Source organism: Pseudarthrobacter sp. HLT1-3 (assembly GCF_059383535.1).
The window spans coordinates 57672-108516 of the sequence record NZ_JBWZCJ010000018.1 but is presented as its reverse complement, the minus strand read 5'-3'; the positions used below and the strand labels follow the sequence as shown (position 1 = coordinate 108516).

57 protein-coding genes and 3 tRNA genes (1 of these 60 running past the window's edge) are annotated in these 50845 nt (G+C 66.8%); 37 read left to right on the top strand and 23 right to left on the bottom strand.

Translation table 11 applies throughout. The annotated features are described in order from the left end of the window. The first annotated feature begins 309 nt into the window (after nucleotides 1-309). The 4 genes from AC50X9_RS15680 to AC50X9_RS15665 are packed head-to-tail and all read left to right on the top strand — an operon-like array spanning nucleotide 310 to nucleotide 3755. Complete coding sequence (locus AC50X9_RS15680) at nucleotides 310-1296, top strand: ABC transporter substrate-binding protein (RefSeq protein ID WP_494894808.1); 987 nt, start codon at nucleotides 310-312, stop codon at nucleotides 1294-1296. Beyond that, nucleotides 1293-2135 carry an ABC transporter permease gene (locus AC50X9_RS15675; RefSeq protein ID WP_494894806.1) on the top strand — a complete coding sequence of 281 codons (843 nt, stop codon included), beginning with the start codon at nucleotides 1293-1295 and terminating at the stop codon, nucleotides 2133-2135. Before AC50X9_RS15680 ends, AC50X9_RS15675 begins: the two co-directional genes overlap by 4 nt. Further along, complete coding sequence (locus AC50X9_RS15670) at nucleotides 2132-2905, top strand: ABC transporter permease (RefSeq protein WP_494894804.1); 774 nt, start codon at nucleotides 2132-2134, stop codon at nucleotides 2903-2905. The genes AC50X9_RS15675 and AC50X9_RS15670 overlap by 4 nt, the downstream gene beginning before the upstream one ends. Continuing rightward, nucleotides 2895-3755, top strand: a complete 861-nt coding sequence (locus AC50X9_RS15665) for an ABC transporter ATP-binding protein (RefSeq protein WP_494894802.1) — start codon at nucleotides 2895-2897, stop codon at nucleotides 3753-3755. Before AC50X9_RS15670 ends, AC50X9_RS15665 begins: the two co-directional genes overlap by 11 nt. Nucleotides 3756-3836: 81 nt before the next feature. Here the strand turns inward: AC50X9_RS15665 and AC50X9_RS15660 are convergent, their stop codons facing one another. Beyond that, nucleotides 3837-5348 (bottom strand): catalase, encoded by a 1512-nt coding sequence (locus AC50X9_RS15660; RefSeq protein ID WP_494894800.1) that lies wholly within the window; start codon nucleotides 5346-5348, stop codon nucleotides 3837-3839. A 19-nt stretch (nucleotides 5349-5367) separates the two neighbouring features. After that, a complete protein-coding gene (locus AC50X9_RS15655; protein WP_494894798.1) occupies nucleotides 5368-5838 on the bottom strand; it encodes a Fur family transcriptional regulator in 471 nt (156 codons plus the stop codon). Nucleotides 5839-6017: 179 nt separating this feature from the next. On the opposite strand from AC50X9_RS15655, the gene AC50X9_RS15650 reads away from it, so the two are divergent. Together AC50X9_RS15650 and htpX are read left to right on the top strand one after the other, a co-directional pair. After that, complete coding sequence (locus AC50X9_RS15650; RefSeq protein ID WP_494894796.1) at nucleotides 6018-7289, top strand: MFS transporter; 1272 nt, start codon at nucleotides 6018-6020, stop codon at nucleotides 7287-7289. A gap of 66 nt (nucleotides 7290-7355) precedes the next feature. Continuing rightward, on the top strand, nucleotides 7356-8225 hold the full coding sequence (gene htpX, locus AC50X9_RS15645) for a zinc metalloprotease HtpX (protein WP_494894794.1): 870 nt from the start codon (nucleotides 7356-7358) through the stop codon (nucleotides 8223-8225). A 597-nt stretch (nucleotides 8226-8822) separates the two neighbouring features. Here htpX and AC50X9_RS15640 read toward each other — a convergent pair. Further along, a complete protein-coding gene (locus tag AC50X9_RS15640; protein ID WP_494894792.1) occupies nucleotides 8823-9314 on the bottom strand; it encodes a YajQ family cyclic di-GMP-binding protein in 492 nt (163 codons plus the stop codon). Nucleotides 9315-9514: 200 nt separating this feature from the next. Here AC50X9_RS15640 and AC50X9_RS15635 point away from each other — a divergent pair, with 200 nt between their 5' ends. Continuing rightward, complete coding sequence (locus AC50X9_RS15635) at nucleotides 9515-9769, top strand: hypothetical protein (protein WP_494894791.1); 255 nt, start codon at nucleotides 9515-9517, stop codon at nucleotides 9767-9769. 150 nt (nucleotides 9770-9919) lie between these two features. Further along, nucleotides 9920-10001 (top strand) — tRNA-Tyr (locus AC50X9_RS15630). 368 nt (nucleotides 10002-10369) lie between these two features. On the opposite strand, the gene AC50X9_RS15625 is transcribed toward AC50X9_RS15630, so the two are convergent. The 10 genes from AC50X9_RS15625 to AC50X9_RS15580 all read right to left on the bottom strand — a co-directional run bounded on the left by AC50X9_RS15625 (nucleotide 10370) and on the right by AC50X9_RS15580 (nucleotide 18675). Further along, nucleotides 10370-11599, bottom strand: coding sequence for a glycoside hydrolase family 26 protein (locus AC50X9_RS15625; RefSeq protein ID WP_494894789.1), 1230 nt, complete (start codon nucleotides 11597-11599; stop codon nucleotides 10370-10372). 24 nt (nucleotides 11600-11623) lie between these two features. Continuing rightward, nucleotides 11624-12052 (bottom strand): ATP-binding protein, encoded by a 429-nt coding sequence (locus AC50X9_RS15620; protein ID WP_494894787.1) that lies wholly within the window; start codon nucleotides 12050-12052, stop codon nucleotides 11624-11626. Continuing rightward, nucleotides 12045-12377, bottom strand: coding sequence for an STAS domain-containing protein (locus AC50X9_RS15615; protein ID WP_494894785.1), 333 nt, complete (start codon nucleotides 12375-12377; stop codon nucleotides 12045-12047). The genes AC50X9_RS15620 and AC50X9_RS15615 overlap by 8 nt, the downstream gene beginning before the upstream one ends. Beyond that, the gene (locus tag AC50X9_RS15610) at nucleotides 12361-14352 is read right to left on the bottom strand and encodes a glycosyltransferase family 2 protein (RefSeq protein WP_494894783.1); all 1992 of its coding nucleotides are present in this window, start codon (nucleotides 14350-14352) and stop codon (nucleotides 12361-12363) included. Before AC50X9_RS15610 ends, AC50X9_RS15615 begins: the two co-directional genes overlap by 17 nt. 27 nt (nucleotides 14353-14379) lie before the next feature. Then, entirely contained in the window at nucleotides 14380-15693 is a 1314-nt protein-coding gene (locus AC50X9_RS15605) for a PP2C family protein-serine/threonine phosphatase (protein WP_494894781.1), read from the bottom strand. Between the two features lie 77 nt (nucleotides 15694-15770). Then, nucleotides 15771-16979, bottom strand: a complete 1209-nt coding sequence (locus AC50X9_RS15600) for a PP2C family protein-serine/threonine phosphatase (protein WP_494894776.1) — start codon at nucleotides 16977-16979, stop codon at nucleotides 15771-15773. Nucleotides 16980-17199: 220 nt separating this feature from the next. Further along, the gene (locus AC50X9_RS15595; RefSeq protein ID WP_494894772.1) at nucleotides 17200-17697 is read right to left on the bottom strand and encodes an SRPBCC family protein; all 498 of its coding nucleotides are present in this window, start codon (nucleotides 17695-17697) and stop codon (nucleotides 17200-17202) included. Next, nucleotides 17694-18044, bottom strand: coding sequence for an ArsR/SmtB family transcription factor (locus AC50X9_RS15590; protein WP_494894770.1), 351 nt, complete (start codon nucleotides 18042-18044; stop codon nucleotides 17694-17696). Before AC50X9_RS15590 ends, AC50X9_RS15595 begins: the two co-directional genes overlap by 4 nt. Nucleotides 18045-18096: 52 nt before the next feature. Beyond that, nucleotides 18097-18363: a hypothetical protein gene (locus tag AC50X9_RS15585; RefSeq protein WP_494894768.1), complete on the bottom strand. Its 267-nt coding sequence runs from the start codon at nucleotides 18361-18363 to the stop codon at nucleotides 18097-18099. 123 nt (nucleotides 18364-18486) lie between these two features. Beyond that, nucleotides 18487-18675 carry a hypothetical protein gene (locus tag AC50X9_RS15580; RefSeq protein WP_494894766.1) on the bottom strand — a complete coding sequence of 63 codons (189 nt, stop codon included), beginning with the start codon at nucleotides 18673-18675 and terminating at the stop codon, nucleotides 18487-18489. Between the two features lie 176 nt (nucleotides 18676-18851). Here AC50X9_RS15580 and AC50X9_RS15575 point away from each other — a divergent pair, with 176 nt between their 5' ends. Further along, nucleotides 18852-19166, top strand: a complete 315-nt coding sequence (locus AC50X9_RS15575) for a hypothetical protein (protein WP_494894764.1) — start codon at nucleotides 18852-18854, stop codon at nucleotides 19164-19166. A 47-nt stretch (nucleotides 19167-19213) separates the two neighbouring features. Here AC50X9_RS15575 and AC50X9_RS15570 read toward each other — a convergent pair whose 3' ends face one another. From AC50X9_RS15570 to AC50X9_RS15560, 3 genes are read right to left on the bottom strand one after another with little or no spacing between them, the layout of a single operon-like run. Continuing rightward, the gene (locus AC50X9_RS15570) at nucleotides 19214-19648 is read right to left on the bottom strand and encodes a DUF1810 domain-containing protein (protein ID WP_494894762.1); all 435 of its coding nucleotides are present in this window, start codon (nucleotides 19646-19648) and stop codon (nucleotides 19214-19216) included. A 56-nt stretch (nucleotides 19649-19704) separates the two neighbouring features. Beyond that, complete coding sequence (locus AC50X9_RS15565; protein WP_494894760.1) at nucleotides 19705-20334, bottom strand: ANTAR domain-containing protein; 630 nt, start codon at nucleotides 20332-20334, stop codon at nucleotides 19705-19707. Nucleotides 20335-20385: 51 nt separating this feature from the next. Continuing rightward, nucleotides 20386-21111, bottom strand: a complete 726-nt coding sequence (locus tag AC50X9_RS15560) for a GAF and ANTAR domain-containing protein (RefSeq protein ID WP_494894758.1) — start codon at nucleotides 21109-21111, stop codon at nucleotides 20386-20388. A gap of 243 nt (nucleotides 21112-21354) precedes the next feature. Between AC50X9_RS15560 and AC50X9_RS15555 the strand changes: the two genes are divergently transcribed. The 7 genes from AC50X9_RS15555 to AC50X9_RS15525 all read left to right on the top strand — a co-directional run bounded on the left by AC50X9_RS15555 (nucleotide 21355) and on the right by AC50X9_RS15525 (nucleotide 24903). Then, nucleotides 21355-22077 (top strand): GAF and ANTAR domain-containing protein, encoded by a 723-nt coding sequence (locus AC50X9_RS15555; RefSeq protein ID WP_494894756.1) that lies wholly within the window; start codon nucleotides 21355-21357, stop codon nucleotides 22075-22077. Nucleotides 22078-22092: 15 nt separating this feature from the next. Next, nucleotides 22093-22464 carry a hypothetical protein gene (locus AC50X9_RS15550; RefSeq protein WP_494894754.1) on the top strand — a complete coding sequence of 124 codons (372 nt, stop codon included), beginning with the start codon at nucleotides 22093-22095 and terminating at the stop codon, nucleotides 22462-22464. Between the two features lie 84 nt (nucleotides 22465-22548). Continuing rightward, the gene (locus AC50X9_RS15545; protein WP_494894752.1) at nucleotides 22549-23277 is read left to right on the top strand and encodes an MgtC/SapB family protein; all 729 of its coding nucleotides are present in this window, start codon (nucleotides 22549-22551) and stop codon (nucleotides 23275-23277) included. Beyond that, nucleotides 23264-23563: a hypothetical protein gene (locus tag AC50X9_RS15540; RefSeq protein ID WP_494894750.1), complete on the top strand. Its 300-nt coding sequence runs from the start codon at nucleotides 23264-23266 to the stop codon at nucleotides 23561-23563. Before AC50X9_RS15545 ends, AC50X9_RS15540 begins: the two co-directional genes overlap by 14 nt. Nucleotides 23564-23634: 71 nt before the next feature. After that, the gene (locus AC50X9_RS15535) at nucleotides 23635-23772 is read left to right on the top strand and encodes a hypothetical protein (protein WP_494894747.1); all 138 of its coding nucleotides are present in this window, start codon (nucleotides 23635-23637) and stop codon (nucleotides 23770-23772) included. A gap of 8 nt (nucleotides 23773-23780) precedes the next feature. Continuing rightward, nucleotides 23781-24323 carry a GNAT family N-acetyltransferase gene (locus AC50X9_RS15530; RefSeq protein ID WP_494894741.1) on the top strand — a complete coding sequence of 181 codons (543 nt, stop codon included), beginning with the start codon at nucleotides 23781-23783 and terminating at the stop codon, nucleotides 24321-24323. Nucleotides 24324-24498: 175 nt separating this feature from the next. After that, entirely contained in the window at nucleotides 24499-24903 is a 405-nt protein-coding gene (locus AC50X9_RS15525) for a VOC family protein (RefSeq protein WP_494894738.1), read from the top strand. 39 nt (nucleotides 24904-24942) lie between these two features. On the opposite strand, the gene AC50X9_RS15520 is transcribed toward AC50X9_RS15525, so the two are convergent. Beyond that, entirely contained in the window at nucleotides 24943-25431 is a 489-nt protein-coding gene (locus tag AC50X9_RS15520) for a GNAT family N-acetyltransferase (RefSeq protein ID WP_494894736.1), read from the bottom strand. Between the two features lie 58 nt (nucleotides 25432-25489). Between AC50X9_RS15520 and AC50X9_RS15515 the strand changes: the two genes are divergently transcribed. From AC50X9_RS15515 to trxA, 3 genes are all read left to right on the top strand, one after another. Then, on the top strand, nucleotides 25490-26230 hold the full coding sequence (locus AC50X9_RS15515; RefSeq protein WP_494894734.1) for a Type 1 glutamine amidotransferase-like domain-containing protein: 741 nt from the start codon (nucleotides 25490-25492) through the stop codon (nucleotides 26228-26230). A 10-nt stretch (nucleotides 26231-26240) separates the two neighbouring features. After that, nucleotides 26241-26786, top strand: a complete 546-nt coding sequence (locus tag AC50X9_RS15510; protein WP_494894732.1) for an acyl-CoA thioesterase — start codon at nucleotides 26241-26243, stop codon at nucleotides 26784-26786. 155 nt (nucleotides 26787-26941) lie between these two features. After that, nucleotides 26942-27352, top strand: coding sequence for a thioredoxin (gene trxA, locus AC50X9_RS15505; RefSeq protein WP_494894730.1), 411 nt, complete (start codon nucleotides 26942-26944; stop codon nucleotides 27350-27352). 117 nt (nucleotides 27353-27469) lie between these two features. Here trxA and AC50X9_RS15500 read toward each other — a convergent pair whose 3' ends face one another. Further along, complete coding sequence (locus AC50X9_RS15500; RefSeq protein WP_494894728.1) at nucleotides 27470-27748, bottom strand: putative quinol monooxygenase; 279 nt, start codon at nucleotides 27746-27748, stop codon at nucleotides 27470-27472. 102 nt (nucleotides 27749-27850) lie between these two features. Here AC50X9_RS15500 and AC50X9_RS15495 point away from each other — a divergent pair, with 102 nt between their 5' ends. Next, on the top strand, nucleotides 27851-29527 hold the full coding sequence (locus tag AC50X9_RS15495; protein WP_494894726.1) for an AMP-binding protein: 1677 nt from the start codon (nucleotides 27851-27853) through the stop codon (nucleotides 29525-29527). A 96-nt stretch (nucleotides 29528-29623) separates the two neighbouring features. Beyond that, complete coding sequence (locus AC50X9_RS15490) at nucleotides 29624-30580, top strand: endonuclease domain-containing protein (protein WP_494894724.1); 957 nt, start codon at nucleotides 29624-29626, stop codon at nucleotides 30578-30580. A 147-nt stretch (nucleotides 30581-30727) separates the two neighbouring features. Here the strand turns inward: AC50X9_RS15490 and AC50X9_RS15485 are convergent, their stop codons facing one another. Then, on the bottom strand, nucleotides 30728-31708 hold the full coding sequence (locus AC50X9_RS15485; RefSeq protein WP_494894720.1) for a DNA-3-methyladenine glycosylase family protein: 981 nt from the start codon (nucleotides 31706-31708) through the stop codon (nucleotides 30728-30730). Between the two features lie 178 nt (nucleotides 31709-31886). Here AC50X9_RS15485 and AC50X9_RS15480 point away from each other — a divergent pair, with 178 nt between their 5' ends. From AC50X9_RS15480 to AC50X9_RS15445, 8 genes are all read left to right on the top strand, one after another. Further along, the gene (locus tag AC50X9_RS15480; protein WP_494894715.1) at nucleotides 31887-32273 is read left to right on the top strand and encodes a VOC family protein; all 387 of its coding nucleotides are present in this window, start codon (nucleotides 31887-31889) and stop codon (nucleotides 32271-32273) included. Nucleotides 32274-32330: 57 nt separating this feature from the next. Further along, nucleotides 32331-32762 carry a VOC family protein gene (locus tag AC50X9_RS15475; protein WP_494894713.1) on the top strand — a complete coding sequence of 144 codons (432 nt, stop codon included), beginning with the start codon at nucleotides 32331-32333 and terminating at the stop codon, nucleotides 32760-32762. 82 nt (nucleotides 32763-32844) lie between these two features. Continuing rightward, the gene (locus tag AC50X9_RS15470) at nucleotides 32845-34230 is read left to right on the top strand and encodes a cystathionine beta-synthase (protein ID WP_494894711.1); all 1386 of its coding nucleotides are present in this window, start codon (nucleotides 32845-32847) and stop codon (nucleotides 34228-34230) included. Nucleotides 34231-34323: 93 nt separating this feature from the next. Next, nucleotides 34324-35520: a cystathionine gamma-synthase gene (locus tag AC50X9_RS15465; RefSeq protein ID WP_494894709.1), complete on the top strand. Its 1197-nt coding sequence runs from the start codon at nucleotides 34324-34326 to the stop codon at nucleotides 35518-35520. 6 nt (nucleotides 35521-35526) lie between these two features. Continuing rightward, nucleotides 35527-36795, top strand: coding sequence for a glycosyltransferase 87 family protein (locus AC50X9_RS15460; protein ID WP_494894707.1), 1269 nt, complete (start codon nucleotides 35527-35529; stop codon nucleotides 36793-36795). 62 nt (nucleotides 36796-36857) lie between these two features. Continuing rightward, complete coding sequence (locus AC50X9_RS15455) at nucleotides 36858-37385, top strand: winged helix-turn-helix transcriptional regulator (protein ID WP_494894705.1); 528 nt, start codon at nucleotides 36858-36860, stop codon at nucleotides 37383-37385. After that, entirely contained in the window at nucleotides 37382-38761 is a 1380-nt protein-coding gene (locus AC50X9_RS15450; protein WP_494894703.1) for an MFS transporter, read from the top strand. Before AC50X9_RS15455 ends, AC50X9_RS15450 begins: the two co-directional genes overlap by 4 nt. 69 nt (nucleotides 38762-38830) lie before the next feature. Then, a complete protein-coding gene (locus tag AC50X9_RS15445; RefSeq protein WP_494894701.1) occupies nucleotides 38831-40210 on the top strand; it encodes a glycosyltransferase 87 family protein in 1380 nt (459 codons plus the stop codon). A 58-nt stretch (nucleotides 40211-40268) separates the two neighbouring features. Here AC50X9_RS15445 and AC50X9_RS15440 read toward each other — a convergent pair whose 3' ends face one another. Further along, entirely contained in the window at nucleotides 40269-41456 is a 1188-nt protein-coding gene (locus AC50X9_RS15440) for an acyl-CoA dehydrogenase family protein (protein ID WP_494894699.1), read from the bottom strand. A 171-nt stretch (nucleotides 41457-41627) separates the two neighbouring features. On the opposite strand from AC50X9_RS15440, the gene AC50X9_RS15435 reads away from it, so the two are divergent. After that, entirely contained in the window at nucleotides 41628-42278 is a 651-nt protein-coding gene (locus tag AC50X9_RS15435; protein WP_494894697.1) for an MOSC domain-containing protein, read from the top strand. Between the two features lie 74 nt (nucleotides 42279-42352). Here the strand turns inward: AC50X9_RS15435 and AC50X9_RS15430 are convergent, their stop codons facing one another. Then, nucleotides 42353-42682 carry a hypothetical protein gene (locus AC50X9_RS15430; RefSeq protein WP_494894695.1) on the bottom strand — a complete coding sequence of 110 codons (330 nt, stop codon included), beginning with the start codon at nucleotides 42680-42682 and terminating at the stop codon, nucleotides 42353-42355. A 183-nt stretch (nucleotides 42683-42865) separates the two neighbouring features. Here AC50X9_RS15430 and AC50X9_RS15425 point away from each other — a divergent pair, with 183 nt between their 5' ends. The 6 genes from AC50X9_RS15425 (at nucleotide 42866) to AC50X9_RS15400 (ending at nucleotide 49131) form a co-directional block, all read left to right on the top strand. Beyond that, the gene (locus tag AC50X9_RS15425; RefSeq protein ID WP_494894693.1) at nucleotides 42866-43474 is read left to right on the top strand and encodes a hypothetical protein; all 609 of its coding nucleotides are present in this window, start codon (nucleotides 42866-42868) and stop codon (nucleotides 43472-43474) included. A 441-nt stretch (nucleotides 43475-43915) separates the two neighbouring features. Continuing rightward, nucleotides 43916-46075: a DEAD/DEAH box helicase gene (locus tag AC50X9_RS15420; protein ID WP_494894691.1), complete on the top strand. Its 2160-nt coding sequence runs from the start codon at nucleotides 43916-43918 to the stop codon at nucleotides 46073-46075. A 231-nt stretch (nucleotides 46076-46306) separates the two neighbouring features. Beyond that, a tRNA-Thr gene (locus AC50X9_RS15415) sits at nucleotides 46307-46378 on the top strand. A 62-nt stretch (nucleotides 46379-46440) separates the two neighbouring features. Next, nucleotides 46441-46517 (top strand) — tRNA-Met (locus AC50X9_RS15410). Between the two features lie 1288 nt (nucleotides 46518-47805). Beyond that, complete coding sequence (locus tag AC50X9_RS15405; RefSeq protein ID WP_494894689.1) at nucleotides 47806-48048, top strand: hypothetical protein; 243 nt, start codon at nucleotides 47806-47808, stop codon at nucleotides 48046-48048. A gap of 846 nt (nucleotides 48049-48894) precedes the next feature. Further along, a complete protein-coding gene (locus AC50X9_RS15400; protein WP_494894812.1) occupies nucleotides 48895-49131 on the top strand; it encodes a DUF6596 domain-containing protein in 237 nt (78 codons plus the stop codon). A 251-nt stretch (nucleotides 49132-49382) separates the two neighbouring features. On the opposite strand, the gene AC50X9_RS15395 is transcribed toward AC50X9_RS15400, so the two are convergent. Then, nucleotides 49383-49694, bottom strand: coding sequence for a histone-like nucleoid-structuring protein Lsr2 (locus AC50X9_RS15395; protein ID WP_494894687.1), 312 nt, complete (start codon nucleotides 49692-49694; stop codon nucleotides 49383-49385). A 220-nt stretch (nucleotides 49695-49914) separates the two neighbouring features. Between AC50X9_RS15395 and AC50X9_RS15390 the strand changes: the two genes are divergently transcribed. After that, nucleotides 49915-50685 (top strand): potassium channel family protein, encoded by a 771-nt coding sequence (locus AC50X9_RS15390; protein ID WP_494894685.1) that lies wholly within the window; start codon nucleotides 49915-49917, stop codon nucleotides 50683-50685. A gap of 109 nt (nucleotides 50686-50794) precedes the next feature. Here the strand turns inward: AC50X9_RS15390 and AC50X9_RS15385 are convergent, their stop codons facing one another. Then, nucleotides 50795-50845: the 3' end of a hypothetical protein gene (locus tag AC50X9_RS15385; RefSeq protein ID WP_494894683.1), read on the bottom strand. 342 nt of this gene lie beyond the right edge of the window; the window shows 51 of its 393 coding nt (coding positions 343-393); its start codon lies beyond the right edge, outside the window; its stop codon occupies nucleotides 50795-50797.

The following is a 50845-nucleotide window of genomic DNA, read 5'->3' as shown; positions in this document are numbered from 1 at the left end:
ACCGGTACCACCGCAGGCCCACCGTCCCGGGCGCCCCCAGCCACGCCGGCATCAACTACAAAGAAACCAACCAGCTGTCACCAACAGCTTGATATATACCGACCTTCCCGCGAATTGGCACGGCTCCGGCGACTTCGGCGTTAGAGGGCACCTCTCGACACCCCATCTCAGAGCTGTAACAATGCACCAGCTGTGGTTGACCTCACACTATGGTTAGATCAGACTTAAAATGAACCTTTGTTCGAAGGACGAACATTTATAGGCTTGGGGGCTTGTCACTCCCATGTCGACGTGCACATAGGAGTGAAAATGAAACGACGTTTTATTGCCGTCCTGGCAGCGGCCTCCGTTCTCGGACTGTCGGCCTGCGGCAGCGGCTCGCCGAGTTCCACCGGCGGCGGGACTGCCTCCAGCGGAGCCGCAGGCGGCGGGAACCTCACCAAGGTCAGCGTCGGCGTCATTCCGATCGTCGACTGCGCACCCATCTACCTCGGTGACAAGCAGGGCTTCTTCAAGGAAGAGGGACTCCAGCTGGACATCCAGACCGCAACCGGCGGCGCGGCGATCGTTCCCGGCATCGTCAGCGGCAGCTTCGACTTCGCCTTCTCCAACCTGATCTCGGTCATGGTCGCCAAAGACAAGGGCCTTGACCTGAAGTTCGTCGCCAACGGTGCGTCCACCACGGGTGAGGTTGGCAAGGACATCGGCGGCGTCGTTGTTCCGGCCGGCTCGAGCGTCCAGTCCGCGAAGGACCTCGCCGGCAAGACCGTCTCGGTGAACAACCTCTCCAACATCGGAGACACCACCATCAAGTCGGTCATCGAGAAGGACGGCGGGGACCCGCAGAGCGTGAAGTTCGTTGAGGTGGCCTTCCCGGACGCCCCGGCGGCGCTGGCCAACAAGCAGGTCGACGCGGCCTGGATCCTTGAGCCGTTCCTGTCCAAGGCAGTGGCTGAAGGCGGCAAGGTGGTTTCCTCGAACTTCGTCGAGATGAGCCCGGAGCTGGACATCGCCGGCTACTTCACCAAGTCGGACACCATCCAGGGCAAGGCCGAGCTCACGCAGAAGTTCACCCGCGCCATGAACAAGTCGCTCGAATACGCGCAGACGCACCCGCAGGAGGTCCGCGACATCGTGGGCACCTACACCAAGATCGACGAAGCCGCCCGGGCCAAGATCGTCCTGCCGCGCTACCGCGTCGAGTTCAACAAGGACGCGTTCAACACCCTCGGCGAAGCCGCCGCCAAGTACGGCACACTGACCAAGGCTCCGAACGCAGACGAACTCCTCCCGTGAGTTCCAAAACCCTTACCACCGGCGGTGCCGCTCCCAGCGTGGAGCGGCACGGCCGGCAGGTCCGCAAACTACCCACCAAACAACTGCTCGGCCTCGCCGGGATCCTCGGGTTCCTGCTGACCTGGGAGCTCATTCCCCGGCTCGGCATCATCGACGCACGCTATCTGCCGCCCGCCAGTGAGGTCATTGCCGCGCTCGTGGCCGACTTCGGACTCACAGCGTTCTGGGTGTCCGTGGGCGAGACCATGAAGGCCTGGTTCCTGGGCCTCCTGATCGCCGTGGTGGCCGCCGTGCTGCTGGGCTTCATCATCGGCTCCAGCACCTTCCTGCGCAAAGCCACCAACTCCACGGTGGAATTCCTGCGCCCCATCCCGTCGGTCGCCCTGATCCCGCTGGCCGTGCTGCTGTTCGGCGTAAAAATCGAGTCGTCGCTGCTGCTGATCGTCTACGCCTCCTTCTGGCAGATCCTGATCCAGGTGCTCTACGGCGTGGCCGACGTCGACATGGTCGCCAACAACACGGCCAAGACCTACGGCCTGGGCAGGATGGCCCGGATCCGCTACGTCGTCTTTCCCACCGCCCTGCCGTACCTGATGACCGGTGTCCGGCTCGCCGGCGCGGTGGCGCTGGTCCTGGCGATCACCGCCGAACTCGTGATCGGCTCCCCGGGGCTTGGCCGCGAAATCGCGCTGGCCCAGTCCGGCGGCGCCATCTCCGGCATGTACGCCCTGGTGCTCGCCACCGGCCTGATCGGCGTGCTGATCAATATGCTGATGCGTTTCATCGAAAAGAAAACCCTGGGCTGGCACTCGTCGGTCCGATCCGAGGTAATCGTATGAAAACCCTGAAGATTCTCGGCTACCTCGTGGGCCTGCCGGTGCTGCTGATCCTGATCTGGTGGGCCTCCACCCTGGGCAAGCCCAATTTCTACGTCCCCACCCCCGCCAACCTGGTCGAAACCTTCGGCGAGGTCTGGTTCAGTGAACGCTTCTTCACGGACGTGCTGCCCAGCGTCGGGCGGCTCGTGGTGGGCGTCGTCGTGGCGATCGTGATCGGCGTCGTCGGCGGCGTGCTGATCGGATCGATCCGATGGCTGAGGGCGCTGCTGGAACCGACGCTGGAGTTTTTCCGCGCCATCCCGCCGCCCGTCCTGGTGCCGGTGCTGATCCTGCTGATGGGCATCACCGACTCCATGAAGGTCGCGGTGATCATCTCCGGCTGTGTCTGGCCGGTGCTGCTGAACACCATCGAGGGCGTCCGCGCGGTCGATCCGGTGCTCTCCGATTCCACCCACACCTACGGCATCGACGGCTGGGCCCGGGTCCGGTACCTGGTGCTCCCGTCCGCCAGCCCGCAGATCATGGCCGGCGTCCGACAGTCCATGTCCCTCGGGCTGATCCTGATGGTGATCTCCGAAATGTTCGCCTCGTCCTCGGGACTTGGCTTCACCATCGTCCAGTTCCAGCGTTCCTTCTCCATTCCGGAGATGTGGTCCGGCATCGTGGTGCTCGGTCTGCTGGGTGTGGGCATGTCATTCATCTTCCAGTGGGCCGAGCGGAATATCCTGCGCTGGTACCACGGCCAGAAAGAGGTAGAAAATGCAGCCTGACCCAACGCATGCGGCCCCGGCAGCGATGCTCTCCGTCCGCGGGCTGAAGAAGGTGTACCAGACCGACGGCGGCGACGTCGAGGCGGTCCGGAACCTCACCTTCGACCTGCGCGCGGGCGAACTTGCCTGCCTGGTGGGGCCCTCCGGCTCCGGCAAGACCACCTTGCTCAAGTGCATCTCCGGGCTGATGGCCCCGACCGAGGGCGAAGTGCTCCTGGACGGCAAACGCGTCGTCGGCCCGCCGAAGAAGATGGCCGTGGTCTTTCAGGAATACGGCCGCTCGCTGTTCCCCTGGATGCGGGTCCGGGACAACGTCGAACTCCCGCTGAAAAACCAGGGTGTCCCGAAGGCGGAACGCGACAAGCTCGTGGACGACGCACTGGAGGCCGTGGGCCTGTCCCACGTCCCGCGCTCCTACCCCTGGCAGCTCTCCGGCGGCATGCAGCAGCGCGTGGCCATTGCGCGCGCCATCGCGTACCAGCCCGAGGTCCTGCTGATGGATGAGCCGTTCGCCGCCGTCGACGCCCAGACCCGGGCCGACCTGGAGGACCTGATCCGCACCGTGTGGAAGAAGCTGGGCATCACCGTCCTCTTCGTCACGCACGACATCGACGAGTCCGTCTACCTCGGCGAGCGGGTCATCATCCTCTCCAGCTCCCCGACGGTGGTCCAGGAGGACATCACGATCGACCTGCCCGAGGACCGCGACCAGCTCGAGACCCGGTCCCTGCCGCGCTTCACCGAGCTGCGCCACCACGTCTACGAGCAGATCCAGCTCGCCAAAAAGGGCCACCGCCCGGCCGCTGCAGGCTCGACGTCGGCCGCCGCCTCCAGCGCGGACGTCGCCTGAGCGGTCCCACCGCCGGAACAGCACGAGACAAAACACCCCGCCACGGATGATCCGCGGCGGGGTGTTTTCGTTTGTCTGAAACTAGCCGATCTTGTTGGCTGCCTCGGCGTCGGAGACGGCGGGGGCTGCACCCAGGTTGGCCCGCAGCTTGGCGCCGAGCTCGGCGTCAACGTTGGTCCAGTACTGGATGGCGCGTTCCTTGATGGCGGGGTTCTGCACGCCGCTCACGGCACCGGTGATGGTGTCGAGGAAGCGGGCCTTGGCGCCGTCGTCGAAGACTTCGCGGTACAGCGTGCCGGCCTGGCCGAAGTCGCTGTCCTCGGAGTGCAGGGTGGCCGCGGAGCGCACCAGCGCGCCGTCGAACTCCCAGGAACCCTCAGCCGCGCGGGCCGGGTCGGCCACGGGGCCGCCGAAGGAATTCGGCGCGTAGACCGGGGCGGTCGCCGGCTTGTAGCCGTGGCGCAGCGAGCCGTCCTGCGAGTAGTTGTTTACCGGCGAGATCGGGCGGTTGACCGGCAGCTCGTTGTAGTTGGTGCCGACGCGGTAGCGCTGTGCGTCCGGGTAGGAGAACACCCGTGCGGTCAGCATCTTGTCCGGGGAGATGTCGTGGCCCGGAACGACGTTCGCGGGGGACAGGGCGATCTGCTCGATCTCGCCGTAGAAGTTCTCCGGGTTGCGGTTCAGCTCGAAGCGGCCAACCTCGACCAGCGGGTAGTCCGCGTGCGGCCAGACCTTGGTCAGGTCGAACGGGTTGAAGCGGTACGTCTTGGCGTCCTCGTAGGGCATGACCTGGACGTGCAGGTCCCAGCTCGGGAAGTTGCCCTCGGCGATGTTCTCGTAGAGGTCGCGGCGGTAGTAGTCGGCGTCGGCGCCGGCCAGCTGCTCAGCCTGTTCGTTGGTGATGTTGTGCTCGCCCTGGTTGGAGCGGAAGTGGTACTTGACCCAGAAGCGAGCGCCTTCGGCGTTCGTCCACAGGTAGGTGTGAGAGGAGAAGCCGTGCATCTCGCGCCAGGAGCGGGGCAGGCCGCGGTCGCCCATAAGGTAGGTGACCTGGTGGGCCGACTCGGGGGAGAGGGTCCAGAAGTCCCACTGCATGTCGGCGTCGCGCAGGCCGGAGCCCGGCAGGCGCTTCTGCGAGTGGATGAAGTCCGGGAACTTAATGCCGTCCTTGATGAAGAACACCGGGGTGTTGTTGCCCACGATGTCCAGGTTGCCCTCGGGGGTGTAGAAACGGGTCGCGAAACCGCGGACGTCGCGCCAGGTGTCGGGGGAGCCCTGCTCGCCGGCCACGGAGGAGAAACGGATGGCGGTGCCGACCTGGGCGCCCGGCTGGAAGGCAGCCACGCGGGTGTAGCGGGACACGTCGCCGGTCACCGTGAAGGTACCGAAGGCGCCGCCGCCCTTGGCGTGCACGATGCGCTCCGGGATCCGCTCGCGGTTGAACTGTGCAAGCTTCTCGACCAGGTAACGGTCGTGAAGGGCGGTGGCTCCGTCGGCACCGGTGGTCAGCGAGTGCTCGTCGGAAGCGACGGGGGCACCGGTCTGGGTTGTGGTCGCAGTATGCGTGATGGGCGCGGAAAGGTTCGCAGTCATCATTCTCCTTTGTCGTTACTTATTCTTCTGATGTGGAGGGAAGTTTTTGGGTGTGCTGGCAGTCCTGGCAGATGCCCTGGTACAGCACGTCGGCGATCTGGATGGTCATCGGCTTGCTGTTCTCGTCCCAACTCGGCGTCAGGCACGGTGCGTGGCCGACGGCGCATTCGACGTCCTCCACCCGGCCGCAGCTGATGCAGACGGCGTGGTGGTGGTTGTCGCCCACCCGGGTCTCGTACAGGGCGGGGGAGTGCGGGGGCTCGAAGCGGCGCAGCATCTGCAGATCGGTCAGGTCGCCCAGGACCACGTAGACGGACTGCGCGGTCAGCTCGGGAAGGTCCTGGCGGGCCGCAGTGAGGATCTGCTCGGCGGGGGAATGCGGGTGATGCTCGACGGCGGTCAGCACGGCCAGCCGCTGCTTGGTCACCCGGCGGCCGTGGGCACGCAGGGCGGCAGCCCATGCCTCGTGAGTGCCCGTCGAATCCGTCATAACCTCCATTCAACCACTTATTATGATCCGGTCATAATAAGGCGTGTCGTGTTACGCCGTCCGTGCCGCGTCTGTGCCCCGCGCGCCGGTCCGCCCCCAGCGCGCCGCCCCGGGCGTGACCCGCGCGCGTCGGGCGCCGGGTCACCGGCGGGCGGATTCGGCGCCGCTAGAGTGTCCCGGTGGGGAAATATCTGGCGGACATCACGCCCTTGCGCGAGAGTCCGGCGTTCCGCCGCCTGTGGCTGGGATCCGCCGTCGCGGCCGTGGGCAGCCAGCTGACCCTGGTCGCCGTGAGCCTGGAGGTCTACCGGCTCACCCAGGACAGCCTGTACGTGGGACTGCTCAGCATCTTCGCCCTCGTCCCGCTGGTCTTCGGCGGCCTGCTCGGCGGGTCGATCGCGGATGCCCATGACCGCCGCAAGGTGGCGCTGCTGGCCTCCTCGGTGCTGTGGCTGACCACCGCATGCCTCGCACTGCAGGCCTGGATGCAGCTGGGGAACGTCTGGCTGCTGTACGTCCTGATCGCGGTGCAAAGCGGGGCGCAGGCCATCAACCAGCCGGCCCGCAGCGCCATTATCCCGGTGCTGGTCCGCAAGGAGCTCCTGCCCGCCGCCAACGCGCTGAGCATGATCAGCTTCGGGCTCACCCTGACCGCCGGCCCACTGCTGGCCGGGCTGCTGGTGGCCACGGTCGGCTTCGCCTGGACCTACACCATCGACGTCGCCACCTTCGCGTTCGCGGTGTGGGCGCTGCTGAAGCTGCCCGCCATGCCGCCGGGCGAACACGCGCGGCCCGCGGGGCTGCGCTCCGTCGTCGAGGGGTTCCGTTTCCTGGGCACGCGCCCCAACCTGCGGATGACCTTCATCATCGACCTTGTGGCCATGATCCTCGCCCAGCCCCGGGCGCTGCTGCCCGCGATCGGCGCCGTGATGATCGGCGGCGGCGAAACCACCGTCGGGATCCTGCTCGCCTCCACCGCCGTCGGCGCGTTCCTGGCCGGCCTGTTCTCCGGTCCGCTGGGCGCGGTGCAACGGCAGGGCACCGCCGTCGTCTGGTCCGTGATGGGGTGGGGCGCCTCGATCGCGGGGTTCGGCCTCGTTGTCGTGCTCGCCGGGAACTCCGGATCCGGCGGCGTGACGTGGTGGCTGCTGCCCGCGGCCCTGTGCTGCGGCCTGGCCGGAATCGCCGACTCCGTGAGCGCCGTCTTCCGCACCACGATCCTGCAGGCGTCCGCCCCCGACCACCTGCGCGGCCGGCTGCAGGGCGTGTTCATTGTGGTCGTGGCCGGCGGGCCGCGGGTGGGGGACATGCTGGCGGGCGGCGGGACTAAGATTTTGAGTGAAGGCTGGGTCCTGCTTGCCGGCGGCCTGCTGTGCATTCTGGTGGCCTGGACCGTGGCGCACTGGCAGTCGGGGTTCCTGAAGTACGACGCGCGGAACCCGGTGCCGTAGCCGGACGTTTTTCGAGTGTGATCCCTAGGGGATGACTTGGGGCAGCGGGACGACTCGGGAGGACAAGTGCATCAGCATCACAACGGACTGAAAACCGCCGCCCTGTTCGGCGTGCTCTGGGCGGTGCTGCTGGGCCTCGGCGCGCTGATGGCCTCCAGTACGCGGAGCGCCGCGCCGATCTGGATCATGGCGCTGATCGGCGTCGCCACCACGGCCTACGGCTACTGGAACAGTGACAAAATCGCCATCCGCGCCATGCAGGCCTATCCCGTGACGGAGGCCGAGGCGCCCCAGCTCCACCAGATTGTCCGGGAGCTCTCCGAGAGGGCACAGCAGCCGATGCCGCGGATCTACCTTTCGCCAACGATGGCCCCGAATGCCTTCGCGACGGGCCGGAACCCGCAGAACGCCGCGGTGTGCTGCGCCGAAGGGATCCTCCGGCTGCTCGATGCCCGGGAACTCCGCGGCGTGCTCGGCCACGAACTGATGCACGTGTACAACCGGGACATCCTGACCTCCTCGGTGGCTGCCGCCGTCGCCGGCGTCATCACCTCGGTGGCGCAGATGCTGCTGTTCTTCGGCGGCGGGGACCGGCGCAACGCCAACCCGCTCGCTGCGATCGCGATGGCCCTGCTGGCGCCGTTCGCCGCCTCGCTGATCCAGATGGCCATCTCCCGCACCCGGGAGTTCGACGCCGACGAGGACGGTTCGAAGCTCACGGGAGACCCGCTGGCGCTCGCCTCCGCCCTGCGCAAAATCGAGCAGGGTGTGCAGCTGGCACCGCTCCCGCAGGACCAGCGGCTGGTCAACGCCTCGCATCTGATGATCGCAAACCCGTTCCGCGGCGCCGGGGCCGCGAAGATGTTCTCCACCCATCCGCCGATGAGCGAACGGATCGGCCGACTCGAGCGGATGGCCGGCCGCCCCCTGGTCTGATCGGGGTCGGGGCCGGTGTGCACCCGTCCGGGGGCACTATGGGCGCAGTGTTCGACGGCGGCGCCCGAGTTGACGGCGTGTCCGCGCCAAAGTGCCCCCGTGGTGCGGCCCGCCCCTCTTCAGCCGTGGGTTGGCCCCCGGGGGGACGCGGCCCGGGGCGCGCGAAACCGTAGGGAGATGGTGGGCAGGAGCGCGGCCGGCACTTCTGGCGAGAGGCGGGTACCTGGTGCCGGGTCGGCCGGTGGCTTTGGTCTGTGGGCTTGTCCCCGGGAGCCGGGTTGCATCCGTCCGGGGGCACTTTGAGCCCAGATTTCGACGGCGGCGCCTCAGCGGACGGCGTGTCCGCGCCGATGTGCCCCCGGAGCGCGGCCCGGCCGCGGTGGATGCATGGATCTGGGGTCCCAGGGGTCTGCGGGATAGGGGATGCCCGGGTGCGGCGTCGTGGCTGACTCGGAAAACCCGGCTGCCTCCCCTACGCGCAAGTGGTTCCGTCGACGCGCGAAGGGGCTGTCGACGCGCGAATACCGGCGCGACAGCCCTTTAGCGCAGCGTCAGGAGATTAGCGCAGCCTGAGGAAGCCTGCGCCGCGGAGGGACCTTAGCTGCGGAAGTTCACGAACTGCAGGTCGGCCTCGTCGAAGCCTTTGAGCAGGTTCATCGTCTCCTGCAGGTCGTCGCGGGACTTGGAGGTCACGCGGAGTTCGTCGCCCTGGATCTGCGACTTGACGGACTTGGGGGCCTCATCGCGGATGAGCTTGTTGATCTTCTTGGCCAGGTCCTGGGCAATGCCCTCCTTGATCGTGGCCTCGAGCCGGAACTCCTTGCCGGAAGGGTAGGGCTCGCCCGTGTCGAGGGACTTGAGGGAGATGCCGCGGCGGATCAGTTTGGACTGCAGCACGTCCAGGACGGCGAGCACGCGCTCCTCGGAATTGGCCTTCATCAGGATCGTCTCGCCGCTGAAATCGACCTCAGCACCGACGCCCTTGAAGTCGTAACGCTGGACCAGTTCCTTCTGCGCCTGGTGCAGCGCATTGGCGACTTCCTGCTTGTCGACCTTGCTGACGACGTCGAACGTTGATTCGCCTGCCATGACTGTCCTCCTGATGGTTGGGGGTTTGCCCGGTGAGGGGCTGTGGTGTCTGCAATCCAGCCTAGTACGGATGCCCCCGATGTGGAGGCCGGCGGGCGCTCTCCGGTTCACAGTCCGCTCCTAGCTGAGTCAGGGCGGGAACGAAGATTAGGGTGGCACAGTTGCAGGAGTTGGGAAGAGTCGTTCGAAAGGCACAGCTCATGCAGAACAAGGCCGTCCGGTATGTCATCCGCTCCACCGCAGCCGCAGCGGGCGGTTTCGCCACCGCCGCGGGCACGGTGGCGGCGGCAACGCTTGCCGCCTCGATCATCTTCAGCCCGGCCGCGGACGCCTCGTCCAGGCTCGACGGCGTCCACGCCGATCTGGCCCGCGCCGTGCAGCTGAACCAGATCACGGAGGAGCAAGCTGCACGGTTCGAGTCCAAACTCGCCGGCCGCATCCTCGGAGAAGCCTGATTTTCCGGGGTTTTTAGGGCCAAAAAGCGCCGATTCGATTCTTCGGCAGAAGTTCTGTAAAGTTGTCTTGCCCGCGGTTACTGGAAGCGGAACGAACCGGAAACGGCCGTTCTGACCAAGGAAGCCGCGAGTGATCTTCTTTTGAAGTTCGGCAGATTACCCGAGCGGCCAAAGGGGGCTGACTGTAAATCAGCTGGCAACGCCTACGGGGGTTCGAATCCCTCATCTGCCACCCTTGGAGAAGCCTCCGGAACCCAGGTTCCGGAGGCTTTTTCTTTGCCCTGCTTCAGACCACAGTGCCCGCCAGACCCAGTTTCCGCGCCTGTTTCGGACGCTGGGCGCGGATTCGGACGGCGGCACCCCGGATCCGCGCAGCGCGCGTCCGGAAGCGTAGCGGAAATCCGCTAGCGCCTCAGATTCGGGGCCGAAATCCGCTAACGCCGCCCCAGTCGAAGACGGCGAGCCGGCAGGCAAACGCCGACCGGTGCGTTGCCGTCCGGTCAGTCCCGGCGTGCGGCCAGTGCAGCGCTGGAGCAGTGCTGCTGTTCATTCAGTCCCGGCGTGCGGCCAGTGCAGCGCTGGAGCAGTGCTGCTGTTGATTCAGTTGCGGCGCGCGGCCAGGGCGGCCGCCAGCGCAGTGCTGGAGCTGCTGCTGCTGTTGATCCGCCAGTCGGTTTCCTTGTTGAAGTTGAACCAGACCACTGCGGTGACGTCGGCCTGGGCTGCAAGATAGCTGATCAGTGCCGTGTTCCAGTCCGCTTTTGATCCGCCCTGTTCCGCGGACGACGTTTCGGCAATCAGCACCGGTTTGCCGGGCGCCAGTCGTCGCATTTCGGCGAGCCCCGGGCCGAAGAGCTCCGGCGGCGCGATCCAGCTGCTCCAGGCCGCTGACGTGCCCCAGTTGTACCCGTCCAGGGCTACCCCGTCCACGTACGCGGAGCCCGGGTATAGTCCGTCGAGCTGCGTGGACCTCCAGTACGGGACGTTGGGGTTCCAGATCCAGGTGACGTTGCTGGCGCCGCTGGCCGCGACGACGTCGTGAACATGCCGCCACGCGGCGGCGTAGTCGCCGGGTCCATTGCCGTTGAGGCCCTCGGCCCACGGGTACCAGTTGCCGTTCATCTCGTGCCCGAAGCGCAGCATCACCGGGTGCTCCCAGGACGCCAGAGCCGCACCCCACTGCCTCAGGTACGGGTCGAAGTCACCGGCGGTGATCCGGTCAAGGGAATAGGCGGGCTGTTCGGTGCCGCCGCCCCACGCCCACGGCTCCCAGGTCAGCAGGGTCGTGGCGCCCCGGCTGCGGACGGCTTCCAGTTCGGTCACGGGCGGGCCCTGGTTGAAGTCCTTGTAGGACAGAATGACGGACGGCGCCTCGCCGGCGAGGGACGCGGCCTGGTCCAGTTCGGCCGAGGCCAACGGTCCGCCCGGGGTGCCGACGCCGAACCGGAGCGCAGCGCTGCTGATGACGGGTTCCTGCGGAGCAGGTTCCGCCGCCGGCGGCGCGACGACGGTGAAGGTTGCCGATGCCTTGACCACCGCTGCCGCGGCCTGGACGTCCAGGGCCAGCTGGGCAGTCTGCGGGATTACGACGTCGGCGGTGAAGTAGCCGGAGGCGCTCACTTTGAAGGCGGCCGTGTTGGCGCCCGCGTTGAGGATCCCGGAGCCCTTCTTGGGGAAACCGGTGCCGGTGACGCTCACTGTGGTTCCCGCCGGACCCTTGGCCGGGCTGAGGCTGATGGATGCGGTGGCGGCCTGCGCCGGCACCGCCGCCACGGAAAGGCCAACGACCACCAGGGCAAGAACGCACGCCAGGCTTCTAAGCTGCTTCATCGGGACTCCTCGGCAGAATTCTGCTTACTCGTGCAGCGGGGACTTTGCCAGGATCCAGGTGTTGGTCCCGTCCTGGCGGTTGAAGGTCACGGTGGTGACCAAGGCACGAATGAGGGCGAGCCCGCGCCCGGATTCGGCCTCGCCGTCGGGCATGGCAGTTTCAGTATCGATGGGATCAGGGCACTCCGCGCCGTAGGCGCTGACCCGGGCCTCGAGCCGGATGGGCGTCACACTGATGTCCACGCCGAGTTCCACCGGGGCTGATGCTTCCGGAACGGCATGTTGCACCACGTTGCTGGCAGCTTCGATGACGGCGGTCGCGAACGTCATGCGGTCCAGGTCCGGAACGAAGGACGCGTCATTCCACAGCCCGTCCAGCTCACCGTGCACGGCGTCGATTGCTTCCGGCAGGGCCGCCTGCCGGAGCGTCCGTCGGGCGAGAACCTCAGTCATCACCAAAGGCCTCTGCTGCGGAGGGATAGGAGGTCAGGACCTTGTCCATGCTGGTCAGGCCAAGGACCATTTGAACCTGTGGCTGAACGGCGGCGATCCGAAGGTCACCACCGGCCTGCCGGGCGGCTTTGAGGCATCCGATGAGGGCGCCCAGGCCGGAGGAGTCCATAAAGGCGGTCTCCCCAAGGTTGATCACGATCCTCGCGGACCCCGCAGCGACAACTTCCGCAACCATTTCCCGTAGTTTCGGTGCCGAAACCATGTTGAGCCGGCCGGCGGCCGTTATCTCGGCGTAGCTGTCTTTCACTTCATAGTTCAGGTCCACGGACGGCCCTTTCGGTGGAGATCTCATTGGTGCTGTCGGAATCGACGGCCTGGAATCCCCGGTACCTGACGGCCCGGACCAGGATGCTCATGACGACGAGGTCAAACACCACCCAGACTACGTTGACCAGCGTTCCGATCGGTTCGGACATTCCGGCGGCGAGGCGGCCAATCCCAACCACCGCGGCAATGACCAGCAGGACGGACACCACGATCTGCGGCCGGATCAGGCTCCAACGCGGTCCGGCCGACTGCCGGTCCTTGGGGGTGACGGCGAAGCCCAGGGGGCGGCCGAACCAGACGTTGCGGGCCGCCGTCGTGCAGGCTTTGATCCAGGTCGGAAACAGAGCGAGGCTGTACTGCTGCCCGCGCCAGGTCGGAATGCCCTTCCCTGCGACGGCAAACAGCAGTTGGTTCACAATCATGAACGGAATGAATCTGAGGAAGAAGTCCGCGCTAAGGCTGGTCACCGGGAGGACCCCGAAGAGCAGATAGACGATCGGTGCGGCGAAGTAGACGATGGCGGCGAAGCCGCTGAGGTAGGTCCACATGGTGGCGAAGTACATCAGCCGCTGGCCCCATTTGAGTCCCCGCTGGACCAGGGGGTTTTCCCGCAGGAAGACCTGCATGGTGCCCTGGGCCCAGCGCAGCCGCTGGGTCAGCATGGTGCCGATGTCCTCCGGCGCCAGCCCGTAGGCCAGGACTTCGTGGTGGTACACGCTCTGCCAGCCCATGCCGTGCAGCCGCATGGCGGTGGCCATGTCCTCGGTCACGGAGATGGTGGCCAGCGGCATAACCGGCTGGGCCTCGCCGGTCCGCTCCACCGACAACGCATCCAGGACCGCCTGGACCGACTCGACCGCCCCGAGCGGCGACCAGTCACGGGCCGCCATCCGCTGCACCGCGTCCTCGGTCACCACAGGCACGCCCGCGTCGCCGATTTCCACCGGCGACATCGCCGCGATCTCCTCCAGGTCAGCCTGGAGGGCGGACACATCGGCCAGCACCAGCGCCTCGACGGCCCGGTCCACCCGGCGCCGCGCACGGTAGGTGATCTCGCTCAGGGACTCGCCGGCGTCGAGCTGACGGCTGGCCTCAAGGGTTGCCGCTTCAACCTCGTCGAGGGTTTGCTGCAGGAGGACGGATTCGTTGGCAGCAGCCTTGCGGGCGTTGCGGATGGCGGCCTGGGACGCCCTGAGGGCGCGCCGGATGCTCTTTTCCGTTTCCTTGACGTATCCCACCAGGCCCAGCTGCATCAGGGCCTCCCGCCGGAGGACCGCGTTGGAGCCGCAGAAAAACGCCGCGTTCCAGCCGTCTTTTCCCTGCTGGATGGGGCCGTAGAACAACGGTGCCTGGCTGCCGAGGGGATCGTCCGCCGGCACGTTGTTGAAGTACTGCGGCGTCTGGACGAGGGCGACTCTCCGGTTGTTGAAGTAGCCCAGGGTCTTGTCCAGAATGTCCGGTTCGGGGACCTGGTCCGCGTCGAGGATCAGCAGGAACTCGCCCTCGGTCATCATGAGCGCGTTGTTCAGGTTCCCGGCCTTGGCGTGCCGGGGCATCCCGCTCCACTCGGCACTGCGGGTCACGTAGCCCAGCCCGTGGGCGGCCGCCATCTCCCGGAACTCCGGCCGGTCACCGTCGTCGAGGATCCACGTGCTGTGCGGGTGCCGGATCGCCTGGGCGGCGAGCGCCGTTGTCAGCACGAGGTCCATCGGCTCGTTGTACGTGGTGATGAAAACGTCGACGGTGGCGTCCCGGGGAGCCTGTGCCGGCGGTTTCCGGGTCTTCAGCCGCCAGGCAGTCATCCCGAAGAGCATGACGTCGATCAGGCTGTAGGTTTCGGCGGCGACGAGCGGCACCGCGATCCACCACGCGTCCCAGTTCAGCGACGCCAGCCAGCGCCAGGTAACGTAGTTGACCCCCGTCAGTACCGTCAGGACGACGACGAGACGGACCCAGAAGGGCGATGCGGTCACAGGGGGAGTCCTTTCATGAGGGCTCGGTTAGCTCCGGTTCTCGCGCCGGACGGCAAGGATGGTGACGTCGTCGGGGTTCGAGGCCCCCTGGGCCCGGCGGCGCACGGCGTCGACCAGCTCTTCCGCGGACCCCGCGGCCGCGGCGAGTTTTCCAATCTCGTCGACGGCGGCGAGGGTTCCGTCATACAGGTCCAGGACACCGTCACTGAAGCTGACGATCATGTCCCCGGGGTTCAGCCGGGTTACAAAGGATTCCCATTTTGTGTCCGGGAGCAGGCCGACGGGGAGGTTTTCGGAGGTGAGCCGCTCCCAGGTGCCTGCTGCCCGGACGACGAGGCTCAGCCCGTGGCCGGCGTCGGAGTACAGGATCCGCCCGTCCGAGGCTCTGAGCCGGGCATGGAAGAGCGTCGCGAAGGAGCCCGCCTGGCTCAGGTCGGTCGTCAGGCAGTCCTGCGTCAGGGCCAGGGCGGTCACCGGGTCGCCGCTGTTCCGGGCACTGCGGATGACGGCGCGCGTCGTGGCGGCGATCATGCCGGCCCCTGCGCCCTTGCCCATCACGTCGCCGAGGGTGAATCCGAGCCCGTCTTCAATGGGGTACCAGTCGAAGAAGTCCCCTCCCACCGCGGCGGACGGGATGCACGCTCCGGCCGTCTGATAACCGGGGAGCGAAGCGGCGTTGGTGGGCAGCAGGAAGCGTTGGATCTGGGCGGCCCGTCGGAGTTCCGCGGTGGCCGCCTCCGCCTGCTGGCGCGCGCTGTGCAGGTTGCGCCGGGTCCGTCGGGCCAGCTCGTTGACCACGAGGGCGCCCAGGATGAAGATCATCGTGCTGTACAGCCCGCGGAAGAGTTCGTTGGGGTTCGCGTCGATGCTCGACCCGAGGGCGAAGGGGACCATGATTGCGACCGTCGCGCCGGTGGCCGCGTAGGCCACGTGGCGGCGGCCTTCCATGGCGGCAAACCAGAGCACCGGCAAAAGGACGATCGAGGCGTAGATGGAGTGGCTTTCCCCGGTGCCGTGTCGAAGGGCTCCGGCCGCCAGGAAATCCAGGCAAGGCACAATGACGGCCCAGCGGGCCAGTCGTGGTGTGGTCGCAGTGGCGGCGTAGCCGGTCGCCGCTGCCGTCAGGACCGTCCCCGCTGCGAGAGCCGTCCAGTCGCTGACCGACAGTGTCGCGATCGAAGTGCTCATGGCGGCGGCCACGATAAAGAACACCAGGAACGGAATCTGTTTCTGAAGCGGTGATACCTCGTCCACCCCCGTCAGGAGGGACGGAAGTTGCCTCCGGAGCGGTGCCGGCGCGTCCACCCGTGGCGGCAGGGCTTCACGCGTTGCCGTTGCCACCACTGATTCCCCCGATATGCAGACTTCCCGGACTTATGTCCCCCTGCATCCTACCGATCCGGCGTCGGAGTTTTCGGCTAATCCGCGGCCCGCCGGAAGAGGACGGCCGTGATGTCGTCCAGGACGACGGATTTTCCCCGCCGGTCGCACAATGTCCTGACGGCGGTGTCCGCGTCGTCCTGCGTCCGGCACCCCGCCATGGCTTCGGCGAGCCGCTGGAGCTCGCCGCCGTGGAGGTCGAGGAGGCCGTCGGTTGGAATCACGACGGCGTCTCCCGGGGACAGCGCGAACGGGCGCTGCTCCCAGGTCCCGCCGGGGACCAGCCCCAGGGGTGGTCCGGTGGGAGGCAGCCGCTCCATGGTGCCGTCGGCGCGCAGGATGTGGGTTAGTCCCTGTCCGGCGTCCGAATAGAGGCCCGTTCCGGTGGCTGGGTCGATGGTGGTGTGGAAGACCGACGCGAAGGACCCGGCGCGGGCCAGACTCCCGTCAAGGAGGTCAGATACGTCCCGGAAGAGCCGGGCCGGGTCCGCGTCCCAGCCGGCGTCGGCGAAGGCGGAACGAGCTGCGCCGGCCACGAGACCGGGCCCGACACCCTTGCCCATGGCGTCGCCGACGGTGATACGGAAGCGCCCGGACGCGGTGGTGCCGAGGTCGTAGAAATCTCCGCTGAGCCCGAAGGCCGGGTAGAAGCAGACGCCCAGTGAGTACCCGGCCGGGGACGGCGGAGTGACCGGCAGGAGGGCCCGTTGGGTCCGCGCTCCCTGGTCGATGTCCCACGAGAGGTTCATTTCGCGCTGGATGATTTGGGTGAGGTCCTCGAGGATCTCCTGTTGGTCGGCGCCGAACGACCTGGGTTCCTGATCGATGATGCAGAACGTCCCCACGTGGGTGCCGCCCGGTCCGGTCAGGGGGTGGCCGGCATAGAACTGGATGTGGGGGCCGCCCGTGACGAGCGGGTTTTGCTGGAAGCGTTCGTCGGTGAGGGCGTTCTCCACGATCAGGGTTTCAGAAGACTTGATTGTCTCTGCGCAGAACGCGTTGCGCCGGTCCGATTCGCGGGAGAGCCTGCCGACGAACGATTTCAGGTACTGCCGGTTCTCCCCGATTAGCGACACGCTGGCGGCGCTGACCCCGAAAAGGTTCTGCGCCAACCGCGTGATCCGGTCGAAGCGCTCCTCGGAGGGTGTATCCAGCAGCCGGGTCCTGGACAGGTCCTCGAGCCGGGCCCACTCCGGGGCGCCGGGACCCCGGAGGCCGCCGGGGGATGGGTTTTCCGTGCTTGTCATACGTCCTCCAACTTTGAGCCCGTCCGGACGCGCAAGTCCGACGAGCATTGGTCGTCCCGGCTCAACGGTCGCTCGACCACGCATGAGCTTACCGCCCGCCCGGACAGGGGGAGGTACCCGGCGGTGGCTGGCGCGCGGCTGGCACCACGAAACACCCCCGCACCTGCCGGAACCGGCAAATGCGGGGGTGTTGAAGGTTCGCTGATTGCGACGGCCGCGCTCAGCTGACTTTGGACCCGGCGAGGATCCCGTCGATCTGGGCGAGGGCCTGTTTCATGCCCTCCTCCATGCCCATGGAGAGAACCTTCTCCAGCGATTCGGCGGAGTCAAAGGTCGACACCATCGTCATTCGGGTGCGGTTGTCGATGGGCTCAAGCCGCATCACGGCATGGCTGGTACCCATTTCGGGGATCGGGTCGCCGTTCTCGTCGGCAAACCCGTCGTCGAACTCCAGACGGTGCGGCGCCTCGATGGCGGTGAAACGCCACCAGCCCCGGCTCTTCTCGCCGTCGGGCCCGGTCATGAAGTAGCTGGCCTTTCCGCCGGACACGAAGTCGTGGCGCTCGAAGGTCGCCGGCCAGGTGGGCGGGCCCCACCAGCGCTCCAGCTGGCGCGGGTCTTCCCAGACCTGCCACACGCGCTCGACGCCGGCGTCGAACTCTGCGACGACGGTGAAGCTCAGGGCTTCGGCATTCTTCTGCGAACTGATAACGGTCATGACGGAACTCTTCCTATATCCTCTGCGAGAATTTCGGCGATCCGGTCAGCGCGCTGCCGCCAGATCGTCTCGTATTCGTCGAGCAGCCGTCGAGCCTTTTCCAGGCCTTCGTGGTGGGCCCGCACGATCTGCTCCCGTCCGCGCTTTTCCTTCGTAACGAGGGAGGCGCGTTCCAACACCGCCACGTGCTTTTGTACGGCGGCGAAACTCATGGCGTAGTGCTCTGTCAGCCCTGACACCGATGACTCGCCGGCCGTTACCCGGGTGACAATATCCCGACGGGTGGCATCGGCAAACGCCTGGAACAGGCGGTCAAGGTCGGTCTCACGGAGCTCATCTACAACCATTTGGTTGTAGAATATTCCGCGCGTCGGGCAGTGTCAATGGGTCGCGGGTGGGCTATCCGGCCATGCCGGGGTGCACCGCGACGAACTCGATTTTGTCCGTGGGCTGGACGGTCTTTTTCGGTGCCCGGGAGTACCCCTTGGCATCCAGGTGGTTCTCTGCCCGGTAGACGACCACAGCCGCGTCATAGATCGCGTTGAGCTGCACGCCGGAGAACTCCTCGGAGGAACCATCATTGAAAGTGATGGAAATGACGGTGCTGCCCGGAAAGTGCCGCTTCATGCGGATGAAGCCTTCGGGGTCCTGCTGGAGATTGATCAATGCGGTCCTGCCTTCGTGGTCGGGGACTTCCAGTCTCCCGTATACCGTGCTCGGAACATGCGTGCGGCGCCGTCCGGCAAAGCGGAAGGCCCCTTCTGGAGGAGCCTCCCGTTGTTTTCCGGGCTACACCCGCTCGCGGGACCGGTCAGCCGTCGCCGGTTCCTCGACTGTGAATTCCCTGCTGCGGCGTGGGAAGGCCCAGAACTTGAAGTCGGGCGCTTCCACCCGGGGCTCCGGGTGCGCCTCGGTTTCCTTTGGTTCATCCTTCTTGATGTCCCGCCGGTATTCCCTGTTGTACGGGTAGCACATCACTGACCTCCTTTACGTGACTGCCCTTTAATCCTCCTCCGCATAGATCCCGGCGTCGATACCCTGGATACGGTTGCCTGGTCCAGCCCGAGGAGCCGGCCGGTGGCCGCATCGTGCACTCTTCCGTCCTGGCCGGGGAACCGGTTTACTGGTCCTGAGGCGAACGTGGAGGGGGAAACATGAAGTCCAAGGGGAGCTGGCCCATTGCGGCGGGGGGCGTTGCCCTGGCAGCGACCCTTTTCGTCCTCCCGACGCCGATTTTCCAGGTGGCCACCGGAAGCGCCGACGCCGGTGCAATCGGTCTTTTCGTCCTGGGCCTGGCGCTGCTGGCAGGGGGACTCGGCGCTGTCGGATTCGGACTGTTCCGGCGCTCCCGCGATCTGAACACTGCGCGCAACTACGCCACAAGGGAGCCGTCGGCCCGGGACGAGGACCGGCCGGTCAACCCGTACGCCGTCCCGAGGTCGGACGGGGCACTTCCTCCGCTGTCGTGACGAGACGGCGCTGTCGTGACGAGACGGCACTGTGGGGTCGACCTGCCCTACGCCTTGCCGAGCAGCTGGTCGGTGGCGGGATCGGGCACGCCGTCAAAGAACTTGGCCAGGACCTCCCGGAAGACGTCCTGCTGCGGGTCCGCCCGGAGGAAGAGCGTCATGGAGGAGTGCAGCTTCCGCTCATCAATCCCGCCGAAGATCTGCCCGGCGGTGCGCCCTTCGAGGCCGGCCACGACCTCGGCGCATTCGACCAGCCGAGGACCCAGCACCGGATGCTCCAGATAGGCCTTCGCCTCGTCCAGCGAGGTCACGGCGTATCTCCGGGCGGTGGGGCTGCGCCCCAGGCCGGCGAGCTGCGGGAACACAAACCACATCCAGTGGCTGCGCTTCACCCCCGCCCGGAGCTCGTCGACGGCGTGCCGGTAGGTTCCGCCCTCATCCTGGGCACTGACGAACCGTTCCAGATCGTAAGGGCCATCCACTATGTCCTCCTCGCCCGAAGGAAGTCGCCGCCGGTCACCGACCAGCCGCCGCCCGGTCACTGCTCGAACCGCGCCAAAATGTCAGTGTCGCCGGCGATGGAAGCCACGACTGCTGCCGCGACGTCGCGGATCTTCAAGTTCCTGTTGTTGGACGTGTTCCGGAGGATCCTGAACGCGGCGTCCCGCGTGCACCGGTTCTGGGCCATGACGGCGCCAATCGCCATGTCGATGGTGGTCCTCGACTGCATGGCGGCGGTCAGGTTATCGCGGGATTCTGTGAGCTGGGAGATCCGCAGCGCCAGCAGCAGCGCCGGCGCTGCGCCGGACACGAACTGCTGGGCATCCGCGAGATCCTCCGCAGAAAACGCGTCGGGCCGCGGCGAGTAGAGGCTGACGACGGCGGAGTTGTCAGCGTCGAGGACTACCGGGATCCGGAGGACGCTGGAGGATGCCTCGCCGGGATTGCCTGCTTCCCAGATACGCTGCTTCCGCTGATTGACGATGATCCCACAGGAGACCCCGCGGTCCGGGCGGGACAGCTCGCCTGCCACCAGGCCGCTCAGCCGGGACAGGAAACGGTCGACGCCGGAACCGGGCAGGGTGCTGTCCAGCACGAGATCCAGCATGCTGACGCTGCTGCTGCTGATGGTCCGCGACTCCGACGAAACAGTCCGGCTGACCCTCATGTTGCCCCCAATCCCAGCCGCCCGCTGAGCAAATCGCGACTTTCTACCATCCTATTGCGGTGGTTTGAGTGAAGGAAGGGAGGCGCCCTGAAGGATATCCGCGGCAATGGTGCGGAGCCTGGTGTCAGTTGCCCTGGCGGCCACGTGCAGCAGTTCCATGGCGCGTTCTCTGCTGCACCGGTTCTGGATCATGATCAGGGCGACGGCGGCGTCCACGATGGCGCGGGATTTCAGCGCGGACCGCAGATGTTCCGGGTAGGTTTCCGGCGGGTGGACTCGAAGGGCCAGACGAAGGATCCGCGAGATGGAGGCGGCGTGGCGCTCCACCTCCGCGACAGTGGCCTCGTCAAAAACGCCGCTGGTGCGGGAATAGCAGTTCAGTGCGGCGGCCGACCCCGGATCCGTGGCGATCGGCACGGCCAGGACCGACTTTATGCCCTCGCCGGAGACCGCGGACGCATAGTGCTCCCAGCGGTTTGACGTCTCCACATCGGGCACCAGGACGGTGGTGCCGTGCCGCAGCGCCGTCAGGCAGGGGCCGTCGTCGAACGCGTATTGCTTCTCATCCAGCCGTCTCGCATCCTCGCCGCTACTGGCGACCGTGGCCGGAGTGCCGTCCCGTTCGACCGTGATGGCACACAGCATGGGCTCGGGACCGCCGAGGAAGGTCGCCGAGACCGTCGTCAAGCCCAGCAGAAATTCGGTGAACCCTGGACTTTCCAACAGGAGATCCTGCAGTTGCTCAGGGGTGGGTGCAGCGCCGGTACCGGAAACCATGCCGGCCTCAATCCTACGAACTCTGGGCGGCCGTGACGCGCCGACTCAGCGGCTGAGAACTCTTGATCGCCCGCAACCCAAATAGCAGCACCCTTGACTGTCCAAACCGGGATGTACCTACTAGCGACACTACGCTGTGTACGGGACGGTGAATATGGGCGCCCCAAGCCGCGCCGCCGTATGCTTGAACCCGGCGATACGCGCCGGATGGCAACCCGCCGGTATGGACTTCTGAGGTGAAAATTGAGCGCAAAACTGCCGCTGGCTGATGAGATCGCCGCTGTTTTTGCCCGGGCAACACGGCTGCTGCTCACGGAAGAGACGGTGGCCCACGCCCTCCGGCTGATCACGGATGCAGCCACAGCGTCGATCCCCGGCGCGATCGGCGCCGGCGTGAGCCTGGTCAACGGTTCGGGGCTGCGCCAGACGACTGCCGCGTCCGACGCCGTCGTGGCTGCAGCCGATGCCCTTCAGTACGAGCTGGAGGAAGGCCCGTGCATCACCGCCTGGGCGAGCGGGGAAACCGTCCGGGTCGAGAACCTGGCCTCGGACCGGCGGTGGTCGCGTTGGGCGCCGGCCGCGGCGGCCCTGGGGATCTCCTCCTCGGTGAGCTGCCCCTTGCTGTCCGGGGATCTCGCCCTCGGGGCCGTGAAGGTCTACTCGGACGGCGGCCAGCCGTTCCGCGACGGCACGGTCCGTTTAGCCGAGCTCTTTGCTGAACAGGCGACGCTCTTTGTTATCCACACCCACGCCCGTGAAGCTGCCGGGACGCTGAGCGACCGCCTGCAGGAATCGCTGGCGCAGCGGGACACCATCAGCATGGCGAAAGGCGTCCTGATGGCCCGGAACGCCACCAGCGATGACGAGGCACTCCGGCAGTTGATGATGCTCTCACGGCATACGGGGAAGCCCCTGTCCCGGGTCGCGGCTGAATTGCTGGCTGCAGCCAACCCCCTCGAAAACTAAGCGCAGGACGACAGCATGGCCTTGGGCGGCGAGGAGAGCGAACAGCGCCGGCGATTCGCCGAGTCGCTGCGCGACGCCGACGTCAGCATTGAAGAGCTCTGGCTGCGATACTTCACGCTCGGCGGCCAGGCGGGACAGTTCGAGGTTGAGGCCTACATCCACGGTGCCATGGCCCTGCCCCCACTCCAGCGCGACATCCTCTCCCACGCCCTGAACGAACGCCTCGATGAGCTGTATTCCGGTGCGCCGCGGGCTCCGTACAGCGTCGATACCCACGTCGAGCCGGCGGCGGAGCGCGAGTCCGGCACCGAGGTGGGCAACGAGGTGGGCACCGAGTCCGGCCACGAGGTGGGCAGCGGCTCCGAAGCGGACCCCGACGACGACTGACGGCGGCCTTGTTAGAGTCAGCAACAGGGTGAATGGTTTCGCGCCGGCCCGGCGCTGACGGGCTGGCCCAGGAAGGTGGGCGGCATGTTCGCGTTCTTCACCGACACCAGCCTGGCGGAGGCCGGGCTCTTGCTCGCGACGTTCGTGCTGTGTTCGCTGATCGGCATCGAGCGGCAGGTCCGGCAGAAGAGTGCGGGATACCGGACCCACGTGCTGGTGGGCCTCGGCTCGTGCGCGTTCACCCTGGTGTCCGCGTACGGGTTCGCCTTCGTCATGGAGCCCGGAACCGCCGTCGACCCTTCGCGGATCGCGGCCCAGATCGTCAGCGGAATCGGCTTCCTGGGTGCCGGTGTCATCTTCAAGGGCCGGGACGTGGTCCGCGGCCTCACGACGGCCGCCACCATCTGGGTGGCCGCGGCGGTGGGCATGGCGTGCGGGGCGGGCATGGTCTCCCTGGCCGTGGTGCTGACAATATTCCACCTGATCACGCTGTTCGTTGTTGCGCCGGCGGTCCGCAGAATCCCGTCCGTGGACCGGAACCGGGTGATGCACATCGAGTACGCCGACGGCCAGGGAGTGCTGCGGCAGGTCCTCGAAATCGCCACCACCATGGGCTTCAGCTCCTCGATCCTGCGCACCCGGAGGACCGGGGACGAGCAGAAGCCGATGGTCTCGATGGAGGTCCGCTTCTTCGGCCGGCATCCGCTGCGCAACCTCGTCCTGCCGCTGATGGACCTGCACGGCGTCGCGAGCGTGATCGTGCGGGGCACCGATTCGAGCGAGGATGACGACGACGACGATGACGAAGCCTGAGCTGCTGCCGGTCAGCGATCCGCGCGTGGATGCGTTCATCGAAGCGCTGCCCGCGTGGCAGCAATCGATATGCCGTGAGGTCCGCGCGCTGGTCCACGCCGCTGACCCTGAAGTGCGGGAGACCATCAAGCGCGTCATCACCTCCGGGCATGGGAACAAGACCGCCCGCACGGTGGCCGTGCGGCAGGGCGAGCCGATCAATGCCACGGCACTGCTCGGATTGTTCCGGCAGATTATCGCCAACAGCCGGGCCGGTGGCTGGCGCAAGCTCAAACAGGGGAGCTGACCGCGGAGGAGCCGGGTCCCCGGTTGCCCCGTCCGCCGGGCGGGGGTTGACGGCGGTGCAAGGATGAGGTCATGTCCTTTTTTATCGACCTCCCGGCCCCACCGGAGGGCCCGCGCCAGCCCACAGTCGTGCCGCCGCGGTGGGCGGGTCCGCCGTCGGACGAACTACCCGCGGTGCGGGTCCAGCCGTACGGGCAGACCCCGGACTGAGCCCCCGGATGACCGCCAATAGCGCGCCGCTGGCCGGCAGCGTCCGGATCCGGATCCTGAGAGCCTCCGACGTCGACGCCATGTGCGCGGCCTACCTGCGAAACCGCGAGCACCTGGCGCCCTGGGAGCCGGTGCGGGCCGAGGAGTTCTTCACGCCCGACGGCCAAATGATGAGCGTCCAGTCCAAGCTCGCCCTGTTCATCGCCGGATCCGATGTCCCGTGGGTCCTGACGGACGGCGAGGCGATTGTGGGGCTGATGACCCTCAGCGGCATCGTCCGGGGGCCGTTCCTCAGCGCCCACCTCGGCTACTGGGTGGACAAGGATTACAACGGGCAGGGGATCGGCTCCGCGGCCGTCGCCTTCGCCGTCGCAGCGGCGCGGGACGACCTGGGACTGCACCGGCTGCAGGCCGCCACGCTCCTTCACAACGCCGCGTCGCAAAAGATCCTCAAACGCGCCGGCTTCTCGGAGATCGGCGTGGCCCCGGCCTACCTCAACATCGCCGGCGGCTGGCAGGACCACCTGCTCTTCCAGCGGATCCTGTATTGAGCCGCGGCCGCCACTGAGTGGACGCCCTTGAGTGGACGCCCTTGAGTGGACGCCCTTGAGTGGACGCCCTTGAGTGGCGGCTGCAGAGCGGCGGCTGCAGAGCGGCGGCTGCAGAGCGGCGGCTGTTGAGCGGCGGGCGCCGGCCCGTGGCCCTCAGCCGTGCGAGACTCTCTGGGTGACTGACGAATCCTTCGGCTCCCTGCACCATGTCGAGCTATGGGTGCCGCACCTTGGCCGTGCCAGGGACGAATGGGGCTGGCTCCTGACCCGTCTCGGCTACCAAAATTTCCAGGACTGGCCGGACGGATGCAGCTGGCGCCGCGGGCCAACCTATATCGTCGTCGAGCAATCCCCGGCCCTGAGCAGCCGCACGCACGAGCGCACCGCGCCGGGCCTCAATCACCTGGCCTTCAGCGCCGGAAACAGGCGACAGGTCGATGCCCTGGCGGCAGACGCCGTCGGGCATGGTTGGCGTGAACTGTTCCCGCAGGCGTACCCGCACGCCGGCGGACCGGACCACTTCGCCGCCTACCTGGTGAATTCGGACGGCTTCGAAGTGGAACTGGTCGCCGCCGACTGACCCGGGCGCCTGCGGCCCCAGCGCGGCTCCCGCAAGAGCTCACCGGACCATTCGCAGAATCCGGACCGGGGTGCCGACCAGTTCATGCGTTGCTGTGGTCCCGTCGGGGACGAATCCGTTCCGCAAGTAGAAGGCGAAGGCGCGGGGATTGTCGTCCGCAATCCAGAGGTATGCCCCGCCGTCGCCCACGGCTGCATCCAGCAGCAGTTGGCCTGCCCCCGAGCCGTAGGTGCTGGCGAGCACGTAGATGCCCTCCAGCTCCCGGGGGCGGGGTCCGTCATCATCGCGTCCGGCCCCCGCGCTGGCCCAGCCGATGAGCTCCGTCCCGGCGCAGGCCACCCAGACATCCGAGCCGGAGGTGGTGATGATGTCGCGCCATTTAGCCTCGCGGGGTCCTTGCTGCAGGCCCGCGAGGGCGGCGGGCGGCAGCAGGTGGGCGTAGCTTTCCCGCCAGGCCTGGAGGTGCACCCGCGCGATGGCGGCGGCGTCGTCCAGCACCGCTGTCCTGACGGCCAAGTCTGTTGTCATCCGGCAAGGGTAGTACGGAGTGTGCACCTGTGTGCGGTGATCCGGGTACGTTGAAGCCATGAGCATCTTTCTGGTCGGCGGCGGCCCCGACACCGTGACGGCTCCCGTGATCCTCGACGAGTTCATGGCGGAGGTCCGGGAGCGGGCCGGCGGCAGCAGGCCGCCGCGGATCGCGGTGGTACTGGTTGACCACGAAGGAAGCGCCGACTATTTCCTGCCCGCGTACCTGGATCCCCTGCAGCACCGCACGCTGTGTGAGGTGATCCCGGTCCTGCTGCGCCCCGGCCCGCCCGTGGATCCCGGCGTGTTCGACGGCGCCGACGCGATTGTCGTCGGTGGGGGACCGACGCCCGTCTACCTGGCGGGACTGCGGGGGGCTGCAGCCGCCATCCGCCGGGCGGTTGCAGCGGGTGCCCCCTATCTGGGGTTCTCCGCGGATGCCATGATTGCGCCGGAGCGGGCGATTGCCGGCGGCTACCGGATCCGCGGCGCCGAGGTGTGCCCGGAAGAGTCGTCCGAGGGGCTCGCGGAGGTGGAGCTCCGTGACGGGCTGGGGCTGGTGTCCTTCGCCGTCGATGTCCATGCCGCGCAGGCTGGCACGCTGGGCCGTGCCGTCGCCGCCGTCGTGCACGGCATGGTCGACAGGGCCGTGGCAGTCGATGAGAACACGGCGCTGGTGCTGCCGCACGGGGACCCGCGGGAGCAGCGGGCGATCGGGACCGGCAACTGCTGGCTGGTCCGCGGTCCCGGACCTAAAGCCGCCGTCTCAATTCTTGGCAGCATTGTTACCCGTGGGTAACATTGTGCCCATGCATCTGCTCCTGCGCACCCTTGTCCTGCTGTTTACGTCCTCCCGCCGTTCCCGGCTGAGCATTTGGGACACCGCGTCACTGCCGTTGAAGGTCCTGCCGACCGATATAGACATAGCGATGCATGTCAACAACGGCATGTATTTCTCCCTGATGGACCTCGGCCGGTTCGACCTGATGGCTCGCAGCGGAACCTGGCAGGCCATGCGCCGCCGGGGATGGAGCCCGGTGGCAGCGGGGGAGACCATCGCGTTCCGCCGTTCGCTGCAGCTGTGGCAGCGGTACACGATCGAAACGAAGATCATTGGCCTCGACGAGAAGGCCATCTACTTCGAGCAGCGCATGGTGGCGGACGGGGAAATCTACGCCCGCGCCTTCATCGCCACCCGCCTGGTCAGCAAGGGCAAGCCGGTGAGCCAGGCGGACATCCTTCGTGAGTTCGGTGCGCCGCCGGCGGATCTGGAACTGCCCGAGTGGATCCACGAATGGCGCGAAACCAACGCCCTGCCCGGGGCCCGGCGCCCGGCGCCGCACGTCTGGGCCTGACGCTCAAGGGGATGGAGTCCTGCGCGCCGGCTGCGCGCCGGCCGCCCCTGGACCGCCCAACGGCGGCCCGTCGGAGGCGCCCGAGAGCCGTCACATGGCTGTGCCAACAGCGAAATGCAGGGGACAAGCCGGGGCCGCTCGCGTACCGTTGACCCATGGCTACCGTAGACATTACAGGTGAACAGTTCGCATCTACCGTCGAGGACAACGACATTGTCCTCGTCGATTTCTGGGCCGAGTGGTGCGGCCCGTGCAAGCAGTTCGGACCCACATACGCCGCAGTCTCCGAGAAGCACCAGGACGTTGTCTTCTCCAAGGTGGACACCGAGGCCGAGCAGCAGCTCGCCGCCGAGGCCGGCATCACGTCCATCCCGACGCTGATGGCGTTCCGCGAAAAGGTGCTCGTGTTCTCGCAGCCGGGCGCGCTGAATGCCCAGCAGCTGGAACAGGTTGTTGACGCCGTCAAGGCCCTCGATATGGAGGAAGTCCACGCCCACGTGGCCCGGTCCCAGGCCGAGGCCGCCGCTGCCGGCACGCAGGACGGCAGCCAGATCCCGGAGGCCTAACCGCCCGGCAGCAACCCGTCACACCCCAACGCGGGGTCACTGCGCGCCCATGTTTCATTGATTTATGGGCGCGCAGTGACCCCGCGTTGTCTTTGGTTGTCTTTGCCCTCGGCGCGGCTAGAGCTTCACGATCTTGACCGGCTCGGCCAGCAGGGCGCTCAGGGATTCATTGAGGTCCTGGACTGCCGTGCCCTTCGAGTGCTTGTCCAGGTCCTCCTGCGAGGCCCACTGTTCGGTCAGGACCAGCCGGTCCTCGCTGGCCTCGGTGAGCTCGTACCGGATACAGCCGGGTTCGGCGACGACGTCGTCAATCGCGATCTCCAGCGCGAGCTTCACGCGGAAGAACTCGCCGTCGTTGGGAATGAAGATGGCCTGGAGGTCGATGGGTGCACTCATGGTTTTCACCCTACCGGGCCGCGGCTTCCTGTCCCCAAAGATTTTGTAGGACATCCAAGCTTTAGTCTTCTATTGCCGGCCGAGTGTTGGTAGCGTCACACCATGCTTTCATACACAGCCGGGGACACTGACGTCCCGCTGCTCGAGGAAACGATCGGCGATAATTTCGAAAGGATCGTGGCAAGGTTCCCCTTCCACGACGCACTGATCGAGGCCGCGGCCGTGCCGGGCGAAGAGGCCCGGCGCTGGAGCTACTCCAAGCTGAACGACGACGTCGACCGCCTGGCACGCGCGCTTCTCGCCCTGGGTGTGGCCACGGGGGACCGGATCGGCATCTGGAGCCCGAACTGCGCCGAGTGGACCATCCTGCAGTATGCGACGGCCAAGGCCGGGGCAATCCTGGTCAACGTTAACCCCGCGTACCGCAGCCACGAACTGGAGTTCGTGGTCAAGCAGAACGGCATGCGGATGCTGGTCTCCGCGCCGTCGGACGCCAACAGCGACTACACCGGCATGGCCCGGCAGGCGCTGGCCGAATGCCCGGAGCTGCGCGAGCTTGTGTTCCTCCCCGACGCCGGCCTGCCCGCCCTTACGGCCGGTGTACCGGAAACAGCGGCGGAGCGGACCTTCGCGGAACTGCTCAAGCGGGCCGACGACGTCCCGCACGCCGAGCTGAAGGCACGGATGGCCGGGCTGGACCCGCACGACGCGATCAACCTGCAGTACACCTCCGGCACCACCGGCTTTCCGAAGGGGGCCACGCTCTCGCACTACAACATCCTGAATAACGGCCACTCGATCGGCGAACTGCTCGAGTACACCGAGCACGACCGGGTGGTGCTGCCGGTGCCCTTTTATCATTGCTTCGGCATGGTGATCGGGAACGTGGCCTCGCTCAGCCACGGCTGCGCCACCATCATTCCGGGTCGCGGGTTCACCCCCGCCGCGGCCCTGGAGGCCGTGCAGGACTTTGGCGGGACGTCGCTGTACGGCGTGCCCACGATGTTCATCGCCGAACTCGCGCTGCCGGATTTCGCCTCCTACGACCTGTCCACCCTCCGCACCGGCGTAATGGCAGGCTCGCTGTGCCCCATTGAGGTGATGAACCGGGTCGTCTCGGAGATGAACATGTCCGATGTGGCGATCTGTTACGGCATGACGGAGACCTCGCCGGTCTCCACCATGACCCGCAGCGTGGACACCATGGCCCAGCGCACGGAGAGCGTGGGGCGGACCATGCCGCATCTGGAAAGCCAGGTGGTGGACCCGATAACCGGGGCGGTGCTGCAGCGCGGCGAAATCGGCGAGCTGTGCACCCGCGGGTACTCCGTGATGAAGGGTTACTGGAACCAGCCGGACAAGACCGCAGAGGCGATTGACGCCGACGGGTGGATGCACACCGGCGACCTGGCCCGGATGGATGAGGACGGGTACATCGTGATCGAGGGCCGGATCAAGGACATGGTGATCCGCGGCGGCGAGAACGTCTATCCCCGTGAAATCGAGGAGTTCCTGTACTCCCACCCGGACATCCAGGACGTGCAGGTGATCGGCATTCCGGATGCCAAGTACGGCGAGGAACTGATGGCCTGCGTCATCCTCAAGCCCGGCGCCGCCCCGCTGGACGCCGCCGGCCTAGCCGCGTTCTGCCACGGGAAGCTGGCGCACTACAAGATCCCGCGCTACGTGGACGTTCGCGAAAGCTTTCCGATGACCGTCTCCGGCAAGATCCGCAAAGTGGACATGCGGCAGGAAGCTGTGTCCCGGCTCGGCCTCTAACCCCAACGCGGGGTCACTTCGCGCCCATAAATGTGGCCCGGATGGGCGATATCCGACCCCGCGTTGCGGCAGGGTGCGCGGGCCTGTGGATAACCTATGCGCCGGTCCCGCGTCGAGGCCACAATGGAGCGCATGGTCCGCATTTCGCCGCTCCCCGGCAGCCTCGCCCAGACTCCGTTCACGGTCTATGAGTCCCGCGCTCTAGGGGTTTCGGCCAAACGCCTGCGGGCGCGTGACCTGTCCGACGGCGGCCGCCTCATCTACCTGCCCGCCGGCCGGCAGTTGGAGATCGTCGAACGTGCCCGCGTCCTGGCCGCCGCCACGCCCGGTGCCTGGGTCTCGCACGAAACAGCCGCCGTCCTGACCCTGCTGGGACTGCCCCCGTGGCTGGGCGGCTGCGCCACCATCCACCTCAGCAAACCGCATGAGCTTCCCCGGGTCCGCCGGGCCGGTGTGACGGGCCACCGGGTGCGGTCCAACGCCGGCGAGCTGACCGACGTCGACGGCATCCCCGTGACGGCGCCGCCCCGGACCTGGCTGGATCTGGCCGCGGCCCTGCCGCTTAACTACCTCATCGCCCTGGGCGACCAGATCATCCGCCGACCCCGGCCCGGCCTCGAGCAACGGTCCGAGCCGTATGCCTACAAGGACGGGCTGCGGCTGCTCATCCGCCAGCATCCCAACATGAAAGGTGTCGAGAAGGCCAGGCTCGCCCTCGACGAGATGCGGGTGGGAGCCGATTCCTTCCCGGAGACCTTCCTGCGGCTGGCCCTGCTGGACGCGCGGATGCCCGAGCCGGAGCTGCAGGTGAGACTCGATCCGGACGACCCGCGCTCGCCGGCCGCAGACCTGGGCTACCGGAGGTTCCGGATCGCCATCCAGTACGACGGCGCACCCCACCTCACGCGCGAACAGCAGTCCCGGGACAACCGGCGGGACGAAGCGTTCCGCCACGCTGGCTGGGCGTACTTCAAAGTCAACGCCGAAGATCTGGCCGAAAATTTCGAGGGCGTCATCGGCCGGATCAAAAGGGCCCGGCTCCCGCGCGGCTGACCCCACCCACCAACACCTCCCAGAGCAACGCGGGGTCACATCGTGCCGATAAAGTCGCCCGGGATGGGCCGGAAGTGACCCCGCGTTGGTGGTGGTGGGAGGGGCCCGGGGGAGGCACCGGGGGCGGCCCGGGGCTGCGGGGAGGTGCTAGTGGCCGCGGTGGTCCTGGATGGTCATCCGCGGACCGAAGGTTGGTTTGCGGAAGCCGCTGAGGCCGATCATCCGGACCACCCGCTGACGGTGCCCGGTCCACGGCGCGAGCAGCCGGAGCATCCCGGCATCGTCGGTCCGGCGGCCGGTCAGCGCCGCGCCCACATAGGCCGCGAGGTGGTAGTCGCCCACGGCAATCGAGTCCGGGCAGCCGTGCGTGCGCTGCACGACCTCCGCGGCGGTCCACGCGCCGATGCCGGGGATCGTCTGCAGTTTCGCGGATGCCTCCGCGGCCGGGAGTGCGGCGAGCCGTTCCAGCGCGACGGCGGAACGCAGCGCGCGCATGACGGTCGCCGAACGCTGGGGACCCACACCGGCCCGATGCCATTCCCAGGACGGGATCTGCAGCCACTGCTCGGCAGTGGGCTGGACCATCAGGTTCGCCGGCGCGACCGTACCGGCGCCCGGCGCGGGCGTTCCAAACCGGTACACCAGGTAGCGGTAGCCGCGCCGGGCCTCGATCACGGTCACCTTCTGCTCCAGGATCGTCGGAACGAGGGAATCGATCAGCCGGCCGGTGGCGGGCAGCCGCACGGCGAGGTTCCGGCGTCGGGCCTCAATGACCATCCGGGGGAGCGTGGCGTGGAACGCGGGCTCGTCAAAACCGGACCAGTCGTCGTCGCGGCCCAGCATCCGGGGCACGGAACCGGCGGCCGCGGCAGCTCCCGGCCCCCAGGCCTGGACCTCGACGGCGGGGTCGGCCAGCGGACCGCTCGCAGTCAGGCGGAGCGTGGCCGGCCCGGAAGTTGTCGTGAAGGCCATCCACAGGCCGTCCGGCGCGGTGCGGATGGACGGATCGCCGTGCCCGCGCAGGAGCGTGCCGAGGGTCCGGGACAGGTCGAAAGGCCCGCCCGGGTGCCACCGCAGTGAGGCGTCCGCCGCGGCAGCCAGGCCGGCGGGGACATCTGCAATGGTCATCCGACAATGATTCCACGAACGGCTGGCAGCGGCCGTACCGCGGGTCCGCGCAGCGCGGGCCGTTGGACCCTTAACGTCCGGTGCCGCCGGGGTTAGACTCCGGCTGTGGCGTGGTCGCCCGCGCCTGCCCTGAGGCCGCCATTCCTATGGCCCGAACCCCTATGACCAGGAGAAGGTAATGGCTGGTGGAGTAGTACATTTCGAGATTCCCGCGGACGACGAGAACCGCGCGCGGGAGTTCTACAGTTCGGCGTTCGGCTGGGGCTTTGAGGTCATGCCGGAGATGGGGTACAGCCTGGCGATGACAACCCCGATGGACGATCAGGGCCGGCCCGCGGTGCCCGGCTCCATCAACGGCGGCCTGTTCAAACGGGAAGGGGAACTGTCGTCGTCGGTGGTCACCGTGGACGTGGACGACATCGACGCCGCGCTGGAGAAGATCACGGCGCTGGGCGGGTCGACGTTCCGGGAAAAGATGGAGGTTCCGGGGATGGGCTGGAACGCGTACTTCAAGGACTCCGAAGGCAACATTGTGGGCCTGTGGCAGAACGCCGCCCGGGGCTAAAATCCCATTGTGGCGTGGACCGCCCGCGCCCTGGCTGCAGACGAAAAGGTGACTCACATGACTGGACGCGTTGTGCACTTCGAGATCCCCGCCGATGACGAGGAACGGGCGCGGGAATTCTACAAATCGGCTTTCGGCTGGGCCATTTCCACCATGCCGGACATTGGTTACAGCATGGTGATGACCACGCCCGCCGACGAATCCGGCATGCCGGCGGAGCCGGGCTCGATCAACGGCGGAATGTTCGCCAGGGAAGGCGAGCTGAAGACCCCGATCATCACGGTGGATGTGGAGGACATCGACGCGGCACTGGAGAAGATCGGAACCCTCGGCGGCAGCACCGTCCAGGCCAAGCAGGCGGTGATGGACATGGGCTTCGCGGCCTACTTCCGTGACCCGGAGGGCAACATCCTGGGTCTCTGGCAGAACGCGGCCCCGGCGGGGGAGTCGGCCGGCACCGCTGAAGGAACGAACGACATCGGCGCCTAGACAGCCGTGGCGGGGGCCCCGTCCGGCGCCACGGCACGCCCCGGGGCCGCCACTGCCGGGCGGAGACGGTAACTTTGTACCTATGAAGTACGCCCAGTCCGTTCTGGACCTCATCGGCAATACGCCGCTCGTCAAGCTGCACCACGTTACCAACGGCATCGGGGCCACGGTCCTGGTGAAGCTGGAATACCTGAACCCCGGCGGTTCCATCAAGGACCGCATCGCGGTGAAGATGATCGAGGAGGCCGAGCGCACCGGCAAACTCCTGCCCGGCGGCACCATCGTGGAACCCACCTCCGGCAACACCGGCGTCGGCCTGGCCCTTGTGGCCCAGCAGAAGGGTTACCGCTGCATCTTCGTGGTGCCGGACAAGGTCGGCGAGGACAAACGCGCCGTGCTCCAGGCCTACGGCGCCGAGGTCGTGGTGACCCCCACCGCCGTCCCGCCCGACAGCCCGCAGAGCTACTACGGCGTCTCGGACCGGCTCGTCACCGAGATCCCCGGCGCCTACAAGCCCGACCAGTTCTCCAACCCAGCCGCCCCGGCCAGCCACTACGAAACCACCGGCCCGGAAATCTGGCGTGACACCGACGGCCGGATCACGCACTGCGTGATCGGCGCCGGCACCGGCGGCACCATCACCGGCACCGGCCGGTACCTCAAGGAGGTCTCCGCCGGTCGTGCGGAGTCCGACGGCGGCATGGTCAAGATCATCGGCGCCGACCCGGCAGGATCGGTGTACTCCGGCGGCACCGGCCGGCCGTACTTCGTCGAGGGCGTCGGCGAGGACATGTGGCCGGCCAACTACGACAAGGCCGTCCCGGATGACGTCATCGCGGTCAGCGACGCCGACTCCTTCGAGATGACCCGCCGGCTCGCCCGCGAGGAAGGCCTGCTCGTGGGAGGATCCTCCGGCATGGCCGTTGTCGCGGCCCTGCAGGTCGCCAAGGACCTGCCGGAGGACGCCGTCGTCGTCGTGATCCTGCCGGACTCCGGCCGCGGCTACCTGGCCAAGATCTTCAACGACCAGTGGATGCGCTCGTACGGCTTCCTGGCCAGCGGCGACGAAGCCTCCGTGGGCGAGATCCTCAAGGCCAAGACCGGGGAACTGCCGGACCTCGTCCACATCCACCCCAACGAGAGCGTCCGCGACGTCATCAACATCATGAACGAGTACGGCGTCTCGCACATCCCGGTGCTGTCCCAGGAGCCGCCCGTGGTGATGGGCGAGGTCCTCGGCGCCGTGGACGAACGCACCCTGACCGCGAAGCTGTTCCGCGGCGAGGCCAAGCTCTCGGACAAGATCTCCGAACACATGGGGGCCCGGCTGCCGGTGATCGGTTCGCTCGAATCGATCTCGACGGCCCGCGAGCTGCTCTCGGACGCGGACACCCTGATGGTGACGTTCGTCGGCGCCCCGGTGGGGATCCTCACCCGCCACGACCTGCTCGCCTACCTGAGCAACTGACCCCAAGCGACCACAGCAACTGACCTCAGCAACCGACCCGGAAACCGGTCCCCCTCCCCGGAGGGGCCCGGCCGCCGGCCGAAAGGAACGCACATGTCTTTGCCAGAAAGCTCCTCCGCGCCAAAAGCCGGCTTCAACACCCGCGCCGTGCATGCCGGCCAAGCCTTCGAACCGCGCACCGGCGCCGTCGTGCCGCCCGTGCACTTCTCCACCACCTATGCCCAGGAAGCGATCGGCGTGCTGCGCGCCGGCTACGAATACGGCCGCGGCACCAACCCCACCCGTGACTCCCTGCAGGAACAGCTCGCCGCGCTGGAGGGCGGGACCGCCGCGTTCTCCTTCAGCTCCGGCCTGGCCGCGGAGGACGCCCTGATCCGGGCCCTCACCCGCCCGGGTGACCACATCGTGCTCGGCAACGACGCCTACGGCGGCACCTACCGGCTGATCAGCCGGGTGCTGGGGGAGTGGGGCATCGGCAACACCCCGGTGGACATGTCCAATCTCGACGCCGTCGCCACCGCGGTGGCCGCCAACAGGACCCGCCTCGTCTGGGTGGAGACGCCGTCGAACCCGATGATGAAGATCACCGACATCGAGGCCCTCGCCAAGGTTGCGCACGACGCCGGCGCGCTCCTCGTGGTGGACAACACCTTCGCCTCGCCGTACCTGCAGACACCGCTGGCCCTCGGCGCCGACATCGTGGTGCACTCCACCACCAAGTACATCGGCGGGCACTCCGACGTCGTCGGCGGCGCCGTCGTCGTCAACGACGCGGAGCTGGCCGAAAAGATCGGCTTCGTCCAGTTCGCCGTCGGTGCCGTCTCTGGCCCGATGGACGCCTTCCTCACCACCCGCGGGCTCAAGACCCTCGGCGTCCGGATGGACCGGCACAGCGACAACGCCCAGGCCGTGGCCGAGTGGCTGCTGCAGCGCCCCGAGGTCGAGGCCGTGCTCTACCCTGGACTGCCCTCGCACCCCGGGCACGAGCTCGCCAAAAAGCAGATGAAGAAGTTCGGCGGGATGATCTCCGTGCAGTTCAAGGGCGGCGAGGCGGCGGCACGCAAGGTGGCCGAATCGACCTCCGTGTTCACCCTCGCCGAGTCCCTGGGCGGCATCGAATCGCTGATGAACTACCCCTCGGAAATGACACACGCCTCGGTCAAGGGCACCGAACTCGCCGTTCCGGTCAACCTGATCCGGCTCTCCTGCGGCATCGAGGACGTTGAGGACCTGATCGCCGACCTGGAGCAGGCCTTCTCCCAGATCGCAGCCGGCGGGTCAGGCAGCTAGGCACCCGTGACAACCACCACCAGGGCCACGCCCTCCACCACACGCGGGTGGTTCGCGACGGCGGCCGGCGCGCTCGCCGTCGCCGGCGCCCTGGTGGTGCTGTACTGGGCCTACGATCCGCTCCTGAACGACTTCGAGGTCTACTACTACGGCGGCAACCGGGTGCTGCAGACCGGAGAGACCGGCGTCAACGAGCTTTACGCGGCGCGGGACGGTTTGCCGTTCACCTATCCGCCGTTTGCGGCGCTGCTGTTCGCCGCGATGGCGACCCTGGGCCTGGCCGGCGGCGGGTTTGTGTTCATCAGCACCGCGCTGCTGGGCGCCGCAGTGGTGTCCGCCTGGCTCGCGCGGCACTATTTCCGCCTCGGCGGCTGGCGGAATGCCTTCGCCGACTGGCGGTTCCGGGCCGTGTCACTGGCCGGCACCGCGGCGATCCTGCTGCTCGGTCCCTGGCGGGACACCTTCGACTTCGGCCAGATCAACATCATCCTGATGGGCCTGATCCTGGCCGACTTCGCGCTCTACGGCAAAGCCCGGGCCGGGGAGATCCGCTGGCCCGCGGGACTGCTGATCGGCATCGCGGCCGGCATCAAGCTGACCCCGCTCGCCTTCGGGCTGTATTTCCTGGTCCGGCGCGACTTCAAGGCCCTCGGCTGGATGGCGGCGGGCTTCTTCGGCTCGATCGTGCTGGCCTGGGCCATGCTGCCCGCCGCCTCGCTCTCCTTCTGGACCAGGATCCTGCCCGACACCGGACGGATCGGCGGGCCTGCCTACGTGGACAACCTCTCGGTCAAGGGCCTGCTGCTGCACCTGGGCCTGCCGGATTCCGGCCTGACCAGCATCGTGTGGCTGGTGCTCTCCCTTTCCCTGGCCGCGCTGGCTGCGGTCGTGATCCGGTGGGCGGTGGACGCGGACGAGAACTTCGTCGCCGTCTCCGCCACCGCCGTGCTGATGCTGCTGATCAGCCCGGTGTCCTGGTCCCACCACTGGGTGTGGATGGCCGTGGCACTGCCCTGCATGGGCTTCGCGATCCACCGGGTGCCGTCCCGGAACGGACGGATGCGCCTCGCCGGCTGGATTATCGTCGCGTTCTCGGCCCTGGCCTTCTACCTGACGCCCAAGTACCTGGCGGTGATGGCCGGGGCGGCCGAGTGGGGCAAGGACCCGCAGACCCAGTGGCAGCTCACCGTGGCCAGCCTCGGCGTGCTCTGCGGCATCGCGATGCTGGTCTACTGGGCCCTGGCCTACCGGCCCTCCCGCGCCGCGCTCCGCTGACATTTTCCCGCACTTTCCGCGGCGCTCTGGCTTTCTTGAAGATAGTCAGCTAGGTTGTCGGCATGGCACTCCGATCAGACTGGTCCCAGCGGACCTGCAGCATGGCCCGCGGCCTGGACATCCTCGGCGACCCGTGGGGCATGCTCGTCCTCCGGGAGGTCTTCTTCGGCAACGGCCGCTTCGACGCCATCAAGTCCCGGCTCGGGGCAGCGGATTCCGTCCTCACCAGGCGTCTGGCGGCGCTCGTCGACGACGGGCTGCTGACCCGGCAGCCGTACGACGACGGCGGCCGCACCCGCCAGGAATACGTCCTCACCGCGAAGGGGGAGGACACCCTGCCGGTGCTGAACGCCGTCGTGCTGTGGGCCGAAAAACATCTGCCGGCACCGTCCGAACGGGCCCACATGTTTGTAATCCACACCGGCTGCGGTGAACCCACCACCTCCGCGGACAGCTGCACCGTCTGCGGGGAACGGCTCACGGCCCACAACACCAGCTGGCACAGCCTGAGCCGGACCCCGGACCCCGTTCCCCTCGCCGCCGCCCCGGCTACCTTCCCAGCCAGCACCACGAACGGAACCGCAGCATGAGCGCCCCGGAAAACACCCTGCTGCCCGCTGCCAAGCGGAGGATCCACCCGGCCTGGATCGTCGCCGCCGTCGCGTTCCTGGCGCTCGTCGGCGCCGCCGGGTTCCGGGCCGCGCCGGGGGTGCTGATGGTGCCGCTGCAAAGCGAATTCGGCTGGTCCACCACTGTGCTCTCGGCCGCCGTCAGCATCAACCTGGTGCTTTTTGGCCTGACCTCACCGTTCGCCGCGGCGCTGATGGAACGCTTCGGCATCCGGGCGGTCACCGCGGTGGCACTTGTGCTGATCGGGGCCGGCAGTGCCCTGACTGTGCTGGTGAACCAGTCCTGGCAGATTCTGCTGACCTGGGGGCTGCTGATCGGCCTCGGCACCGGGTCGATGGCACTGGTTTTCGCCGCGACCATCGCCAACACCTGGTTCGAGAAGAGCCGCGGGCTGGTGATTGGCATCCTCACCGCCGGCAGCGCCGCCGGGCAGCTGGTCTTCCTGCCGTTCATGGCCGCGCTGGCGCAGGATCCGGGCTGGCGGCAGGCCTCGCTGCTGATCGCCGCCGGCGCCCTCGCCGTGGTGCCGCTGGTTCTGAAGTTCCTGAAGAACTCCCCGGCCGAAGCCGGCGTGCTGCCCTACGGTGCCGAGCCCGCGCCGGCGGCGGAGCCCGCAACGGAGAAGGACCTGGCGCCGGGTGCGGAGCCGCGCGGACCCGGGCCGGAGTCCAGACCGGTCGCCGCAACGGGAGGCGGACCCCACCGCAACGCCGCCGTTCGGGCGCTCCAGGTGCTTAAACGGGCCAGCCGGGTGCGGACGTTCTGGGCGCTCGTGGCCGGGTTCGCGATCTGCGGCGCCACCACAAACGGCCTGATCGGCACCCACTTCATCCCCTCCGCCCACGACCACGGTATGGCCACGACCACCGCGGCGGGCCTGCTGGCCGTCGTCGGGATCTTCGACATCATCGGCACAATCGCCTCCGGCTGGCTGACGGACCGGTTCAACCCGCGGATCCTGCTCGCCGTTTACTACCAGTTCCGGGGCATCGGCCTGCTGGTACTGCCGCTGCTGCTCAGCGCCACCGTCCAACCCAGCATGATCGTGTTCGTGGTGATCTACGGGCTGGACTGGGTCGCCACTGTGCCGCCGACCGCCGCCATCTGCCGAGAGGTCTTCGGCGCGGACGCCAGCGTGGTGTTCGGCTGGGTGTTCGCGGCCCATCAGCTTGGCGCGGCCGCCGCGGCGCTGGCAGCCGGCGCCATCCGGGACGCCACCGGGCAGTACACCTACGCCTGGTTCGGCGCGGCCGCCATGTGCACCATTGCGGCGGTGATCAGCGCGACCATCCGAAAGGACGCCGGCAAGAAGGACCCGGTCCCGGTTCCGGCGTAGCGGCTCGGTAGGATGTCAGCAGGGATCCTGCCCGCGGCCGGCCCTCGACGACACCAATTTGGGGGATCCATGTCACTGCTTGATGCCGAAAACAGGCACGCCACCGTTCAGGACGCTGCGACGGAAGCGCAGCCCGGACCGGTCCGGCTGCTCGAGCGGTCGACGGTCCGGCAGCTGCTGCGGCTTTCCACGGTCCTGGCTCTGGCCGTCGTGGTTTACCTGGTGTGGCGCTGGCTGGGTGTCTGGGGCAAACAGGGTCTTGACTTCAGCGTGTACTGGCACGGCGGCAAGATCCTCAACGCGGCCGGTCCGGCGGCGTCAGACCTCTACGGGCCAACCGTGGCCTGGGCCGGCGGACCCGGATTGCCGTTCACCTACCCCCCGTTTGCCGCGCTGCTCTTCAGCCTCCTGGCCCGGCTCCCGGAAAAGCTCGCCCTCAACCTCTTCAACACCGCGGGGGCCGTTGTGGCGGTCTGGGTTGCCGTCCGCGCAGTCCGCTACTGGAACGCACGGATGGACTGGCGCAGCACCTACCGTTCCCCGGGCAACCGCCTGGCGGCTGCGGTTCTGGTCCTGGCCGTGCTGAACCTGGGCCCGTGGCGCGAGACCCTGGCTTTTGGCCAGATCAACATCCTGCTGATGGGCCTGATGGCCGCCGACCTGCTGGCCCGCAACCCGCGCTGGACCCGGGGATTTCCCGGCAGCGGATTCGTCGTCGGCGTCGCGACCGGCATCAAGCTCACCCCGCTGGTCTTCGGCCTCTACTTCCTGATGCGCAAGGACTGGCGCGGGCTGCTGAACATGGGCGTCGGTTTCGCGTCCACGGTGCTGATCGGGTTCCTCCTGCGGCCCGCAGAATCCCTGCAGTTCTGGCTGGAAATCCTGCCGGACACCTCCCGGATCGGCGGCGCCGGCTACGTCGACAACCTGTCCATCAAAGGCGCCCTCCTGCACTTCGGCGTCCCCGAAGCGACCGTCACCGTTCCCTGGCTGGGACTGAGCCTGCTCGTCGTCGTGCTGGCCGCAGGAATCATTAGAACCGCCAGCGACCAGGGGGCCCGCGTGGTCGCCATCTCGACGACGGCTCTCACCATGCTGCTGATCAGCCCGGTCTCCTGGTCCCACCACTGGGTCTGGGTCGCGGCTGTCCTTCCGGCCTTCGCCTGGACGCTGCGTGAGACCCCGCACCGCTACCGCGGGATGCGGTGGCTGATGGGCGGAGTCCTGGGCGTTTCCGTGCTGGTGTTCCTGTTCTCACCCAAGACCATCGGCACCGCCCTCGGCGCCGAGAACCTGGACATCCAGACGCCGGGACTCTGGATCATGGCGTCCAGCGCCGGGGTTTTCTGCGCCGTGGCGATCATGGTGTGCTGGCTTCTGGTCCTGCGGCGCGGCTCCCTGACGACGGCGCTCGACCTTCGCAGGGACGATACAGCGATATCTCGCTGAGGCGGCGCTTCGCGGCTGCGATCACGCCAGACACTGTCCCCGCAGTACCGGCCCGGGGCTAGCGGAAGGCGGCCAGACCGGTGATGTGCTGGCCCAGGATCAGGGTATGGACCTCATCGGTGCCCTCGTAGGTGCGCACCGACTCAAGGTTGGCGGCGTGCCGCAGCGGCGAGTAGTCCAGCGTGATCCCGTTCCCGCCCAGGATGGTCCGCGCCTCGCGAGCGATGGTGATCGCCTCGCGCACGTTGTTGAGCTTGCCCAGCGAGATCTGCTCCGGCCGCAGCCTCCCGGCGTCCTTGAGCCGGCCCAGCTGCAGTGCCAGCAGGGTGCCCTTCTGGATCTCCAACAGCATGTTCACCAGCTTCTCCTGGGTCAGCTGGTAGCCGGCGAGCGGCTTGCCGAACTGCAGCCGCTCCTGGGAATACTTCAAGGCCGCCTCGTACGAGTCCCGGGCCGCGCCCATCGCACCCCACGCGATCCCGTAGCGCGCCTCGTTGAGGCAGCTGAACGGGCCGCGCAGGCCGCGGGCTGCCGGGAGCAGCGCCTCCGGACCCAGCCGGACGCCGTCGAACGTCACATCACACTGGATCGAGGCGCGCATGGACAGCTTCTGCCCGATCGGCGTCGCGGTGAGCCCCGGGGTGCCGGCGGGGACCAGGAAGCCGTGGACCCCGTCGTCGGTCATCGCCCAGACCACCAGCACATCCGCCACCGAGGCGAGCCCGATCCAGCGCTTGGCGCCGTCCAGGATCCAGCCGGCGTCCTCGCCGGTGCCGTCCCGGCGGGCGAACGTCTTCATCGAGCCCGGGTCCGAGCCGGCGGTGGGCTCGGTCAGCGCGAAGCTGCCGATCAGCTCGCCGGCGGCCATCCGGGGGAGCCATTCCTGTTTCTGCTCTTCGGAGCCCCACTTGTGGATGGCCGTCATGGCCAGCGAGCCCTGCACGGAGACAAAGGTGCGGATGCCGGAATCGCCGGCTTCAAGTTCCAGCGCCGCCAGGCCATATTCGACGGCGGAGCGTCCCGGGCAGCCGTAGCCCTCCAGATGCATGCCGAGGACCCCAAGTTCGCCCAGTTCCGGGGCCAGCTCGAGCGGGAAGACGCCGTCCTCATACCAGCCGGCGATGCCCGGGCGGATGCGCTGGTCGGTGAAATCGCGGATCCGTTCCCGGCCGGCCAGCTCCTCGGCGCTCAGCAGGGAATCGATCGCCAGGACATCGGACACATCTGTTGATTCAACACGGCTCATTTGAGCATCCTACGGTCACCTGCGGGCGGGGACTCTGCGTTCCTTCCCGGTTACTTCCTGCCACCCGCCCTTAGCGGTGGCCGACACGCCGGTGGGCCCGGCGTGTCCGGTGCCCGGAGTAAAAGCAACCGGGCTGGAGCGTCGGCCGGGGCCCGGGCCTACACTGGTGCCATGGACACCGCTTCTGTTCTCGCCGTCTGCCGCGTACACCAGCTGCTGAGCGACCCCGGAAGTGTCGGCGTGACGGCGATCGACAAGCGGCCCGTGGCCGGACCGGTCAGGGTGCACAGACTCGGACTGCACGGCGATATCCAGGCCAGCCGCGTCCACCACGGCGGCGAGGACCAGGCGCTCTACGCCTACTCCCAGGACGACGCCGACTACTGGGCCGCGGAGCTCGGCCGCGAACTGCCGCCGGGGATCTTCGGGGAGAACCTGCGCGTCGCCGGCCTCAGCGCCACCGACGCCGTGATCGGCGAACGCTGGAAGATCGGACTGGACGTCGAAGTCGAGGTGACCTCGCCGCGCACTCCCTGCGCCGCCTTCCAGCGCCGGATGAAGGAGCCGCACTGGGTCAAACGGTTCGGCGACACGGGGCGTGTAGGTGCCTACCTGCGCGTGGTGCGCGTCGGCAGCATCCAGGCGGGGGACCACATCCACCGGATCTTCCTGCCGACCCATGGCGTCACCGTTGGCAAATGGTTCAGCGATCCCACGCTGGCGGACATGGAGGCCTTGCGGGACGCGGATGCCGACGGTGAGATCCGGCTCCAGCCGGAGTACCGCCTGGAGTTCGAGAAGCTGCAGCGCAGCGCGCTGTAGGAATAGCGCACGCTCAGCGGGAAGCTGCAGCTCAGCACGCTGCAGGCGCGGCTCACGGTCGCGGCGGGCGGGGCTCAGTCGCAGCCTCCTCCGCCGCCGTCCCCGCCCGATGCAACGAAAGTTGCCCGCCGGTTGCGGCCAAGGAGCCAGATGATCGCGAGGAAAAGGACGAACGACAGCCCCATGCCAACGAGTATCGCGGCTGTGGCCCCCGAGCCTGACTCATCGGCGTTGAAGGCATTGTTCAGCTTCCTGCCGACGACTAAGCCGACGGGGACAGCGAAGATCAGCCTGCGGAGCAGCGCCCAGCGGAGCTTTGAGACGGGAACAGGAAGCTTCTTGAACCGGCGACTGCGTGTGCCCTGCCGCTGCGCGGCGAAATTATCGACCTTGCCATGATCCACACCCTACGGACCGGGCTGGCGACGCGCCTTCGCTTCCGCGACGCCCCTTCGTTTCCGCGACGCTCCTTCCCGTCCACGACGCGCATAAAAGAAAGCGACAGGGGTATATCCGGTGCGCCAGCTTTTTAGCGCGTCATGGGCAAATCAGCGCAGCACGCGGGGCATGGCTGCTATTTTTCCCCCATGACAACTACGGAAACCGCCTCCTTCGACGACGGCGGCGGCAAGGCCGGAGCGCTGATCCGCCACGTTTCCGAAGGCCTGGTTCAGACAACGCTGGTATTCAAGGTTGCAGAAGGCCCGATCATCCACCTGTTCCAAGAGACGCGCTTCCCCACCGATGTGATGAAGTGGAGTGCCTATACGTGGGTCGACCATCTGGAGAGGTCCGTTGTGGAGGTCCGTTCGGAGGCTTTGCCCCCGTGGCCGGATCTCACGGAGAATCCGATCCCGAGCTACGCCGCCCACCTGGTGCTAAAAGACTGCCTGGCAGCGGCTGCCCGACGCAGGGAGTTCAGCCAGTTCAACGAAAGTGATCCCTCGGCGATAAGCGCCGCTGCCTTCGTACGGCATGGACCGGAGAATGTGGAGACGCCTTGGGGACCCAAGGAGGCTGTAAAGGTTGTCTTGGAGATCGACGGACGCGGGGGAAACACGTTCTGGTGCGTTGACGGATCCGTGCTGAAGTCTGACTGGCAAGGAGCCACCTCCTGCACCACCAGGGACGTGGATTTCGTCATGGAGGGTTTGGACGCCGACGTTCAAACCATCCTTAATGCGGCACTTCCCTAAGGGCGCCCCGGTCGGATCGTTGGTTGCCTCCGACGCCCCGCCGTGCAGCGGAACAGCGACCCGTGTGCGCAAGCTCACCGCCGTCGTGGGCCCCCGGGTTACCCATGCGCGAATCCATGCCCTACAATTGAACTATCCCCCACTCCGGAAATCCCTTATTTCCTGCCCAATTCTTGAGGCAAGACTGGTAAGTGTTGGGGCCCGCGCAATTGAGATGCGGGCATTTTCATAGGGAGAGCCGGCTAAAGAAAACGCTGTACAGACTGCTGGGATAGCAGCCAAGAGTTGCAGCGGGAAGTCCTGCCACGGGATTGCGAAAGCGCCGGGCTTCTATGTGACCGGCCGGTCAAAGTATGTCCGGCGATTTAGCGTCACGCGTACTGCGGCTCCGCTCACCTCGGGTTGTGCCGCTTGGCCCCTATGGATGAGGATATTTCACCTATGCCCGAAAATCAGAACAACTCCGTCGAAACCGAAACCATTCAGAGCGACGTCGAGACTTCTGAAACGGCTGCCCCCGCAGCCGGCTCCGCCCCGGTATTCACCGAGGCTCCTGCTCCCGTGGAGGTTCCGGCCGAAGCCGAGACCGCACCGCAGGCTGACACCCAGACTGCGGCCGAGACCGCACCGCAGGGCGACACCCACACCGAAGCCGAGACCAAGGCCGCCCCGGCCAAGGACGAGGACGAAGATGAGGGCGTCAAGTTCGTGGACCTCGGCATTGACGGCCGTGTCCTGGCTGCCCTGCAGGACGTCGGCTACGAGAAGCCGTCCCCGATCCAGGCAGCAACCATCCCGCTGCTGCTTGAAGGCCGCGACGTCGTGGGCCTGGCCCAGACCGGCACCGGTAAGACTGCAGCATTCGCAGTACCGGCGCTGTCCCGCCTGGCCGAGCTCCACGACCTCAACGGCCCGTCCCGCAAGACGCAGGCCCTGGTGCTTGCTCCGACCCGTGAGCTCGCGCTCCAGGTTGCCGAGGCCTTCACCTCCTATGCCAAGCACATCGATGACTTCACCGTCCTCCCGGTGTACGGCGGCTCCGCCTACGGCCCCCAGCTCGCCGGCCTGCGCCGCGGCGCACAGGTGGTTGTCGGAACCCCCGGCCGCGTGATCGACCACATCTCCAAGGGCTCCCTCGACCTGTCCGAACTCCAGTACCTGGTGCTGGACGAAGCTGACGAGATGCTCCGTATGGGCTTCGCCGAGGACGTCGAGCAGATCTTCCAGCAGACCCCCGAGGGCCGCCAGGTTGCACTGTTCTCCGCCACGATGCCCAGCCAGATCCGCCGGCTGTCCAAGCAGTACCTGAACAACCCGGCCGAGGTCCAGGTCAAGTCCAAGACCACGACCGGCGCAAACACCCGCCAGCGCTACCTGCAGGTCATGGGCCCCCACAAGCTCGACGCGCTGACCCGCATCCTTGAGGTCGAAGAGTTCGAAGGCGTCATTGCCTTCGTTCGGACCAAGATGGCCACCGAGGACCTGGCCGACAAGCTGCGTGCGCGGGGCTTCCAGGCCGCCGCCATCAACGGCGACATCCCGCAGCAGCAGCGCGAGCGCACCGTTGAGGCCCTGCGCGACGGCAAGATCGACATTCTCGTCGCCACCGACGTTGCCGCCCGCGGCCTCGACGTCGAGCGCGTCAGCCACGTGGTCAACTACGACATCCCGCACGACACCGAGTCCTACGTGCACCGCATCGGCCGCACCGGCCGTGCGGGCCGTTCCGGCGACGCGATCCTCTTCATGACGCCGCGGGAGAAGTACCTGCTGCGTTCCATCGAGAAGGCGACCCGCCAGCCGGTCGAGCAGATGCACCTGCCGACCGCGGAGACGGTCAACACGCTGCGCCTGGGCAAGTTCGCGGAAAAGATTACCGAGACGCTCGAGTCCGAGGATGTTGCGGCGTTCCGCGACCTCATCTCCTCCTACGAGGAAGAGCACAACGTGCCGGCCTCGGAGATTGCTGCTGCGCTGGCCGTTATGGCCCAGGGCGGCCAGCCGCTCCTGGTCAAGGAACTGCCCGCCGCTCCTGAATTCCAGAAGCGCGAACGCGCCAAGGACGGTTTTGGCTCACGCGGCCCGACCCGCACCCTGACCGAAGGCAACGCCACCTACCGGATCGCCGTCGGACGCCGTCAGCGCGTTATGCCGGGTTCAATCGTTGGCGCCATCGCCAACGAAGGCGGCATCTCCTCGGCCCAGATCGGCGGCATCGACATCCGCGCGGACCACTCCCTCGTGGAGCTCCCGGCGGACCTGAGTTCCGACCAGTTGAAGGCTCTGTCCCGCACCCGGATCGGCGGCGAGCTGATCCACCTCGAGCTGGACAACGGCCGCAAGCCCTCAGGCGAACGCGGCAGCTACCAGGGTGGCGGCCAGGGCGGAAGCCGCGGCGGGTTCTCCGGCGGCGGAGACCGTGGCGGCAACTTCAAGGGCAACGGCGGCTTCAAGCGCGAATTCCGCAAGACCGACGGCGAGCGGTCCTCCGCTGACCGTGGCGGACGCTCCTTCAGCGACCGCAACGAACGTGGCGTCGGCACCGACGCGGCCCGCAAGCCGCGCACCGAAGGCGGCTTCAAGCCCCGCAACAAGTGGTAACCATCAGCGCTAAGCACTGATTCACCCTGAGAACGGGCCGGCCCAACAGCCGGCCCGTTCTTCGTTAAGTTCCCTTGGTCACATCCGGGTACCCGGGGCTGGGGACGGCCCGGCTGCGGGGCACCAAACGGTCCCCTGAGGCCCCGGATTTCCGCGGATTTTGCCGCCTGGAACGCCGTTCCGGCCCCGATTTGTTGGCAGGCGGATCTTCCGGTAAAGTATTTACTCGTTGCCCCCCTAGCTCAGTGGTAGAGCGCGTTCTTGGTAAGAACGAGGTCACCGGATCGATTCCGGTGGGGGGCTCTGAATGAGGGCCTGTGTCAAGGCGGTTTTTGACCGGCTTAGCGCAGGTTTTCCTCATTTATGGCGGCGTAGCTCAGTTGGTTAGAGCGCACGACTCATAATCGTGAGGTCGGGAGATCGAGCCTCCCCGCCGCTACCAGCTAAGACCCCCGGAATCCGCGTGATTCCGGGGGTTTTTCTGCGGCAACAGTTGAGCGCTTTCCGAGAGTCGTCTCTGAGATTCCCCGGGATTTCCTAACTTTCTCTGTCAGGTGGCTGTTAAATGGCTGCTCCTGGCTAGCCTTGCCGACCGCGCGCCGGACTAGGGCATGGGGCTGTGCGCCCGTGTGCGCTGGCTGCAGCGTCATACGCGACTGGGACGCGGTTGGCGGACGGAGTGCCGTCAGATGACCACCTGAGGGCTTGTAGCGCGTCTCCTTCGCTTGCCGCCACTCGAATCCATGTTCCGGTTTGTCTCGCGGGAGGCCCCCGACCGTTTGAACTTTCGTCTGAAAATCGAAAGGTCACCGGATCGACGCCGGTCGGAGCCACCAGCTAGAACCCCGCAGTTCCCAGTGTTTACACGGGATCTGCGGGGTTTTTTCGTTCTGCGGGGAAGCCGGCTATTCAGTCTGAATCAGGCCGAATCAGCCAAGATCGTGAACAAACCCCTGGTATCCCCTTGGTAGGACCCTCGCTGTCGTGAGGCCACCCGCGGCGACATGCCAAGGCTCCGGCCCATTGCATGCCGAGGCATGGCCCCCTCGAAGGATCGCGCCCAGGCTACGCATGCCAGGACAGCGGACCGTCGCATATCACCCTTGATCGAAGCGTCCTCTGACCACCGTGAAGGCGAGCTGGACATGCGGTTGGTGGATTCCGTCACGACTCCAGCGGGCGTGACCAAGGTCAGCGCGCGGCTGAGCTGCTGGCCAACTAGGACGGCATCCGCGGCGACCCGGTGACACGGGAGCCGGCCCGGGTACGCGGTGCCTCTAGATCGGCTTCTGCGACCCCGGGCCCCCTCGGAACGCTGGAAACGCTCAATGTCGGATGTTGGCCCTAGTCTTACATCGGCTCTCAAATCTGTGGGCCGACGTGTGGCAAGAGTTCCGTCGCTCGTGACGTGACAAGGAGTACATGTGCTCAGGAGGACTGTCATGGCCGGTCAGCTGGTCGAGGTGTAGGGACGCTCGATCTCAGCAGCATCTTCGAGCTTGATCTGATAGCGGAACTACAGCTGCGGGCTCATGCCCGCGCTCAAAAAAATGGGGGAATGAATGAAACGACTGATCATAACTGGAGCCGTCGCCGCAGTGGGGCTTGCGCTCACCGGTTGTGGCGGAACTGCGCAAGCTGAGCCGTCTCCGACTCCGACTGACACTAGGACCACGCTGCAGAAGGCGACGTCCGAGTGCATAAAGGGGGCAACCGTCGGGATGGAGCTGATGGACGCAGGCAAGTCGGTGGAGATGCGCACCGCGGGGGAGAAGTCGCCCTACCTGACGGGCCTCAAGCAGTCTGAAGTGGACTGCGTGCTCAAGGCAAGCGGGGCCTCATCGGCCGTCCTGGCCAAGATGGGCAAGACGCGCGCTCTCGACGGAACCCGGACGGATTCCTGGAGCAACTTCGAGGTTTCGTACAGCTTCCACCCCAACAGCGGATTTGCTGTCATCCTAGAGGAAAAGTAGCCGGAATCACCCCGGTCGTTACCGTAGTCAAGTGCCCACGTGGAGCCCCGGCCCTGAAAAGCTGGGGTTTTTCCATTCTGGCGTTCACTTTGCCGGGGGCGGCGGAGAACCTGCACGTGATCATAAACTTGCCGCCTCGTTGGCCGCCGGGAACACGTACGCTCTGCGCGGCCAAGGTTTTTACCATTGCTGCGGCTCGAATGCGTCCAGCCACCCTTGGATTTGGGGCCATGACCGCTTGCGGCGTCCCGGCCGCAGAGTACGCATGATCTTCGGATAATTCGGGGAAATTTGGGAGCGGGTCTCCGGTCCGTCACTGAGGGGCTGGACACGACCTGTCCCATGGAGGCCGCGATGCTGACGTGGGTTGTGGAACAACGTACGGGACGGCCAGTTACGCGTCGGCTGCGGTTCGCGGTTAGCGGGAGAGCGTCCTAGGATCGCTGTTCCGGTTCTAAGAAGGTCCCGACGTCGAATGATGAGCCAGGTCGCCAAGGCCCGTTCGCGGGCTGCGGGGGACTTGGATGAGGGGAGGCGGCCTTCGGCTTTGTAGAGGGCGAGGGTGTCGCGGAGGTTTTGCAGCCCTGCAGCGGCGATGCGGGTGGTCCGTGTGGGGCGGGTGGCGTTGCGGTAGTCGTCCCTGAGAGGCGGTTCGGCCTTGGCTGCCCGTGGCCAAGTGGTAGCGGACGGTGCTTTGGGCGGCCCCGACGGTTGCGGCGATCTGGGTGCTGCTAAGGCCTTGCCGGTCTATCTCATGTTTAATGAGGGCTATTCGGCTACCGGCGGCAGCACCTCGATCCGCGGTCTCTGGTCCGGGAAGAGATTCGCCTCGCCCGGTTGCTGGTTGTGGTGCTCGAGGGTTCTCCGCACGAGCCCGAGTCTCTAAGTCTGCTGGCGCTAATGCTGTTCCACGACGCCCGGCGGCGGGCGCGGACAGACGCCGCAGGGGCGCTGGTGAGACTGGAAGAGCAGGACCGCGGATCCCGGGACAAGGCTGCGATTGCCGAAGCTGCCGCGTTGCTGGCGGTCGCCGATAACCTGGACATCTCCCGCCATCGCGGCATGCCACATGACTATTTGTAAGGAAGTCAGCATGGCCAGGCGGGACATCCTATACATCAGGATCAGGCTCGCGCGGAGCTTGGTGAAGTCGATAAGGACAAAGGTTGTCCCGCTCGAGTTGTTTAAGGAACAGCTGGTCAACAAGCAAAACCGAGGCCAGAACTCGAATAAGTTCCGGCCTCGGTTTTGCACTTTAGGCGGTGCTAAGTGGGGTTCTGCTCTTGACCCAGCCCATATCAGCCGGCTGAACTCCGGATCTGGTGGTATGGCCCTTAGTGCGCGGCTTCGTACTTTTCCATGATGTCAGCCTGGATGCGGCCGCGGGTATTGACTGGCAAGCCCTGTTCGGCCGCCCAAAGACGGACCTCGCGGGCATTGGAGGAAGCTGGACGAGTTGTCCGGGCCCGCCCGCCGGTCTTTCGGGCTGCTTTGATGTAGCGGCTGAATGCTTCACGTAGTTCGCTTGCGTGAGCATCATTGAGATCGATGGCGTATTCGACGCCGTCAAGGGCAAACGAAAGTGTCTCGCTTGCCTTGGAGCCGTCGAAGTCATCTTCCAGAAGGGTTACTACTCGTTGTGCCATAGGAAAAGTTTAAGGCTTCGAAATCACGCCCGATGACTGTTCGCTACCAACGAAGGCCAATTGAATGCCAAGGAGCTCAGAATTTGCCACTTTGTCTCCGCCCATCACAGGCCTGTGTGGAGCCGCTCGTTGTAAGAAGGCAATAGGCCCCACGATCTGCGCAAGATCAGCACGAGATCGCAACGCCCGCGGTGCCGATGCCCTGCCTTAGACTGCAGCCATGACGCAAGAATCATGGCGAAGGCGCTCCGAGTGGCCGTTGGTAATCGCCGCTGTGCTGTTCCTCGCCGCCTATTCCGTCCAGGTCATTTCCAACACCGACTTCGCTGTTGTCGAATTCCTGATCTGGACGACGTGGCTCGCGTTCGCTGGCGATTACGTGATCAATCTAGTCCTAGCTCCTAATCGTGGGCGCTGGTTCGTCCGAAATCTCCACGAGTTGGCAATTGTCGCACTACCGGCGTTGCGGCCATTGCGGTTGCTGCGCCTGGTCAGTCTCCTGCGGGTCGTTCACCGCGTCGGAGGAAATGCCCTGCGCGGCAGGGTGCTGATCTTCGTACTGAGCTCCGCGACACTGTTGATCTACGCCGGTGCACTAGCGGTCCTCGACGCCGAAAAAAATGTTCCAGGTTCGAATCTGACCACCTTTGGGGATGCCGTTTGGTGGGCCATGACCACCATAACGACCGTGGGGTACGGGGACCATTACCCCGTGACGGCGCTCGGCCGGTGTGTTGCCGCCGGGCTCATGGTCGGCGGCGTCGCTGTCCTGGGTGTCGTCACGGCTTCCGTCGCATCCTGGATGGTGCAGTCGGTCGCAGAAGAAACCGCAGCGGAGATCGACTCCGCAGAGGAGCCGATCCGAGAGGAACTCCGCCGGCTCTCAGCACAAGTTGAACACCTGACGACGCTCCTGCAGGCCGCTGCAGACGATCTTCCGGCTGGAACCCCAAAAGTGCCAGGGGTTGAACCAGCGGCTACCTTGAAGTAAATGCTGCTTTCCGCGGAATGTCCTCCTCGGCCACTGGGTTACGTATGCGCTGTTATCAGCGTTTGTAGCGCGCAGGGACATGCTTGTCCGGAAGAACCCTACCGTTAGGTCAGATCTTGGCGGTTACCTTGGGCCTACGCTTGTCCGTGGCTTTTCGCTT

Bases quoted from the DNA above. Each gene is read 5' to 3' on its own strand.
- AC50X9_RS15680 (WP_494894808.1), top strand. From the start codon at position 310: ATGAAACGACGTTTTATTGCCGTCCTGGCAGCGGCCTCCGTTCTCGGA.
- AC50X9_RS15670 (WP_494894804.1), top strand. From the start codon at position 2,132: ATGAAAACCCTGAAGATTCTCGGCTACCTCGTGGGCCTGCCGGTGCTG.
- AC50X9_RS15665 (WP_494894802.1), top strand. From the start codon at position 2,895: ATGCAGCCTGACCCAACGCATGCGGCCCCGGCAGCGATGCTCTCCGTC.
- AC50X9_RS15660 (WP_494894800.1), bottom strand. From the start codon at position 5,348: ATGACTGCGAACCTTTCCGCGCCCATCACGCATACTGCGACCACAACC.
- AC50X9_RS15655 (WP_494894798.1), bottom strand. From the start codon at position 5,838: ATGACGGATTCGACGGGCACTCACGAGGCATGGGCTGCCGCCCTGCGT.
- AC50X9_RS15640 (WP_494894792.1), bottom strand. From the start codon at position 9,314: ATGGCAGGCGAATCAACGTTCGACGTCGTCAGCAAGGTCGACAAGCAG.
- AC50X9_RS15635 (WP_494894791.1), top strand. From the start codon at position 9,515: ATGCAGAACAAGGCCGTCCGGTATGTCATCCGCTCCACCGCAGCCGCA.
- AC50X9_RS15625 (WP_494894789.1), bottom strand. From the start codon at position 11,599: ATGAAGCAGCTTAGAAGCCTGGCGTGCGTTCTTGCCCTGGTGGTCGTT.
- AC50X9_RS15620 (WP_494894787.1), bottom strand. From the start codon at position 12,052: ATGACTGAGGTTCTCGCCCGACGGACGCTCCGGCAGGCGGCCCTGCCG.
- AC50X9_RS15600 (WP_494894776.1), bottom strand. From the start codon at position 16,979: ATGACAAGCACGGAAAACCCATCCCCCGGCGGCCTCCGGGGTCCCGGC.
- AC50X9_RS15595 (WP_494894772.1), bottom strand. From the start codon at position 17,697: ATGACCGTTATCAGTTCGCAGAAGAATGCCGAAGCCCTGAGCTTCACC.
- AC50X9_RS15590 (WP_494894770.1), bottom strand. From the start codon at position 18,044: ATGGTTGTAGATGAGCTCCGTGAGACCGACCTTGACCGCCTGTTCCAG.
- AC50X9_RS15575 (WP_494894764.1), top strand. From the start codon at position 18,852: ATGAAGTCCAAGGGGAGCTGGCCCATTGCGGCGGGGGGCGTTGCCCTG.
- AC50X9_RS15565 (WP_494894760.1), bottom strand. From the start codon at position 20,334: ATGAGGGTCAGCCGGACTGTTTCGTCGGAGTCGCGGACCATCAGCAGC.
- AC50X9_RS15560 (WP_494894758.1), bottom strand. From the start codon at position 21,111: ATGGTTTCCGGTACCGGCGCTGCACCCACCCCTGAGCAACTGCAGGAT.
- AC50X9_RS15550 (WP_494894754.1), top strand. From the start codon at position 22,093: ATGGCCTTGGGCGGCGAGGAGAGCGAACAGCGCCGGCGATTCGCCGAG.
- AC50X9_RS15545 (WP_494894752.1), top strand. From the start codon at position 22,549: ATGTTCGCGTTCTTCACCGACACCAGCCTGGCGGAGGCCGGGCTCTTG.
- AC50X9_RS15540 (WP_494894750.1), top strand. From the start codon at position 23,264: ATGACGAAGCCTGAGCTGCTGCCGGTCAGCGATCCGCGCGTGGATGCG.
- AC50X9_RS15535 (WP_494894747.1), top strand. From the start codon at position 23,635: ATGTCCTTTTTTATCGACCTCCCGGCCCCACCGGAGGGCCCGCGCCAG.
- AC50X9_RS15530 (WP_494894741.1), top strand. From the start codon at position 23,781: ATGACCGCCAATAGCGCGCCGCTGGCCGGCAGCGTCCGGATCCGGATC.
- AC50X9_RS15520 (WP_494894736.1), bottom strand. From the start codon at position 25,431: ATGACAACAGACTTGGCCGTCAGGACAGCGGTGCTGGACGACGCCGCC.
- AC50X9_RS15515 (WP_494894734.1), top strand. From the start codon at position 25,490: ATGAGCATCTTTCTGGTCGGCGGCGGCCCCGACACCGTGACGGCTCCC.
- AC50X9_RS15510 (WP_494894732.1), top strand. From the start codon at position 26,241: ATGCATCTGCTCCTGCGCACCCTTGTCCTGCTGTTTACGTCCTCCCGC.
- trxA (WP_494894730.1), top strand. From the start codon at position 26,942: ATGGCTACCGTAGACATTACAGGTGAACAGTTCGCATCTACCGTCGAG.
- AC50X9_RS15500 (WP_494894728.1), bottom strand. From the start codon at position 27,748: ATGAGTGCACCCATCGACCTCCAGGCCATCTTCATTCCCAACGACGGC.
- AC50X9_RS15495 (WP_494894726.1), top strand. From the start codon at position 27,851: ATGCTTTCATACACAGCCGGGGACACTGACGTCCCGCTGCTCGAGGAA.
- AC50X9_RS15490 (WP_494894724.1), top strand. From the start codon at position 29,624: ATGCGCCGGTCCCGCGTCGAGGCCACAATGGAGCGCATGGTCCGCATT.
- AC50X9_RS15485 (WP_494894720.1), bottom strand. From the start codon at position 31,708: ATGACCATTGCAGATGTCCCCGCCGGCCTGGCTGCCGCGGCGGACGCC.
- AC50X9_RS15480 (WP_494894715.1), top strand. From the start codon at position 31,887: ATGGCTGGTGGAGTAGTACATTTCGAGATTCCCGCGGACGACGAGAAC.
- AC50X9_RS15475 (WP_494894713.1), top strand. From the start codon at position 32,331: ATGACTGGACGCGTTGTGCACTTCGAGATCCCCGCCGATGACGAGGAA.
- AC50X9_RS15470 (WP_494894711.1), top strand. From the start codon at position 32,845: ATGAAGTACGCCCAGTCCGTTCTGGACCTCATCGGCAATACGCCGCTC.
- AC50X9_RS15465 (WP_494894709.1), top strand. From the start codon at position 34,324: ATGTCTTTGCCAGAAAGCTCCTCCGCGCCAAAAGCCGGCTTCAACACC.
- AC50X9_RS15455 (WP_494894705.1), top strand. From the start codon at position 36,858: ATGGCACTCCGATCAGACTGGTCCCAGCGGACCTGCAGCATGGCCCGC.
- AC50X9_RS15450 (WP_494894703.1), top strand. From the start codon at position 37,382: ATGAGCGCCCCGGAAAACACCCTGCTGCCCGCTGCCAAGCGGAGGATC.
- AC50X9_RS15445 (WP_494894701.1), top strand. From the start codon at position 38,831: ATGTCACTGCTTGATGCCGAAAACAGGCACGCCACCGTTCAGGACGCT.
- AC50X9_RS15440 (WP_494894699.1), bottom strand. From the start codon at position 41,456: ATGAGCCGTGTTGAATCAACAGATGTGTCCGATGTCCTGGCGATCGAT.
- AC50X9_RS15435 (WP_494894697.1), top strand. From the start codon at position 41,628: ATGGACACCGCTTCTGTTCTCGCCGTCTGCCGCGTACACCAGCTGCTG.
- AC50X9_RS15425 (WP_494894693.1), top strand. From the start codon at position 42,866: ATGACAACTACGGAAACCGCCTCCTTCGACGACGGCGGCGGCAAGGCC.
- AC50X9_RS15420 (WP_494894691.1), top strand. From the start codon at position 43,916: ATGCCCGAAAATCAGAACAACTCCGTCGAAACCGAAACCATTCAGAGC.
- AC50X9_RS15405 (WP_494894689.1), top strand. From the start codon at position 47,806: ATGGACGCAGGCAAGTCGGTGGAGATGCGCACCGCGGGGGAGAAGTCG.
- AC50X9_RS15395 (WP_494894687.1), bottom strand. From the start codon at position 49,694: ATGGCACAACGAGTAGTAACCCTTCTGGAAGATGACTTCGACGGCTCC.
- AC50X9_RS15390 (WP_494894685.1), top strand. From the start codon at position 49,915: ATGACGCAAGAATCATGGCGAAGGCGCTCCGAGTGGCCGTTGGTAATC.